Annotated in this window: 49 protein-coding genes, 1 pseudogene and 1 riboswitch (1 of these 51 cut by a window edge); of the genes and pseudogenes, 31 read left to right on the forward strand and 19 right to left on the reverse strand. The window is 63.9% G+C overall.

Going from position 1 to position 56,388, the window contains the following annotated elements:
* Positions 1-283: 283 nt before the first annotated feature.
* Both AC0L2Z_RS00440 and AC0L2Z_RS00445 read left to right on the forward strand, forming a co-directional pair.
* Positions 284-1,504, forward strand: a complete 1,221-nt coding sequence (locus AC0L2Z_RS00440) for a helix-turn-helix domain-containing protein (protein ID WP_473626232.1) — start codon at positions 284-286, stop codon at positions 1,502-1,504.
* A 41-nt stretch (positions 1,505-1,545) separates the two neighbouring features.
* A complete protein-coding gene (locus AC0L2Z_RS00445; RefSeq protein ID WP_473626233.1) occupies positions 1,546-2,214 on the forward strand; it encodes a Vgb family protein in 669 nt (222 codons plus the stop codon).
* Between the two features lie 90 nt (positions 2,215-2,304).
* Here AC0L2Z_RS00445 and AC0L2Z_RS00450 read toward each other — a convergent pair whose 3' ends face one another.
* From AC0L2Z_RS00450 to AC0L2Z_RS00460, 3 genes are read right to left on the reverse strand one after another with little or no spacing between them, the layout of a single operon-like run.
* On the reverse strand, positions 2,305-2,763 hold the full coding sequence (locus tag AC0L2Z_RS00450; RefSeq protein WP_023800111.1) for a MaoC/PaaZ C-terminal domain-containing protein: 459 nt from the start codon (positions 2,761-2,763) through the stop codon (positions 2,305-2,307).
* 1 nt (position 2,764) lies between these two features.
* Positions 2,765-3,841, reverse strand: a complete 1,077-nt coding sequence (locus AC0L2Z_RS00455) for a Gfo/Idh/MocA family protein (protein ID WP_473626234.1) — start codon at positions 3,839-3,841, stop codon at positions 2,765-2,767.
* Positions 3,834-4,163, reverse strand: a complete 330-nt coding sequence (locus AC0L2Z_RS00460) for an L-rhamnose mutarotase (RefSeq protein ID WP_473626236.1) — start codon at positions 4,161-4,163, stop codon at positions 3,834-3,836. The genes AC0L2Z_RS00455 and AC0L2Z_RS00460 overlap by 8 nt, the downstream gene beginning before the upstream one ends.
* A 146-nt stretch (positions 4,164-4,309) precedes the next feature.
* On the opposite strand from AC0L2Z_RS00460, the gene AC0L2Z_RS00465 reads away from it, so the two are divergent.
* Together AC0L2Z_RS00465 and AC0L2Z_RS00470 are read left to right on the forward strand one after the other, a co-directional pair.
* Positions 4,310-5,110 (forward strand): IclR family transcriptional regulator, encoded by an 801-nt coding sequence (locus AC0L2Z_RS00465; RefSeq protein ID WP_128171873.1) that lies wholly within the window; start codon positions 4,310-4,312, stop codon positions 5,108-5,110.
* Positions 5,111-5,159: 49 nt separating this feature from the next.
* Positions 5,160-5,996, forward strand: coding sequence for an amidohydrolase family protein (locus AC0L2Z_RS00470; RefSeq protein ID WP_128171874.1), 837 nt, complete (start codon positions 5,160-5,162; stop codon positions 5,994-5,996).
* A gap of 19 nt (positions 5,997-6,015) precedes the next feature.
* Here AC0L2Z_RS00470 and AC0L2Z_RS00475 read toward each other — a convergent pair whose 3' ends face one another.
* The 3 genes and pseudogenes from AC0L2Z_RS00475 to AC0L2Z_RS00485 all read right to left on the reverse strand — a co-directional run.
* Entirely contained in the window at positions 6,016-7,140 is a 1,125-nt protein-coding gene (locus AC0L2Z_RS00475) for an extracellular solute-binding protein (RefSeq protein WP_287171753.1), read from the reverse strand.
* 20 nt (positions 7,141-7,160) lie between these two features.
* Positions 7,161-8,321, reverse strand: coding sequence for a CaiB/BaiF CoA transferase family protein (locus AC0L2Z_RS00480; protein ID WP_473626238.1), 1,161 nt, complete (start codon positions 8,319-8,321; stop codon positions 7,161-7,163).
* Positions 8,322-8,363: 42 nt separating this feature from the next.
* Positions 8,364-8,470 (reverse strand): annotated as a pseudogene (locus AC0L2Z_RS00485) (amine oxidase); the annotation flags it as partial.
* Between the two features lie 148 nt (positions 8,471-8,618).
* On the opposite strand from AC0L2Z_RS00485, the gene AC0L2Z_RS00490 reads away from it, so the two are divergent.
* The 3 genes from AC0L2Z_RS00490 (at position 8,619) to AC0L2Z_RS00500 (ending at position 11,993) form a co-directional block, all read left to right on the forward strand.
* Positions 8,619-9,716, forward strand: coding sequence for a lactonase family protein (locus AC0L2Z_RS00490; protein ID WP_473626240.1), 1,098 nt, complete (start codon positions 8,619-8,621; stop codon positions 9,714-9,716).
* 100 nt (positions 9,717-9,816) lie between these two features.
* On the forward strand, positions 9,817-11,334 hold the full coding sequence (locus AC0L2Z_RS00495) for a S10 family peptidase (protein ID WP_128171878.1): 1,518 nt from the start codon (positions 9,817-9,819) through the stop codon (positions 11,332-11,334).
* Between the two features lie 77 nt (positions 11,335-11,411).
* Positions 11,412-11,993, forward strand: a complete 582-nt coding sequence (locus AC0L2Z_RS00500) for a DUF1349 domain-containing protein (protein WP_473626241.1) — start codon at positions 11,412-11,414, stop codon at positions 11,991-11,993.
* Between the two features lie 314 nt (positions 11,994-12,307).
* Here AC0L2Z_RS00500 and AC0L2Z_RS00505 read toward each other — a convergent pair whose 3' ends face one another.
* Positions 12,308-13,114, reverse strand: coding sequence for an SRPBCC family protein (locus tag AC0L2Z_RS00505; RefSeq protein ID WP_128171880.1), 807 nt, complete (start codon positions 13,112-13,114; stop codon positions 12,308-12,310).
* A gap of 307 nt (positions 13,115-13,421) precedes the next feature.
* Between AC0L2Z_RS00505 and AC0L2Z_RS00510 the strand changes: the two genes are divergently transcribed.
* Positions 13,422-14,453, forward strand: a complete 1,032-nt coding sequence (locus tag AC0L2Z_RS00510) for an isopenicillin N synthase family dioxygenase (protein ID WP_287171705.1) — start codon at positions 13,422-13,424, stop codon at positions 14,451-14,453.
* A gap of 353 nt (positions 14,454-14,806) precedes the next feature.
* On the opposite strand, the gene AC0L2Z_RS00515 is transcribed toward AC0L2Z_RS00510, so the two are convergent.
* Positions 14,807-15,607: an IclR family transcriptional regulator gene (locus AC0L2Z_RS00515; RefSeq protein ID WP_287171706.1), complete on the reverse strand. Its 801-nt coding sequence runs from the start codon at positions 15,605-15,607 to the stop codon at positions 14,807-14,809.
* A 240-nt stretch (positions 15,608-15,847) separates the two neighbouring features.
* Here AC0L2Z_RS00515 and AC0L2Z_RS00520 point away from each other — a divergent pair, with 240 nt between their 5' ends.
* From AC0L2Z_RS00520 to AC0L2Z_RS00535, 4 genes are read left to right on the forward strand one after another with little or no spacing between them, the layout of a single operon-like run.
* On the forward strand, positions 15,848-16,900 hold the full coding sequence (locus AC0L2Z_RS00520) for a substrate-binding domain-containing protein (protein WP_287226247.1): 1,053 nt from the start codon (positions 15,848-15,850) through the stop codon (positions 16,898-16,900).
* Between the two features lie 19 nt (positions 16,901-16,919).
* On the forward strand, positions 16,920-18,428 hold the full coding sequence (locus tag AC0L2Z_RS00525; RefSeq protein ID WP_473626243.1) for a sugar ABC transporter ATP-binding protein: 1,509 nt from the start codon (positions 16,920-16,922) through the stop codon (positions 18,426-18,428).
* Positions 18,425-19,390, forward strand: coding sequence for an ABC transporter permease (locus tag AC0L2Z_RS00530; RefSeq protein WP_287226242.1), 966 nt, complete (start codon positions 18,425-18,427; stop codon positions 19,388-19,390). Before AC0L2Z_RS00525 ends, AC0L2Z_RS00530 begins: the two co-directional genes overlap by 4 nt.
* On the forward strand, positions 19,387-20,358 hold the full coding sequence (locus tag AC0L2Z_RS00535) for an ABC transporter permease (RefSeq protein WP_473626244.1): 972 nt from the start codon (positions 19,387-19,389) through the stop codon (positions 20,356-20,358). Before AC0L2Z_RS00530 ends, AC0L2Z_RS00535 begins: the two co-directional genes overlap by 4 nt.
* On the opposite strand, the gene AC0L2Z_RS00540 is transcribed toward AC0L2Z_RS00535, so the two are convergent.
* Positions 20,332-21,273 carry an amidohydrolase family protein gene (locus tag AC0L2Z_RS00540; RefSeq protein WP_287171711.1) on the reverse strand — a complete coding sequence of 314 codons (942 nt, stop codon included), beginning with the start codon at positions 21,271-21,273 and terminating at the stop codon, positions 20,332-20,334. The genes AC0L2Z_RS00535 and AC0L2Z_RS00540 overlap by 27 nt on opposite strands.
* Positions 21,274-21,349: 76 nt before the next feature.
* On the opposite strand from AC0L2Z_RS00540, the gene AC0L2Z_RS00545 reads away from it, so the two are divergent.
* The 4 genes from AC0L2Z_RS00545 to AC0L2Z_RS00560 are packed head-to-tail and all read left to right on the forward strand — an operon-like array spanning position 21,350 to position 25,312.
* Complete coding sequence (locus AC0L2Z_RS00545) at positions 21,350-22,669, forward strand: alanine racemase (protein ID WP_287171712.1); 1,320 nt, start codon at positions 21,350-21,352, stop codon at positions 22,667-22,669.
* 44 nt (positions 22,670-22,713) lie between these two features.
* The gene (locus AC0L2Z_RS00550) at positions 22,714-23,058 is read left to right on the forward strand and encodes a RidA family protein (RefSeq protein WP_023800134.1); all 345 of its coding nucleotides are present in this window, start codon (positions 22,714-22,716) and stop codon (positions 23,056-23,058) included.
* Positions 23,059-23,067: 9 nt separating this feature from the next.
* Entirely contained in the window at positions 23,068-24,078 is a 1,011-nt protein-coding gene (locus tag AC0L2Z_RS00555; RefSeq protein WP_287226239.1) for a succinylglutamate desuccinylase/aspartoacylase family protein, read from the forward strand.
* Between the two features lie 55 nt (positions 24,079-24,133).
* Positions 24,134-25,312, forward strand: coding sequence for a hypothetical protein (locus AC0L2Z_RS00560; RefSeq protein ID WP_473626246.1), 1,179 nt, complete (start codon positions 24,134-24,136; stop codon positions 25,310-25,312).
* A gap of 295 nt (positions 25,313-25,607) precedes the next feature.
* Here AC0L2Z_RS00560 and AC0L2Z_RS00565 read toward each other — a convergent pair whose 3' ends face one another.
* The 9 genes from AC0L2Z_RS00565 to AC0L2Z_RS00605 form a co-directional block, all read right to left on the reverse strand.
* Positions 25,608-28,856, reverse strand: coding sequence for a winged helix-turn-helix domain-containing protein (locus tag AC0L2Z_RS00565; RefSeq protein WP_473626247.1), 3,249 nt, complete (start codon positions 28,854-28,856; stop codon positions 25,608-25,610).
* A 516-nt stretch (positions 28,857-29,372) separates the two neighbouring features.
* On the reverse strand, positions 29,373-31,202 hold the full coding sequence (gene atzF, locus AC0L2Z_RS00570; protein ID WP_287226236.1) for an allophanate hydrolase: 1,830 nt from the start codon (positions 31,200-31,202) through the stop codon (positions 29,373-29,375).
* Complete coding sequence (locus AC0L2Z_RS00575) at positions 31,199-31,549, reverse strand: cupin domain-containing protein (RefSeq protein ID WP_287171716.1); 351 nt, start codon at positions 31,547-31,549, stop codon at positions 31,199-31,201. Before AC0L2Z_RS00575 ends, atzF begins: the two co-directional genes overlap by 4 nt.
* The gene (locus AC0L2Z_RS00580; RefSeq protein ID WP_473626248.1) at positions 31,542-32,210 is read right to left on the reverse strand and encodes a cysteine hydrolase family protein; all 669 of its coding nucleotides are present in this window, start codon (positions 32,208-32,210) and stop codon (positions 31,542-31,544) included. The genes AC0L2Z_RS00575 and AC0L2Z_RS00580 overlap by 8 nt, the downstream gene beginning before the upstream one ends.
* Positions 32,210-33,739 carry an ABC transporter ATP-binding protein gene (locus AC0L2Z_RS00585; RefSeq protein WP_287171718.1) on the reverse strand — a complete coding sequence of 510 codons (1,530 nt, stop codon included), beginning with the start codon at positions 33,737-33,739 and terminating at the stop codon, positions 32,210-32,212. Before AC0L2Z_RS00585 ends, AC0L2Z_RS00580 begins: the two co-directional genes overlap by 1 nt.
* Before the next feature lie 9 nt (positions 33,740-33,748).
* Positions 33,749-34,450: a biuret amidohydrolase gene (gene biuH, locus AC0L2Z_RS00590; RefSeq protein WP_287049403.1), complete on the reverse strand. Its 702-nt coding sequence runs from the start codon at positions 34,448-34,450 to the stop codon at positions 33,749-33,751.
* Positions 34,451-34,475: 25 nt separating this feature from the next.
* Positions 34,476-35,402: an ABC transporter permease gene (locus AC0L2Z_RS00595; protein ID WP_287218069.1), complete on the reverse strand. Its 927-nt coding sequence runs from the start codon at positions 35,400-35,402 to the stop codon at positions 34,476-34,478.
* Entirely contained in the window at positions 35,402-36,526 is a 1,125-nt protein-coding gene (locus tag AC0L2Z_RS00600) for an ABC transporter permease (RefSeq protein WP_287171754.1), read from the reverse strand. Before AC0L2Z_RS00600 ends, AC0L2Z_RS00595 begins: the two co-directional genes overlap by 1 nt.
* Positions 36,527-36,584: 58 nt before the next feature.
* Positions 36,585-37,712, reverse strand: coding sequence for a BMP family ABC transporter substrate-binding protein (locus AC0L2Z_RS00605; RefSeq protein ID WP_473626249.1), 1,128 nt, complete (start codon positions 37,710-37,712; stop codon positions 36,585-36,587).
* A gap of 267 nt (positions 37,713-37,979) precedes the next feature.
* On the opposite strand from AC0L2Z_RS00605, the gene AC0L2Z_RS00610 reads away from it, so the two are divergent.
* The 9 genes from AC0L2Z_RS00610 (at position 37,980) to AC0L2Z_RS00650 (ending at position 50,048) form a co-directional block, all read left to right on the forward strand.
* Positions 37,980-38,666 (forward strand): GntR family transcriptional regulator, encoded by a 687-nt coding sequence (locus AC0L2Z_RS00610; protein ID WP_473626251.1) that lies wholly within the window; start codon positions 37,980-37,982, stop codon positions 38,664-38,666.
* A 599-nt stretch (positions 38,667-39,265) separates the two neighbouring features.
* On the forward strand, positions 39,266-40,729 hold the full coding sequence (locus AC0L2Z_RS00615) for a hypothetical protein (RefSeq protein WP_473626252.1): 1,464 nt from the start codon (positions 39,266-39,268) through the stop codon (positions 40,727-40,729).
* 426 nt (positions 40,730-41,155) lie between these two features.
* Positions 41,156-44,323, forward strand: a complete 3,168-nt coding sequence (locus AC0L2Z_RS00620) for a hypothetical protein (RefSeq protein WP_473626254.1) — start codon at positions 41,156-41,158, stop codon at positions 44,321-44,323.
* Between the two features lie 326 nt (positions 44,324-44,649).
* Positions 44,650-44,764, forward strand: a riboswitch (guanidine-I (ykkC/yxkD leader).
* Between the two features lie 99 nt (positions 44,765-44,863).
* The gene (locus tag AC0L2Z_RS00625; protein WP_473626255.1) at positions 44,864-45,928 is read left to right on the forward strand and encodes a putative urea ABC transporter substrate-binding protein; all 1,065 of its coding nucleotides are present in this window, start codon (positions 44,864-44,866) and stop codon (positions 45,926-45,928) included.
* Positions 45,929-46,033: 105 nt separating this feature from the next.
* The gene (locus tag AC0L2Z_RS00630; RefSeq protein WP_473626607.1) at positions 46,034-46,846 is read left to right on the forward strand and encodes an ABC transporter permease; all 813 of its coding nucleotides are present in this window, start codon (positions 46,034-46,036) and stop codon (positions 46,844-46,846) included.
* Positions 46,843-47,652: an ATP-binding cassette domain-containing protein gene (locus AC0L2Z_RS00635; RefSeq protein ID WP_473626256.1), complete on the forward strand. Its 810-nt coding sequence runs from the start codon at positions 46,843-46,845 to the stop codon at positions 47,650-47,652. The genes AC0L2Z_RS00630 and AC0L2Z_RS00635 overlap by 4 nt, the downstream gene beginning before the upstream one ends.
* A gap of 12 nt (positions 47,653-47,664) precedes the next feature.
* Positions 47,665-48,873 carry an agmatinase family protein gene (locus AC0L2Z_RS00640; RefSeq protein ID WP_077381532.1) on the forward strand — a complete coding sequence of 403 codons (1,209 nt, stop codon included), beginning with the start codon at positions 47,665-47,667 and terminating at the stop codon, positions 48,871-48,873.
* Between the two features lie 2 nt (positions 48,874-48,875).
* Positions 48,876-49,409 (forward strand): hypothetical protein, encoded by a 534-nt coding sequence (locus AC0L2Z_RS00645; RefSeq protein WP_473626257.1) that lies wholly within the window; start codon positions 48,876-48,878, stop codon positions 49,407-49,409.
* Between the two features lie 36 nt (positions 49,410-49,445).
* Positions 49,446-50,048, forward strand: coding sequence for a HupE/UreJ family protein (locus AC0L2Z_RS00650; RefSeq protein ID WP_473626258.1), 603 nt, complete (start codon positions 49,446-49,448; stop codon positions 50,046-50,048).
* A 157-nt stretch (positions 50,049-50,205) separates the two neighbouring features.
* Here AC0L2Z_RS00650 and AC0L2Z_RS00655 read toward each other — a convergent pair whose 3' ends face one another.
* Entirely contained in the window at positions 50,206-50,919 is a 714-nt protein-coding gene (locus tag AC0L2Z_RS00655; RefSeq protein WP_473626260.1) for a GntR family transcriptional regulator, read from the reverse strand.
* A gap of 260 nt (positions 50,920-51,179) precedes the next feature.
* Between AC0L2Z_RS00655 and AC0L2Z_RS00660 the strand changes: the two genes are divergently transcribed.
* From AC0L2Z_RS00660 to AC0L2Z_RS00685, 6 genes are all read left to right on the forward strand, one after another.
* The gene (locus tag AC0L2Z_RS00660) at positions 51,180-52,268 is read left to right on the forward strand and encodes an ABC transporter ATP-binding protein (RefSeq protein WP_473626261.1); all 1,089 of its coding nucleotides are present in this window, start codon (positions 51,180-51,182) and stop codon (positions 52,266-52,268) included.
* 33 nt (positions 52,269-52,301) lie between these two features.
* On the forward strand, positions 52,302-53,591 hold the full coding sequence (locus AC0L2Z_RS00665) for an ABC transporter substrate-binding protein (protein ID WP_473626262.1): 1,290 nt from the start codon (positions 52,302-52,304) through the stop codon (positions 53,589-53,591).
* Between the two features lie 223 nt (positions 53,592-53,814).
* Entirely contained in the window at positions 53,815-54,699 is an 885-nt protein-coding gene (locus AC0L2Z_RS00670) for an ABC transporter permease (RefSeq protein ID WP_473524733.1), read from the forward strand.
* Between the two features lie 4 nt (positions 54,700-54,703).
* Positions 54,704-55,522 (forward strand): ABC transporter permease, encoded by an 819-nt coding sequence (locus AC0L2Z_RS00675; RefSeq protein WP_023800164.1) that lies wholly within the window; start codon positions 54,704-54,706, stop codon positions 55,520-55,522.
* Complete coding sequence (locus tag AC0L2Z_RS00680) at positions 55,494-56,279, forward strand: aspartate/glutamate racemase family protein (protein WP_473478713.1); 786 nt, start codon at positions 55,494-55,496, stop codon at positions 56,277-56,279. The genes AC0L2Z_RS00675 and AC0L2Z_RS00680 overlap by 29 nt, the downstream gene beginning before the upstream one ends.
* A gap of 4 nt (positions 56,280-56,283) precedes the next feature.
* A protein-coding gene (locus AC0L2Z_RS00685) for a GNAT family N-acetyltransferase (RefSeq protein ID WP_473626264.1) crosses the window boundary here: on the forward strand, positions 56,284-56,388 show its 5' portion. It continues 732 nt past the right edge of the window; only the first 105 of its 837 coding nucleotides appear in the window; it begins with the start codon at positions 56,284-56,286; its stop codon lies beyond the right edge, outside the window.

The following is a 56,388-nucleotide window of genomic DNA, read 5'->3' on the forward strand; positions in this document are numbered from 1 at the left end:
ATCTCACACTGCACCTGGGGGCCACCCCGGTTCCCGCCGGCCCCCCGCCCTTTTTTTGCCTGGGGGGGGGGGCCCCCGCCTATCCCCGGCGGCCCCCGCCACGGGCGGCGACTTCGTCGCTTGGGAAATCGGCAGATCCGCTGCCTTCGGGCGGCATCTTCTGGTCGGGGTGGAGTGTCATCGAGACGTCATCCCTTTTCGACACGGCGCGCTGGTTGTTGGTGCTGAGATAGATTAGGACCGGACATCGAAAGGTGAGAGTGACAAGTGTGACGGGATTCCGATGGACTCGCTGATCACCGCTGCGGCGCGCGCCCTTGCGACGGGTGATCCTCTTGGCGCTTTGAAGCGGGTCGCCCTGCGTGAGGATGCGCCTGCGCTTGCGCTGCGCGGCATCGCGATGGCGCAGCTCGGCGATCTCCTCCGAGCAAAGGCTCTTCTCAAAAGTGCTGCGCGCGCCTTCGGTCCGAGAGAGGCGGTGGCACGCGCGAGGTGCGTCGTCGCCGAAGCCGAGATCGCGCTCGTCTCGCGCGACCTCGGCTGGCCGGCGAAGGCACTCGACGCCGCGCGGTCGACGCTTGAAAAACACGGCGACCACGTCAATGCCGCGCATGCGCGCAATCTCGAAGCGCGGCGCCTGCTCCTGATCGGACGCCTCGATGAGGCGGAGGGCAGGCTGGCTGGCTTCGACCCGACAACGCTCCCACCCGCGTCGAGGGCCGCCCACGAGCTGGTGATTGCGGGGATCGCGATACGCCGCCTCCGCACCAAAGCGGCGCGCGCTGCGCTCGGGCGGGCCGCGCACGCGGCGGGCCAGGCGGACATTCCAGCGCTGACGGCCGAGGTTGAAGGCGCATCCCTGGTGATGAACACGCCCGCGGCGCGGCTGATCGCGCGCGGGGTGGAGCGCCCGCTCCTGCTCGAGGAGGTCGAAGCGCTGCTGGCGTCGGGGGCGCTCGTCGTCGACGCCTGCCGCAATGTCATGCGGGACGCCGGCATGATCGTCTCACTCGCGACGCGCCCGGTCCTGTTCGCGCTTGCGCGTGCGCTGGGCGAAGCCTGGCCCGCAGACGTGCCGCGGAGCACGCTCGTCGCACGCGCCTTCGGCGGCAAGCACGCCGATGAATCGCATCGCGCCCGGTTGCGCGTCGAAGTCGGTCGGCTTCGGGTGGAGTTGCGGTCACTGGCGGATGTGAGCGCGACCAAGCGAGGCTTTGCGCTTAAGCCGCGCCGCCCACGCGATGTCGTGGTGCTGGCGCCGCCCGCCGACGAGCCGCATGCAGCGGTGCTCGCCTTCCTCGCCGACGGCGAGTCGTGGTCGAGCTCGGCGCTCGCAATTGCGCTCGGAGCCAGCTCGCGCACCGTGCAGCGCTCGCTCGAGCAGCTTGCGGCAGCAGGCAAGGTGCAGTCGTTCGGCCGCGGGCGAGCGCGCCGCTGGATGACCCCGCCGGTGCCGGGATTCCCGACAATCTTGTTACTCCCCGGCTCACTGTCGGGTTACTAGTGTCGTGGACAATTCAACAGATCTGAGCCTGGAGGAGAAGCATGAAACGATCTGCAGCCGAAGTCCTCCGCGAATATGGACCCTTTCCGGGTGTCGACCAGGTGGCTGGGGTTACGTTCGACGGTCAGCACGTCTGGTTTGCGTCAGGAGACAGACTGAACGCCCTGGATCCTGCGAGCGGCAAGGTGGTGCGCGCGATCGATGTCACCGCGCACGCAGGAACGGCCTTCGACGGCCAGCACCTGTTCCAGATCGCCGAAGATCGCATTCAGAAGATCGATCCCAACACTGGCCGCGTGCTCGCCACGATTCCGGCGCCAGGTGGCGGCGGCGACTCCGGACTCGCCTGGGCCGAAGGCTCACTTTGGGTGGGGCAGAATCGCGGTCGCAAGATCCATCAGATCGACCCCCAGACAGGGGCAGTTCTTCGCACAATCGATTCCAACCGTATCGTCACAGGGGTCACCTGGATCGACGGCGAACTCTGGCACGGCACCTGGGAAGGTGACGAGAGCGACGTCAGGCGGATAGATCCTGAAACCGGAAAGGTCCTGGAGAAGCTTGATATGCCGCCTGGAACAGGCGTGTCGGGGCTCGAGTCCGATGGTGGCGATCAGTTCTTCTGCGGCGGTGGAAACAGCGGCAAGGTGAGAGCCATCCGCCGACCCAGGCGAGGCTCCAAAACCCCGGTCGACCCGACGAGCAAGTAACCGAAGCGGCCCTCGCGGGCGCGCTTTCCGCTTTGACGAACCGTCCGCCGGGAGCGGTCATCAATGCGGCGGACCGGATCGCTGGAGCCCTTAAGCGCTGTTGGGCTTGTCGCGGCGCTCGACGATGTAGATGTGGTCGGCAACCAGGACCACATCGCCATGCTGGTTGATCACCTCGCAGCGCTCGATGACGCGACCCGACTCCGGCCGCTTTGGGTCGTCTTGCTTGGCCGAGATGGTGGTGCGGGTCTTGATCGTATCGCCGATGAACACCGGCTTGATGAAGCGCAACCTGTCATAGCCATAGGAGAACGCGACAGGGTTGATGACGCTTGCCGTCAGTCCGACGCCGACCGAGAAGACCAGCGTGCCATGGGCGATGCGCTGGCCGAACGGCGTCGTCTTCATGAACTCGGCGTCCATGTGGTGAGGGAAGAAATCGCCCGTATGGCCGGCATGCACGACGAAGTCGGTCTCGGTGATGGTGCGCCCGCTGGTCATGCGCGACGAGCCGATCTGGTAATCCTCGAAATAGACAGTCTGCTCCATGTCAGGGCCTCACCGCGATCGGTGTTGCCGGCGCCGCGCTCGATTGGTAGGCAGCTTCGACCAGCGCCATTGTGCTCCAGGCGTCCTCGACGGAACTGACAAGCTCGGCGTCTTCGCCTGAGGCGTAGCGTTGGACATTGGCCATGCGGCCGACGAAGGCGTCCGGAAACCATTCGCCGACGAGCGGCACCGTGACCCAGTCTGAGCCGCCCTTCGGATAGATTTCAAGGATATCAGGCTCGCCGCGCGGATAGTCGAGGTTGAGCCCGAGCTTGAGATAGGCGGCGCCCTCGGTGCCGCAGATGCGGAACTCGCAGGCCTGGTGTTTTCGGCCAAATTTATGATCATGATTGATCGACAGCGCACAGCGCACTGTGTCGCCATAGTCGAGGATCGCGCTGGTGCGGGTTTGCGCGACCTTATGGCCGGGATGACCGAGCGTCCTGGCGTGAACGCCCCTGGGATCGCCGAGCAATTGCCGGATCAGATCGAGGTAATGGATCGAGTGCATGGCGATCTCGACGCGCGGCGCCTTCAGCAGGAATTCCCACAGCTGCCAGGGTGTCGCCAGCGCCAGCCATGCGTCGAAATCGACCACGTCGCCGAGCCAGCCCCTGGCGATCGCATCCTTCAGCGCCAGCATCATCGGCGCGAAGCGAAGCTGGAAATTCACCGCCGCCTTCAGCTTCTTGGCGCGGCAGATTTCGAGGATCTCGCTCGCCTCGCTGAGGTCGCTGCCCATCGGCTTCTGGATCAGCGCTACGGCGCCGTCGGGCAACGCCCTGAGCACGCCGGCATGATGAGCCGGCGGCGTCGCCAGGTCGAAGATGACGCCGTCGATTGACGTAGCCTCCTCGATCGACCGGCAAGCGGTGACGCCCCAGTTGGCCGCGAGTTTTTCCGCCTTGGCGTGGTCTGGATCGAAAAGCCCGGCGACCGGAAAGCCGGCTTTCCGATAGGCCGGGAAATGCGCGTCGCCGACGATCGAGCCGGCGCCGAAAATCACGATCGGCCGCGGCTTCGATGGCTTCGCCCAGGACTGGGAGAGCGAGGCTGGGTCGAAAACGCCATCAGTCATGATGGAAGACTTCGTCCATCGATGCCCACCATTCGCCCTGCTTGCGGGTCGGCAGCGGCTCCTGGCAAGGCATGCACAGCGCCCACCATTCCTGCGTCTTGGGATCGGCGGCCATCTTCGCCATGTCGGCGGCATAGTCGTTGCCGTGGTACTCGAAAGTGCTGAACAAGAGGTGCTCCGGCTCCTTGAGATAGATCGAATAGTTCCTGATGTTGCAGGCGGAAATCATCGCCAGCACTTCAGGCCAGACGGCTGCGTGAAGCCGCACATATTCGGTGACCTTTTCCGGCTTGAGGCCGAGCACCATTGCCATCCGCTGCATGTCCGGCTCCTGTTTCACTATCGTCGTTATGACCGCGATGCGTTGCGTTGCACCGGCGGTGATCTGCCCACTATTTACATACAAACAAATAATTTACACAATCACCAAGCCGATGGTCCTTCGGATGCTGACCACGGGGAGTGACTATGGCGGAGGACGAGGACGATGACCGCTATCGCGCGCCGGCGCTCGACAAGGGTCTCGACATCCTTGAGCTTCTGGCCGGCGTCGATGGCGGCCTGACCCAGGCGGAAATCGCCAAAAAGCTCGACCGCAGCCCCAACGAGTTCTACCGCATGCTGGACCGGCTGGTGCGGCGCGGCTACGTCACGCGGCTGGATGGCGACCGGTACTCGCTGACGCTCAAGCTGTTTGGCCTGGCGCAACTGCACGCGCCGGTGCGGCGGCTGGTTTCCTATGCGACGCCGCTGATGCGTGAGCTTGCCGAGGCCTCGCAGCAGTCCAACCAGCTTGTCGTCTTCGACCGCGGTTCTGCGGTGGTGATCGCCCAGCAGGAGGCGCCGGACTATTGGGGCATCTCGATACGCGTCGGCGCGCATGTCAGCCTGTTCGACACCGGCTCCGGACATGTGCTGCTGGCGTTCCGCTCGTCGGAAGAGCGGCGGATGATGATCTCCGAACATCTGCGCAGCGCCCACAAGCCGCCTCAATCGCCGGACTTCTTTGCCCGTCTCGACCAGATCCGACAACGCGGCTATGAAATGATGGCATCGATGCAGACCGCCGGTGTATTCAACCTGTCGGCGCCTGTGCTTGGCTCGGACAGCAGGGCGATCGCCGCGCTGTCGATCCCCTACGTAACTCTGGTCAACGCACCCAAGGCGCCCGATATCACCAGGACGATAGAACTGTTGCTGGCCGCGACTGAAAAGCTATCGCAACTGGCGGGTGCCGCGGCCAGGCAGACGAAACAGAGTCTTGTTTGAACGAAGAATTTCCCCCTGAGATGATCGGGAAATGCAGAGGAGCGCCGTTATGATCTTCGATACCCATCTGCACCTGATCGACCAGTCAGCGCTGCGCTATCCCTGGCTCTCCGGCGTGCCGGCGCTAAACCGCGATTTCTCCTACGACGAATATGCAGCCCAGGCTCGCCGCGCCGGCATAGAGGGCGCGTTGCACATGGAGGTCGATGTCGATCCAGCGGATATCGAGGCTGAGACCAGTCACGTAAAGGCGCTGTCACACCAGAACGACAGCTTGCTGAGGGGAGTGATCGCCTCCTGCCGTCCGGAAGAGCCGGGCTTTGCCGCCTATCTCGAGCGCCAGCGCGCCGATCCTTTCGTCAAGGGTTTTCGCCGTGTGCTCCACGTCGTGCCGGACGAACTTTCGGAAGGCGCGCTGTTTCGCGAAAACATCAAGCGGCTTGCCGGCACCAAACTGACCTTCGACCTCGTCGTCCTGCCGCATCAGATCCGCAAGGCGATTGCGCTTGCCGATCTCGCGCCGAACGTGCAGTTCGTGCTCGACCATTGCGGCGTGCCCGACATCAAGGGCAGCAGTGAGCATCCCTGGCGCGAGCATATGGCGGAGATCGCGCGGCGGCCGAACGTCGTCGGCAAAATTTCCGGTGTGGTCGCCTATGCGGACGCTGGATCCTGGACTGTCGAAACGCTGCGTTCCTATGTCGAGCACACCATCCAATGCTTTGGCTGGGACCGGGTCGTGTGGGGCAGCGACTGGCCGGTCTGCACGCTTGGCGGCGGGCTTGCGACCTGGATTGCGGCGACGCATGCGCTGCTCGGCGGAGCCAGCATCGATGAACGGCAAAAGCTGCTCTCCGCCAATGCGAAGCGGCTTTGGAATTTGTGAGAAGTTAGCGAACTCTGCCTCATCTCAGCGCCGGGTGCCGGAGACTCTTCACAAACAGGCGATTGAGATCGGCGACGACGCGGCCGGCATCGTGCCTTTCGGTCAGGCCGAGATTGATGCGATCGGAGGCCGCCTGCTGGAAGGCCATGTAGCCATCGTGGCGTGGCCTGACCCAGGCCCTCTCGAGCGTGGCGCGGGTGTCCTTGTAGAAATTGCCGGCGGCTGCGTTGACGGCGGCATCGTCCCAGGCTGCGGCATGGCCGGGCTGGCCGCCGGCCGACGCATAGGGGCCGCGCTGCACCTCGGCGCTGGCGATCCAGTAGGCAAAGTCGATGGCCTCTTGCGTGGCCTTCGAAAAGGCCGACACGGCAATGCCGGTTCCGCCGAGCGCCGACCCGACTACACCGGCGTCGCCGGCAGGCGGAATGTCGGCGAAGGCAAGGCGGCTGCTGCGGAATCCGGCGATGGAATAGGAAACGTAGCCATAGATCAGCGGCGCGCAGGCGATCCGCGTGCCGGAACTGGCCATCTCCTCCAGGACGCCGATCGGGTCCATGCCAAGGCAGGTCGGATCGACGAGAGCCGCGATCTCGCGCATCATCTCGAAAACGCGGCCGCCGATGTCAGGGTTTATGTGGTCGCCAGGCTCTTCGACGGCGGGCCTGCCGAGATTGCCGGCAAGCGTGTAGAACACCATCAGCGAATGCGGCGGCCTGAGCGGTAGCAACACGCGGCCTTGCCGCGCCAGGTCGAGCACCTCGGACCAGTTCGCCGGCGCGGCGGAAAGCATGTCCGGCCGCCACGCCTGCACCTGGCTGGCCGTGTCGATCGGAAACGCCCACTGCCGGCCTTGCCAGTTGTAGCTAGGATAGGACTGGCCGACGCTGCCTGCCGCCAGTGCCGCGCGTTCCTCTTCACGCCCCACAACGTCGAGCGGCGCCAGACAAGTCTCGGCGGTGATCTGGCCGACATGCGGATGATCGATGACGATCAAATCGTAGGCACGGGCCAGGTCCTCGACCGGAAACGATTCGAAATCCTGCAGCGAGCGCTTGTCCCATTCGATGGTGACGCCGGTCTGCTGCTTCCACAGTCCCGAACAGGCGACCATCGGGTCGTAGCCGCGCGGATGGCTCCAGGTCATGCCTTTGAGCGTCACGTCGCTCACAGCCCGAATTCTTCGCGGATCTTTGCGCTGTGCTCGCCGATGCGCGGCGCCGCCCGCTCGACCTTGGCGCGGACGCCATCGACCCGCAGCGGCGAACGCGTGGTGAGGATCGAGACGTCGTCCTCGCGCGTCACTGTCTGCAGCATGTCGAGCACCTGAAAACCTTCGCTGGCCATCATTTCCGGCCAGGTCAGCACCTTGGCGCACCAGATGTCGGCGGGCTCGAGGATGGCAAGCCATTCGTCGACGGCTTTCGTCGCGATTTTTTGCGCAATGATCGCCTTGATCTCGTCGCGGGCGGTGAACCAGGTCGACGGCTGATCGCGAAAGGGCGCAAGCTGTTCGAGTTCCAAAAGGTCGGCCAGCTTCGGGATCGGCGTCATCGCGATCGCCAGATATCCGTCCTTGGCCGGATAGACGCCGTAAGGCGCTGACAGATAGGCATGGGCGCTGCGGAACGCCGATCGCCGTGGCAGGCGGCGTCCGTCGTTGAGATGCGTGGTCAGCACCTCGAACTGGAAGTCGACCAGCGCTTCGAGCAGGCTGGTCTCGACATGACTGCCGGTGCCGGTCAGGCCGCGCCGCACCAGTGCGGCAAGGATGCCTTGCGCGGCGGCGGCGCCGGCCAGCATGTCGGCAATCGCCAGGCCGAAGGGCACCGGACCCTGGTCCTCGTCGCCGTTCAGCCACATCACGCCGGAACGCGCCTGCGCCAGCAGATCCTGCCCGGGACGCTTGACCCAGGGGCCCTCCTCGCCATAGCCGCTGATCGAGGCATAGACCAGGCGCGGATTGATCTTGCGCACCGCCTCGTAGTCGAGACCCAGGCGCTCGATGACGCCGGGGCGGAAATTCTGGATCAGCACGTCGGCCTTGGCCAGCAGGCCGCGCAGCGACGCCAGATCGGCCTCTTCCTTGAGGTCGATGGCAAAGCTTTCCTTGGCCCGGTTGATGGCGTGGAAGATGGTGGAATCGCCGCCGATCTCGGTGTCACTGAGATAGAGCCGGCGCGACAGGTCACCGCCATCCGGTCGCTCGATCTTGATGACGCGGGCTCCGAGGTCGAGCAGCCGCAGCGAGCAGTAGGGCCCTGACAGGAACTGGCTCATGTCGACGACGACGAGCCCGGTCAGCGGCAATTCGGCAATGGCAGCCATCGCCTATGTCTCCGTCTTGCCGGCGAAATCGGCCGGATTCCGTCACTTCACCGTCTGCAGGTGCTCGCAATAAAGCCAAGCGCCCCTTCACCCTTGAAAACTTCATAGCTGGCGCGGATCAGCCCCATCTCCTTGTATCGGGGTTTCCTGTCGAGATTGGATTGCACGATCGGTCCCCATACCAATCTTCTTTGGTGAATAGTATTTTCACATATGGGATTGTGTTTCAAGCGTGAACAGGCGAAATTTTGCCGCGATCCGCTGCGGCTGGATGCCGGCGGAACAGGGGAGGATTTGATGAACGACGCCTGTCTGGTCTTCGTCGGCAGCCTCAACCGCGAGGCGCCTTATTTTCAGGGCGCGCGCGGCGTTGGACTCAGTGTCTACAGTTTCGACGAAGAGACGCTGGAGACGAGGAAACTGGCCGAGACGGGTGACGTCGACAATCCGACCTTCCTGTCGGTGACGCCGGACGGGTCACATGTCTATGCCAACTCCGAAGTGTTCACCTGGCGCGAAGGCGTGGTCTCGGCCTACCATTTCGACAGGCAAACCGCCGCGCTCTCCTACATCAACAAGCAGCCGACGCTTGGCAGCATCACGGCGCACAACACCGTCACGCGCGACGGGACGAAGCTCCTGGTCGCAAATTACGGCATGGGCGAAGGGGGCCCCGATCGCTCGCTCGTCGTCTACGGATTGCGCGACGATGGCGGCTTGACCGCGCCGTTGTCGAGCGTCGCCCATAGCGGAACTGGTCCCGACGCAGTTCGTCAGGAACGCCCCCATGCCCACAGCGTCACCGAGACGATTGCCGGCTGCGTGGCGATCGTCGCCGATCTCGGCATCGATCGGCTTGTCTCGTACCGCATCGGGCACGACGGCGGCCTGACCAGACTGGCGGAGTCGGCGCTTGCGCCCGGCGCTGGGCCACGTCACGTGGCGCTGCATCCGGGCGGGCGCTTCGTGTTCGTTATGAACGAACTGGATTCGACGGTCGTCTCGCTTGCGCTGGACGGAGCGTCGGGCAGGCTCACCGAGATCGCCACGAAGCCGGCCGTGCCGGCCGCGGCGCGCGACGGCAATCATTGCGCCGACATCCAGATATCGCCCGACGGCCGCTTCCTCTATGGCTCCAACCGCGGCCATGACAGTGTCGTGGTGTTTTCCGTCGACCAGCAGACGGGCACGCTTGCGCTGGTCGACCATGCGCCGTGCGTGGGCGCTACGCCGCGCAATCTGGCACTGACGCCCTCAGGTCGCCATCTCTTCTCGGCCAACCAGAACGCCGACCGCATCTCGATTCTTGCACGCGATGCGGCCACGGGTCGGCTGGCCGACACCGGGTGGTTTATCGATATCGGCACGCCGATGTGCGTGAAGATCGTGCGTTGAAAGCCTTGGTCCCCTTCCAGCAGCGAGGGCGCGCACGGTCCTGTGATTTCGGCTGAGCCATCAGCGTGGTAGCTTGCAGTCGTTCCGCTGCGGAGTCGCCATGCGTACCAAGCTCCTAGAAATCATCCTTGCTATGCTGCTGCTGGTTGGCGGCCTTCCAAACGGCCATGCGCAAGTGGCCGAGCGGCCGTCGCCTTCGGGCGGCGTTCTGTCGCTGCTCCCGCCGCCCCAGGTCTCAGATCATTCGATCGTGATCGCGGGACGCACGCTCAACTATCAGGCAAGGGCCGGCACGCTGTCGTTGCTATCCGGCAAGGGCGACGTCACCGCGGAAATCTTTCATGTCGCCTACACGCTGCGTCCCGAGCCAAGCCGGGAACCTGATCCCCGCCGCCCGATCACTTTCGTATTCAACGGTGGTCCCGGAGCAGCTTCCGCCTATCTGCATCTTGGCGCGCTCGGTCCACGCGTGATGGCGACAGCGGCCGATGGAAGTTTTCTCCCACCGCCGCAGCGGCTTTTGGACAACTCAAACACCTGGCTCGACATGACCGACCTGGTCTTTGTCGACCCCGTCGGAACCGGTTACAGCCGCGAAGCACCCGGCACTGAGGCACGCAGCTTCTGGGGCGTCAATCAGGACGCCGCCGCGATGGGCGCCTTCATCCGGCTCTATCTGGCACAGGCGGGCCGCACAGCGTCGCCGGTGTTTCTTGCTGGCGAAAGCTATGGCGGGTTTCGGGCGGCACTGCTTGCCAAGACGCTCCAGGATGATATCGGCATCAGCCCTCGCGGCATCGTGCTCATCTCGCCGGCGCTCGAATTCACGCTCGTGCGGCCCGACGAGTTCCAGCCGCTTCACTGGGCGCTTGAGCTGCCGTCGCTGGCGGCGGTGCGCCTGCGCAGCCAAAGCGTCACCGGTTCCGAACTGCAGGAGCGGTTGGCCGATGTCGAACGCTATGCGCTTGGCGACTATCTCGTCGCGCTTGCCAGCGGGCTCGAACAGGGCGGGCGTCTGGCGAGCCCGCGCGTTGCCGAAATCACCGGCCTGCCGCTCGAACTCGTGAAACGAAACTTTGCACGCATTCCCACCGCGCTCTTCGCCAAGGAGTTTGCGCGGGCAAGGGGCAATGTTCTCAGCGTCTATGACGGCACGATCGAAACGGCAGACGTTGCCCCGGAAAGTCCAAGGCCCAGCGGTCCTGATCCGGTGCTCGATCGAAGCGTGCCGGCGCTCACTTCCGCCTTTGTCAGCTATGTCAGGGAGGAACTGAAATTCCGCACCGATCTAAGCTATCGGCTTCTCAACCGTGAAATCAGCGGCAATTGGGATTACGGGACGAGCCCGACGCGTCAGGGCTATGCCGGCGTGATGGATGACCTTCAACAGGCGCGCGCGCTAAATCCCGGCCTCGGTGTTTTGATCGTCAACGGCTACACCGACCTGGTGACACCCTATCTGGCGTCACGCTACCTTGTCGGCCAGGTCCCTTCGCTTCCCGGCGCAAAGCCCATCCGCGTCGAGCTTCTGGAAGGCGGCCACATGATGTATTTCAGGCCGGAGAGCCGGCGCGCGCTGAGAGAGGCTGCGTCCGAGCTTTACCAAGCGCCGAAATGAGCGCGTAAAAGAGACAAATCCGCCTCGTCGCATGAGAGGCGGATGACGCAACACGAACCGGCGAGGCGAACAAGTCGATGACATCTCAGCCTGCAGAACTGACTTGGCTCAACCCGCCACCGCATCATGCGTTCGGCGACAGCACCGTGCATGTGCGAACCGGCAAGGAGACCGATTTCTGGCGCGAGACTTTTTATGACTTCTGGCGTGACAATGGCCACTTCCTCTACCGGCAGGTCGAGGGCGATTTCAGCGCCGAGGTCACCGTCAAGGGCGACTACAAGGTGCTCTATGATCAGGCCGGTCTGATGGTCCGGCTGAGCGAGACGCATTGGGTCAAGGCCGGCATCGAGTTCACCGACGGGCTCGCCTATTTTTCCGTCGTCGTCACCAATGATGCTTCCGACTGGTCGTTGGTCAGCATCCCGGCCGGTCCGGACGGAGTCAGGATCCGGCTGACCCGCCATGCCGAGACAATCCGCGTTCAGTATCTCGATGCCTCCGACCATCGCTGGAAGCCGGTGCGGCTCGCCTACTTCCCGCCCTCGAATACAGTCAATGTCGGCATGATGTGCTGTTCGCCGCAACGTGAAGGTTTCGAAGTCACATTCAGCGATTTTTCAGTCGACCCGGCGATCTCGAGGGAACTCCACGACTGACGCGTCCTGTCAGCGGATCGGGGTGCCGTTTTCACAGCAGTATCGTTCCGACAGCCGAATTGCGGTCGAAGAAGCTACCGGGCATTCGCCTCATCCCGGTCGAACTTGAAATCGACGGGAAGGCGGCCGCGGAAGGCGCGAAGCCGCTTCAGTAATTCCTCGCGCGCAGGTTTGCGCGCGACTACTGCAGGAATACGGATAGCGAGGCTGTTGCCTCACTGGCGACCTTCATCAGACTCTCCGATGTATATGCGCTATGGTAGGAGCCTTGCGCAGGCGGCCGACCTTCTGGCCGGCCGATCCAGTAGCATCCGTCAGCCCGGATGCTTGAAAGTTTCGCCAAACCAGTTCCGCCACTTGGGCTCGCCCTCGGCGGCGCGCTGTTCGGCGTCCTCGCCATAAAGATACAGGGCCATGCTGGCGTTTGCGCTGCCATCGATATCATAGGTTCCGATCAGGGCAATGCCGGGAGCAGGTGCAGTCAGGCGCAGCGCGATGAAGCGCTGCTTGTCGTCCTGCCGCACGCGTTCGACTATGCCGGATAGTCTCTCCGGCTGCTGCGGGCCATTCCGCTGCTCGCCGACATTTGCGCCGGCCAGTCCGAGCGTCTCGGTAAGTTGCCTCCAAATCGAGAGCTGATCGGCCTTCGTGCTGGCCATGACGCTGAAACTGGCGGCGTTTTCGCCGGCGAAGTGCGAAAGGTAAATGCGCAGCACCTCGAAAAAGCCGGGCCAGCCGCTCTCGAATCCTTCCAACTGATCATCCCAATCGTCGGTCGAGGCAAACAGCGAATGGACCATGCGGACAACGCAACGATCACCCGACCGGCTGGTCACGGTGATCTCCGTTGCGACAGGCGGCGCGCCTTCGCTCCAGTCGCGTTCGACATAGCCGAAACGGAACGGCGGCTCCCAAATCGTCACTTCGCCGGTGGACGCGCCATTGGGACCGAAGTCGAAATGAAGCCTGCCGCCGACATGCTCGTCGATCGTGGTTTTTGTGAACCAGGCAGTGTTGCCAGGACCCGTCGCAATGGCCCGCCACACCTGCTCGGGTGTGCCGGGCGTGATGAACTCCATCTCGACCCAACGCTTTCCGGTTTCATCTTTCTTGATCGGCATGGGAACTCCTTTCAGGGTTTGGCGTCCTCACGGTCGGGGCCGGGTGCGGTACGACGCCACTACGAGCCGATGCGGCCGCCCGCCAAAGCTCAAGCATACTCATTTTCGTATTGACAAAATATTTTGTCAAGACAGGGCGCTGATGGCATGGAACAGCCGTTCGAACGTTATTTGCCTGCCGGCCGCCAAACGCAGCGCTGACTTTCCGCCAATGACATCGAGATTGGATCGAGCGTTGCTTTGATCGCAACAACCTGCGTGTCACCGTAGAAGCCTGATCCAAGCCTGAGGCAGGAGGAAGTTGACCATGGCCAGGATTGTACCCGTGCTCGATCTCAACCGTCTTGAGCAGGGGGCATCGGAGCGTCGGACCTTTCTGTTCGACCTGCGCACGGCGGCCCGCGATGTCGGCTTCTTCTATCTCAGCGGCCATGGAATTCCGGCCGTGGAGATCGACGAGGTGCTCGACGCCTCGCGCCGGTTCTTTGCCTTGCCGGAAGCCGACAAGCTGGCCATTGAAATGGTCAAGTCCCCGCAATTCCGCGGCTACACGCGCACCGGTGGCGAACTGACCAGGGGCAAGGCCGATTGGCGCGAACAGCTCGACATCGGCGTCGAGCGTCGACCCATACCAAAGGGGCCGGGCATTCCTGCCTGGACGCGGCTGCAAGGGCCGAACCAATGGCCTTCGGCCCTGCCGCAACTCAAGCCGGCACTGCTGGCATGGCAGACCAGGGCGACGGCGGTGGCAGTCCGCCTGCTGAAGGCCTTCGCGCTGTCGCTCGACCAGGCCGAGGATGCTTTCGATCCGATCTATAGCGGTGAGCCCAACCATCGCATGAAGATCGTGCGCTATCCCGGGCGCGACACAACCGGCGGCGACCAGGGTGTCGGCGCACACAAGGACGGCGGTTTCCTGACGCTCCTGCTTCAGGACGACAACAAGGGGCTGCAGGTCGAATATGACGGAAGCTGGGTGAATGTGGATCCGATCCCCGGAACGCTGGTGGTCAACATCGGCGAACTCCTCGAACTGGCATCGAACGGCTATCTCAGGGCAACGGTTCACCGTGTCGTGGCGCCGCCGGCCGGTGTCGAGCGGATTTCCGTTCCGTTTTTCTTCAGCGCCCGGCTCGACGCGACGATCCCGCTGCTGACCCTGCCTGAAGAACTGGCTGCCGAGGCGCGCGGACCGGCGAGCGATCCGGACAATCCGCTGTTTCGCGACGTCGGCACCAACGTGCTGAAAAGTCGCCTGCGCTCGCATCCCGACGTGGCGCGCCGGCACTATGCCGATCTGCCGGAGCCAAGGGTTGAGACAAGGGCGTCACCCGTCTGAAGTGGTCAGAGCACATAGAACAGGAATTTTCGTCGTCCCGCCGGCTTTTGGAATTTTGTTCGTCGCCAATGCGCCCAAACAGGCTCAAACAGGGCAACACCGTTCGGCGGTTTCCTCCCATTCCGCTGGACGGCGTTCCCCTCTGAAGGTTGTAACCTTCTTTTGGCCGGGCCGTATTCGAGCCCGGCCATTTTTCCGCTCCATTGGCGAAGGCGTCAGGGCGATCCTTCAGGAAGCGTCGCGTCAAAGCAATTCGCGAGACGCGTTAAGTTCCTGCTTTTATGCATGTCGTTATCCCAAACCGCTGCGCACCCTCGAGTCAGGCTCGAGGGCATGCTTTTGGGCGACATGCATCAGCCTCCCGCCAACGACAATCCGCGGGCGCGTTCGCACAGCAGGGCAAGCAATTCGCTGCGCCGCGCTTCCGGTGTGTCGACTGGCAATACGAAGCAAAGGGTCTTGCTGACGGCGCCGTGGCCATCGCGGATGGGCGCGGCCATGCACCACGTGAAGCGGTCGGCGAGGGCGATGGTCTCGCTGAAACCTTGCTGGCGGGCGAGAGCGACATCGCTGAAGAATTCGGCCGGCGCAATGATGCGGCCGTCGGGAAGCTTGTAGTCGCCAGGCGGGATGAAGTCCTTCACTTCTTGCTCGCTCATATGGCCGAGCAGGAGCCGCCCGGACGCCGTCCACGGGATCGGCACCTCGACCCCGACATCGCTTGAAATCCGGAACGGGCCGGAAGAATCACGGCAATCGAGAACGATGTATTTGTTCCCGCGCAGGCCGCACAACTGCACGGTCTCGCCTGTCTCCGCGGCCATCCTGTCCAGCGTCTCTATGATGCGCCGATAGTGGGCGTTGTGATGCGAATAGGCCCAGCCGAACAGATGCATGGCCCGACCGAAATAAACGTAGCCTTCCGTCCCGACGTTTTCGAGCATTTCGGCTTCGAGCAGGCTGTTGACGATTTCGTAGGTGGTCGAACGCGGTGCGCCGATCATCTTGGCGATGTCGCCGACGCGCATCGGCGCGCGGTGCCGCAAAAGCGCTTCCAGCAGCACGATCACGCGGTCGATGCCACGGCGGCGTTCGCCATTGCGCGGCCCGGCGCCGGCTTCCGTTTCGATCAGACCAGTGGCGCCATCGCTCATGTCGGCCGCATCCCCAAAAAAATCAATTCGGCCCTCGTCTCAAGACGCTTGAAAGATGTCAAGGCTCAGTCTAGCATCCCGTTTGTCCGATATACAGAGACATTGTCTGAAATATCAGACAATAATGAGCCTGGCGCAGACAGTTCTGACGAGAAAAACGGGCGGTTTCCGGATGCGGCAACCGGAGGGTTTTCTCGTCCCGATCCCGCACGTCCGGCATAACCTCAGAAGGGAACAATCATGACGAAATCATCGTTTTTCGCATCCGCCAGTGCCCTTTGCCTCGGTCTCCTGCTGAGCTTCGGCGCCGGTTCGCAGGCCAATGCCGCCGCCAAATGCATCAAGGGCGACCGCAAGGCGCCGTACACGATCGGCTGGGCCAACATCTATTCCGTGCCAACCTGGATGAAACAGACACAGGGCACCATCGAAGCCGAAGTCGAGACGCTGAAGAAGCAGGGGCTGGTCGACAAGCTTGTCGTGACCGACGCCCAGGGCGACGCCAACGTCCAGATCCAGCAGATCCAGTCGATGATCGATTCCGACGTCGACGCCATCATCCTGATTGCCGGCTCGTCGACCGCGCCGGCGCGTGTGCTGGCGGACGCCTGCGCCAAGGGCATCGCCATCATCAACTTCGACAGCCTCGTCGACACCGACCAGGTCACAGCCAAGGTCAACACCGATTCCGCGCAGTGGGGCGATCAGGCGGCCAAGTTCCTGATCGACTCCATCGGCGGCAAGGGCAAGATTCTCGTCCTCAACGGCCCGGCCGGCGTTTCGGTCAGCGACGATCGGCGCAAAGGCGCTGACGCGGCGCTCAAGGCCCATCCTGAGGTGACGGTCCTTGCCGAGACGAATACACCCTATAATGTCGCGCCTGCACAGGAAGCCGTCACCAGCCTGCTGTTCGCCAATTCCGAGATCGATGGAATTCTGTCGCTCGGCGGCGCCTTGTCTGCGGGCGCGGTACTCGCCCTCGACAAGCAGGGCCGCGAACAAGTGCCGATCACCGGCGAGAACGCCCGTCAGTTCCTCGAGCTCTGGAAGGAAAAGGGCCTCAAGAGCTGGGCGACCATGCAGCCGAACTGGCTCGGCGCCTTTGCCACCTACACCGCCGTCCAGGCGCTGGAGGGCAACGATGTGCCGGCTTTCGTCAAGATCCCGCTGCCGGTGATCGACAATTCCAACATCGATCAGTACCTCGCCCGGGCGGCCGATTTTCCGGCTGACGGCTACATCTATTCGCCCTACGACGAGGAATTGTTCAAGAAGCTGCTGGCTGAACAATAAGCCTGGAAGGTCGCAGAAATTGGTGGCCACGGCTCCGCTTCTTGCCGCGCGGGGGGTGTCGAAGTCCTTCTTCGGCAACCCTGTCCTGCGCGACGTTTCCATCGCTCTCCAGCCCGGCCGCGTGCATGCGCTGCTCGGCGAGAACGGCGCCGGAAAGTCGACGCTGATCAACCTGTTGTCCGGTGCCTTGCGCCCGGACGGCGGGGCGATCGAGGTCGATGGGTGCCCAGTGTCGCGCATGACCCCCGCCTATGCCCAACAGGCAGGGATCGCCGTCGTCCAGCAGGAACTCAGCCTGACGGCCAGCCTCTCCATCGCCGAGAACATCGGCCTTGGCGCCTATCCGCGCCGGTTCGGTTTGCTCGACTATCCCGAACTCGCCGTGCGGGCCAGGGCAGCATGCGATCTTGTCGGGCTTCACGAACCGCTCTCGATACCAGTCGGACATTTGTCGCTCGGCCGCCGGCAGATGGTGGAGATAGCCAAGGCGCTTTACCGCCGGCCGCGCGTTCTCATTCTCGACGAACCCACTTCGTCGCTCTCGGCAACCGAAACGAAAGTGCTGACGGACTTGCTGGAGAGGCTGCGCGGCGAGGGTATCGCTATTCTCTACATTTCGCACCGGCTGAACGAAGTCATGGCACTGTGCCAGCATGTCACCGTCCTGAAGGACGGCACCTGCACGGCTGATCGCAGCCTGGAAGGAACCGACGCCGGCGGGCTGGTACGGCTGATGGTCGGCCGCGACCCCGGCGACCTTTTTCCGCAGTGGCAGGCTTCGGCATCGGCTGCCAACGCCATCTCGGTTCGCAATTTTTCGGCCGGCCTGATGCGCGACGTCGATCTCGACATCAGGACGGGCGAGGTGCTCGGCATTGGAGGCCTGGTCGGGCAAGGGCAGGAAGATTTGCTGCTTGGCCTTTACGGCGCCATTCCGGCCAGGACGGCATCCGCGACCGTCAACGGTGCTTCGGGTCTGCCCAGCGGTGTGCCGAAAGCCAACGCGCGTGGCCTCGCCTATGTCCCGGCCGACCGCAAGCGCGAAGGCCTGCACCTGATCCATTCCATTATCACCAACCTGATGCTGCCCGCTTTCGCAAGACTGCCGGCGCTGAAGCTGCGCAGCCGCCGTGCCGAGCGCGAGACGGCAAGAGGTCTCGCTGCCCAGCTTGGCATCAAGGGCGACCTCGACCGGCCGGCGCAGGCCCTCTCGGGCGGCAACCAGCAGAAGGTGGCGCTGGCGAAATGGATGCCGCACCATCCGCTTGCGCTTCTCCTCAACGATCCGACACGCGGCGTTGATGTCGAGACCAAGCGCGAAATCTACATGATGCTTCGCAACTTCGCCGCCGCCGGCAAGGCGGTCGTGCTGCTCAGCTCCGACACGCCCGAACTGGTGCACCTTTGCGACCGCGTCGCGGTAGTCCGGGAAGGCCTCATCGTTGCCGTGCTCGAGCGCGGCGAATTGAGCGAGGAAGCGATCGTTTCCGCCGCGATGGGCGCCGAACAGCGGAAGGTGGCGGCATGAGCACGGTGGCCTCCTCAAGGCAAGCCGGCGCTCTCTACTGGCCGGTTCAGCTGCGCCGCAATGTCGGTGTGCGCGGCCTGTTCGCCGTGGTCATGGCGTTCCTCGTCGCCTACGGCTTCCTGTTTCCCGGCCTGTTGACCGCTTCCGGCTTCGCCAAATTCACCCAGAGCTGGTTTCCGCTGGCGCTGGTCGCCATGGCCCAGGCGATCCTGATGCTTACCGGCGGCATCAGCCTGGCCATCGGCGCAATGGTCAGCCTCGGCGCGGTAATCGCCGCGACGACGATGACTGGGCCGCTTGGCGTAGCCGGCGGTGCCGTTGCGGTGGCGCTGGCCGGCATCGGCATCGGTGGCGCGACCGGGTTGATCGTCGTAAAACTTCGCTTGCCCTCTATCGTGGTGACACTCGCCGGTTCCTTCGTCATCGGCGGTGCTGCGCTGCTCATCCTGCCGCGACCCGGCGGCGCCATTCCGGAGTGGCTGTCGGAACTGCTTGCAGGCAACACGCCCGCGGCCTTCGTGCTGCTGGTGCTCATCGTCCTTCTATGGAAACTCTATCTCGCCACACCGCTTGGCTTGAGCCTTTATGCCGCCGGCGAGAATCCGGTCGGCGCCTATCGCTCCGGCGTGCCGGTCGATGGTGCGCGGGTAGCGGCTTACGCGATCAGCGGTCTGCTTTGTACAGGCGCCGGCCTGTTCGTCGCCGCGCAAACAGGTTCGGGCGATCCGGTCATCGGCACGGCCTTCACGCTGAATTCCATCGCCGCCGCCGTGCTCGGCGGCATCGGCTTCCTCGGCGGTCAAGGCACGATGCGCGGCGCGCTTGCCGGTAGCCTGCTGCTCAGCCTGATGATCAGCGTCATGTTCTTCCTCGGCTTCACGCCGGTCGCCCAATATGTCGCCCAGGGCCTCATCATCATCGGGGCGGTCGCCATCCCGCAATTCCGCAAGGTGCAGCAATGACAGAATGGAAAGAGACCGTGAACGGCAGGCGCGCCCTGACGATCCTGCGCAGCCGGCCGTTTCTCACCCTGGCCATCGTCGCCGCATTGTGGATCGCGGCGAGCTTCGTCTCGCGCGGCTTCGGCGCCTATGGCCATTTGCGTTATTTGGTCGAACTGGCCGCGGTCATTGGCCTGGTCGCAGCGGGGCAGACCTTTGTGGTCATCGCCGGCGGCATCGACCTTTCCGTCGCGGCGATCGTCACAGTGAGCGCCGTCAGCCTGCCGCTGCTGTCGTGGCAGGCGGATCCGACCGGGCTCACCGCCATCCTTGCCGTGCTTGCGCTGACGACGACGATCGGTCTGGTGAACGGGCTGGGCGTGGCGCTGTTGCGCGTTCATCCGATGATCATGACCCTGGCCATGGCGACATTCCTGCAGGGCCTGCTGATCATCATCGCCGGCGGCAGTGCAGTGACCGCCGAAAACCCGCTGGTGCGCTGGCTCGGCAATGCGCGGCCGGCCGGTATGCCCGCAAACGTGCTTTTGTGGGTGGCCGTCTCCGTGATCGTTCTGGTCGCTATGCATGCCACTTCCTTCGGCGCTCGGCTCTTCGCGATGGGCGCCAACCCGCTTGCCGCGACACTCTCCGGCGTTCCCATCGCTTCGACCACCCTGGCAGTCTACGGCATCAGCGGGTTCACTTCCGGGCTTGCAGGCGTGCTGGTGCTCGGCATGAACGGACAAGGCTATGTCGGGATCGGCGATCCCTATCTGCTCGCCTCGATTGCAGCCGTCGTGCTCGGCGGCACCTCGATCCTCGGCGGGCTCGGCACCTATGCCGGCACCATCCCCGGCGCCGTCCTGCTGGTCACGATCACGGCTCTGATCACCGTCGTCAACGCATCGCCCGGCTGGCGCAGCATCCTGTTCGGTTCGCTGATCCTGGGGCTGCTGCTTCTCTCAGGCCGGGAGCAGGCCCGCCGATGACATATCGTCCAACCGGTAGATGCGCCTCGCATTGCCGAAGAACAACGCTGTCTGCTCGTCTTCGGAAAGCTCCGCGGCAATGGCCTTGAAGCTGTCATATACATCATCGAACGACGCGTGCAGACCGGCCACCGGGAAGTCACTGCCGAACATCGCGCGATGCGTGCCGAAACAGTCGATGCTATGCATGACAACCGGCCTCAGGCTGTCGAGCGTCCAATCATGATCGTAGGCGACCAGATCGGATATCTTGATGGCGACGTTGTCGCGCTCCGACAAAAGCCGAAGCGCTTCGCGCCACGCCCGCATACCGTCGGCGTCACGGTCGATCGGGCTGCCGCAGTGGTTGAGGACAAAGGGCTGGTTCGGATAGGCCGCTGCGAGGCGCGCGGCACCAGCGAGCTGGCGCGGAAACACCATGAGATCGAAGACCAGCCGATGGTCGGCAAGCAGGGACAGGCCGGCGCGCCAGGCCGGATCGTTCATGATGCCGTCACGGGCAGCGAAACGGCGGGCAGGATCTGGATCCCAGCTCAATATGTCGCGCACGCCGACGACACGGTCGAACGCCGCCTGCGCCTCGACCAGCGCCGGGGCTTGGTGGTTCGCCAGCGGGACGTGAACGACGTAGCGGGCCGCCACGCCCCGCGATTTGTCGAGCGTTTCAAGCCACTGCGTTTCGCCGACGCAGTCGTCCCCGGCCCAACCGGCTTCGACATGAACGGTGGCGACGACATTGTGCCGGCTGGCGTCGCGCAAATAATCCTCAGGAAGATAGTTTCGCCGCAACGGGCCAAGTTCGCCCAGGCCGCCGCGCTCGCCAGCCGTCGTGGCGAGCCAGGGGTGGCGGCCGAGGCCGAGATCCCAAAGATGATGGTGGGCATCGATGATCGGTCCGGAGTAAGGCTTTGACACGCATCTCTCTCATGCTGTGGCCGGCATCGGAAATCAGTCCGGGCCTCATCCTGCTAAGGCGAAGGACTAGCATCGGATGACCGAAAACTCACCCGTGCCGGCGCTCGCGATCCGTGAAAATTTCCTGCTCGACGATCGCATCCGCGGCGTGCCGCCCGGCACCTTCGGGCTGGACAGCAGCCTTGTCGCATCTCAGCGCTGGCATCCGGCTGATGGACGCATGTCGTTGCCGGTGCTGACCCTCGACGAGGAGGCCTTCATCGCCAATCGTGACCTGTTCCTGCGCTACGCGCGCGAACAGGGCGCCATGATCGCGCCGCATGCCAAGACCCCGATGGCGCCGGATCTTGCCCGATCTTTGGTAGAGGCCGGAGCATGGGGCACGACCGTCGCCGATATCAGGCAAGCCGCGGTGATGCTCAAGGCCGGCCTCACACGGCTGATCGTCGCCAACGAGGTTGGTGGATCAGGCGGTGCGAACCGGCTCGCGGCGTTGGTCGGCGTTTGGCCAGGCGTCGAACTCTTCGTCTTCGCCGACTCTGTCGCCGCCGTGCATGCGCTCGCCGAAGCCTGGCGGGCCAATGCGAAGCTGCCGCCATTGCGCGTGCTCGTCGAACTCGGTGTTGGGAGGGCAGGCGCGCGGACCACTGGTGAGGCCGAGGCGATCGCCGATGCAGTTGATGCCGCTGGCGGACGGCTGCTGATTGCCGGCGTTGCGACCTACGAAGGTGCCGCGGCGCAACCCGACCCCGGCCGCACCGAGGAGGTGATCTCGGCTCTGCTGGCGATGACCGCCGACATGTTCCTGCGGCTGCGCGCCCGCGTCGGCGGCGACGTGCCGCTGATCGTCACGGCCGGCGGCTCGGTGTTCTTCGACAAAGTGGTCGCCGCGCTTTCGCCCGCCGTTTCCAGGGACGGCAATGCGACGCTGGTATTGCGCAGCGGCGCCATCTTCTTCCACGACCATGGTGTCTATGATCGCTCGCTTGGCGCACTCGACGCCCGCAACGGCTTTGCGGTCGGCGGCGTCAGCGTTTCCGCACGAAATTCGTTTCGGCCGGCTTTGCGCCTCTGGGCCGAGGTGCTGTCGCGGCCGGAGCCCGGCCTGGCAATCTGCGGCATGGGCCTGCGCGACGTGTCGTTCGATCAGGGCCTTCCGATGGTGCTCGCGGTCTTCCGGACCGGCAAGCCGCTGCCGGTAGCGCGCGCCGACGTCTTCAAGCTGAACGACCAGCACGCCTTCCTGACAATCGCGCCGGACGACGACATTGCCGTTGGCGACGTCATTGAATTCGGAATCTCGCATCCCTGCACCTGCCTCGATCGCCATCGCGTGATCTTCGGCGTCGACGCGGCCGGGCATGTCCGCCACGCCTTTCCCACCTATTTCGGCTGACCGGATCTTGTGGTGGCCCCAAGAGAACCTCGAAAGGATCCAATATGATCAAGTATTTCCAGTCCGGCTCCCGCATGTCGCAGGCGGTCGTCTATGGTGGCCTCGTCCACATTGCAGGCCAGGTCGCCGACGATCGCAAGGCCGGCATCGAAGGCCAGACCAGCGATGTGCTCTCAAAGATCGAGGCGCTTTTGGTCGAGGCCGGCAGCAGCAAGTCGAAGCTTGTCGCGGTCAATATCTTCCTGCCGCAGATCGGCGACTTCGACGCCATGAACAGCATCTACGATGCCTGGGTGGATCCCCAACGCCTGCCGGCACGGGCCTGCGTTGAGGCGCGTCTCGCCGATCCCGACCTCCGCATTGAGGTCACGGCGATCGCCGCCATCTGAGTCTCCGCCATGCACACCGGCCTCACCCATACGCTCGATTTCGACCGGGATGGCAAGACATCAGGCCATCTCAGCATGCCCTTCTCGATAGACGGTTCGCCCTATTTCCAGGTCAAGGTCCCGATCTGCCTCATACGCAACGGTGAACGGCCGTCGCTGCTTCTGATGGCCGGCAATCACGGTGACGAATATGAGGGCGAGCTGTCTCTGGCAAAGCTGATCCGCCGGCTCGATCCCAAGCAGATCAAGGGCCGCGTCACCATCCTGCCGATGGCGAACGCACCGGCGGTCATGGCCGCCAAACGCTGTTCGCCGCTCGATGGCGGCAATCTCAACCGAGCCTTTCCAGGCGATCCGTTGGGCACACCGACAAGCCGGCTCGCCAGTTTCCTCGAGACGGAACTGTTCCCTCGCCACGACATCGTTTTTGACATCCATTCGGGGGGCACCTCGATGGAACATCTGCCTACAGCACTCGTCGAGCGCAATACCGATCCCGACCGCCACAGGCGCGGGGTGGAACTGATGCGGACGCTCGGCATGCCGTATGGCTTCGTGGCCGACAATGGTCAGGCCTCGCCGACCTCGATGGGCGCCGCCCGCCGGGCCGGCGCCATTGGCATCAGCGGCGAGTTCGGCGGCGGCGGCACCGCCACAGTCGATACGATGGCGATTACCGCTCGCGCGATCGACAATCTGATGGTCGCCGTTGGCGTGGTCGAGGCGCCGGTTCTTTCGCCGGAGTTAAAGCCTTCGGCGCCGACGCGACTGCTCTCGCTCTCCCGGCACGGTCAGGGCCTCTACGCCACCCGCCGCGGCTGGTTCGAACCCGCCGTCAGGCTCGGCGACGGCGTCAGCGCCGGACAATTGGCCGGCTGGTATCACGACCTCGAACGGCTCGATCTTGCCGAGGAAGCCCTGCATTTCGCCGAAGGCGGTATCGTGCTTTCGCGCAGGCTACACACGATGTGCGAGGCAGGAGATTGCCTTTTGCAGGTCGCCGAGCCGGTGGAAGGCTGACAGAAAACCAACCGGCGTTTGCTCACGCCACATTGCAGAAAACTGAGGATATTTCATGCAGCATTCGATGTGGACCTACCCCTGGGATGTCCAGGATCTGGGCTTGGAAGCCGTCGAACGCGATCTCGTCGAGCGCGCCGGGCTCAACATGATCAGTCTCGCAACCTCCTATCATGCCGGTCGCTTCCTGCAGCCGCGCAGCCCGCGCCGCAAAGCCTATTTCCCGGAGGACGGCACGATCTACTTCAAGCCAACCGCCGCCCGATGGGCCGATCTCGTGATCCAGCCGAAGGTGGCCGAAATGATCACGGAAGGTGGCGACGTTCTGGCCAAACTTATCCAACGGCGCGAGGCAGGCGGCCTCCAGGTGTCGTGCTGGACGGTCTGCCTGCACAATACCCGCCTCGGCATGCTTTATCCGCAGGCCGTCACCCGCAACGCCTTTGGCGATCCCAATTATTACAATCTGTGCCCGTCGCATCCGGATGCGCGCGCTTATGTCCGCGCGCTCGTCGCCGACGTTACGCACACTTATAAGCCGGACAGAATCGAACTTGAAAGCCCGTCTTTCATGGGCTTTGCCCATGAATACCATCATGAGAAGGATGGTGTCGGGCTGACGCCGGAAGACGACTTTCTTCTGTCGCTGTGCTTCTGTCCGTCCTGCCTCGCCCGCGCCGCTTGTGCCGGCATCGAAGGCCAGGCGGCGCGTGACCTCGTCAAGCAGTGGATTGCCGAGGCGTGCGAGCGCGCGGTGCCTGAACGGCGCTTTCCAGAATTTCCCGCAAGTGGCCTCGACACCTTTTTGCCCTGGCCGCATCTCCACGCCTATCTGTTGTGGCGGTTCGAGCCGGTGACCAGTCTTGTCGCCGAACTGCGCGAGGTTGCCGATCCGGGGACCCGTGTCCTCGTCATCGACCTGCGAGACGGCTGGCTCGGCGGCTGCGATCTGGCAGCGCTCGGCAAGGTCTGCGACGGGGCGATCCTTTGTGCCTACGACATGCAGGCCGGCGACGTGACGGGCCTTATGGCGGCTGGCCACACCGCGCTCGGTGCAGAGAAATTCCTCGGCGCCGGCTACCGGCTCTTTTATCCGGAAATGGCAGGCCCCGAAATTCTCGCCGCCAAGGTGAAGCCGGCGCTGGCGCCGGACGTCGACGGTATCAATTTTTACAATTACGGCCTTGTCCCCGCCGCACGACTCGATTGGGTGCGTGCAACACGACCTGGCTGAACAAAACGATCCGTGTGCCGCAGTCGAAAGCGCGTCGCGGCTGAATGGATTCATGCGAGGCGCTTTAAGTGATTGTTATGCATGACAGCGCTGTCCTGCCTCGCGACCTGTCATTTCCCTCGGCTCCATCACCTCGTGCTATCCAGGCCGGGCTGACGCGCAGCGAGCGGATGGACGCGATCGCTGGCCTCGTTCTGAACCTGGCAGCCCTTAGCAAACACCCTGCTCGGAGATTGAGGTGGCTGCCAGACCGACGACAGCCCGGTGTTTCGCCAGACAGCGCAAGACACCGTCTTCAGCGCGTGTGCCGCACAAGATAGGGTTCGACCAAGGCGCGTATTTCCGCAGCTGGCGCCGCTTCGCCGGCACCACGCAGCGCCCGTTCGTAGCGCGCATAGTCGTCGACCGCGCCTTCGACATCACCGCGCGACAGCCGCTCCCTGATCAGCGCCTTGTAGACGGGTCCGGCATCCGGATAGAGGTCCAGCGCCCTCAAATAGATCGAGCGCGCTTCCTGGACGTTCCCGGTTGTCTCCAGCCGCTGGCCGGTCCGCAATCCAAGATCGATCAGATCGCGACGCACTTTTTCAGCTGCGGCGAGCGACCAGAAGCTGGCTCGCTCGTGCAGGAACAACGGACCGGGGAATGCGAGGAACAGCGCTTCCGCTTCCGGTCGCAGCCCGGCCGCCTCGCCATTGGCTGTCGTTACGGATTTGAGCCGTGCATCCCAGTCGGCGAGGTCGACCCAGACCTTGTCCGACGCGAGGCGAAGCTTGCCTTCGCGCTGAACGATGAGGTCGGTCCGCCCGAGCAGCTTGCGTAGCCGATGCAGCGCCTGCTCGCATGCCGCCCGCGCCTGGTCGCCGTCGAGGTCGGGCCACAGCCAGTCCTGAACGGTCTCCAGCGAACAGGTATTGTCTTTCGAGATCGCCAGTACCCGCAGGATGTCGAGAGCCTTCGTCGATGGCTTGGCGCCGAGATTAAGAGGGTTTCCATCGAGTTCGAGCCGAAAGCCTCCGAGGACGTGGACCTTGAGCGGCCATGGCCAGGCCGTGGGCCGCCGTTGCGGCGCCTCCAATCGGCGTTCCCGGATAAGCGACCGGCAAAGCTTGGGCTCGATGCCGCGCTCAAGCGCATCGCCAAGCAGTTCGGCGAGCAATTCCGGAACGTTGAGGAGCACCATTGGCCAGCTGACGTCGCGCAGCGCCTCCATGAAGACCTTCAGCCGATCGCCGTAGCGTGGACCCTGGTCCCACAGGCTCTCCAGCGCGGCCGCTGCAAGAATGCATATCTCGGTTCGCTTGCGGGCGCCGCCGTTCAGCCGCGGCAGCAAGTCGCTGAGCAGCGCGGCGGCTTCGCGCGGCTTCCTGTCGGCGAGCAGCACCTGGAACTTCGTGATGCAGTGCGCCCAGCGCTCGACCATCGGCTCGTTGGCGGCCTCGCTCGCCGCCATGAAGCGCTCGCAATCCTCATAGGCGGCCGCGAAATCGCCTTGCCTGGCATGAAGCGCGGCATAGCAATTGGCGACGATGGCGACCTGTGTGCTGAAACGGCTGTCGGCGATCTCGGCCAGCCGCTCGACCACCTGGTCTAGCTCGGCAAAGTCGTTGCGGAACTTCATCTGCATCTGAAGATGATACAGGCCACCGAACTCCACACCCTTGAGCGACTCGCGCTCGCCAATCGCGATCGCCTCCCGCAACGCCGCTTCGGCCGACGGGTAGGGAAAACCCCGTCTCTTATACGGGAAGTAACGGCCGCTCTTGGCGCCAAACTCGACCAGCCACATGCCGAGCACCCAAGGCAGCACCTCCTTGTCGCTCAAATCCTCGACAACGCTGTCGACGGCCTTGGTGAACAGATCGGCCCGCATGACCGATACCGAATGCTCGATCAGCGTTTCGCTGGCAAGCAGCCGTAAGCCGCTTGGGTCGTGCTCGGGATTCCGGGTCAGCCGCTCCAGCAGTTCGGTTTCCAGCGCTTGCCCGTCCGGGCTGTTGCGGTAGTAGTCGTCGCCGAAGTTTAGCGCCCGCACCATGCCGATGCGCACCAGCATCGCTTCCTCGGAAGGCAGTTTTGGCAGGCCGCGCTCGATGATTTCGAACGCCCGGCGGGTCCAGGCCGAAAGACCCTCATAGGTGCGCCAACTGTCCGTCTTGACCAGAACCGCGCGCGACACCGTAAGACAAAGCCCGCGCTGATCGTCGGCCTCGTCAAAGGCATGCCATGCCTTCGACAGCCAGTGCTCTGCCGCGGCGTCGTTCGGCATGTGGGCCACGCCCAGCCAATAGAAATGCCAGCCGTTCATGAACGCTTCCGGCAACCGGCCGACCCATTCGATGAAGGTCGTTCGATGTCCCTGCGCCAAAACGGTCTCCGCCCGGCTCAGCATGAGCCCGCTCGCCTGGTCCCAGTCCTCTGCCTGCAAGGCGAGGTGTATGGCTTCGTCATATCGGCCGGCGTCGGCGAGGACCTTTGCCGCCCTTTGTTTGAGCGACTTCTGCTCTTCTGCCGTCACACGCTGTGCGAAGCGTCGGTCGAGGAAGTCCCGCAAGAGGTCGTGCAGGTGGAAAACGTCGCGGCTGTTTTCCGTTCGCGTGACCAGCAACTGCCGCCTGTAGAGCCTGTCGAGCAGCTTGCCCGCTTCGCTCGACCCGATCATCACGTCCGCCAGTTCGGCGCTGATTTCGGGCAGCAGATTGAGTTTCAGCAGCATGTCCTGGTCGGCGGCGGGAAGGGAAAGGAAGAAATGGCGGCCGAGAACGTCCGACAGGGCATTCTGCCCGCCGGGTGCTGTCCCGGTCGTGTCATCAGGGCCGACCGCCGAGCCGTGATCGGCGAGGAGAACCAGCCCGATCGCCCAGCCGCGCGCCGCTTCGACATCGACTGGAACGGCACCGTTCCTCGACCGCAGCTTGACGAAATCGCGTGCTTCCGATGTCGAGAATTCGAGCGCCCACCTGTCGACGACGGCCACTTGGCCCTTGAGAACGAGGTCGCCCAGTTCGTTGTGGGGCAGCGTGCGCGAGATGCAGATGCAGCGGACCGTGTCAGGAAGTTCACGGAACATCACCGAAAGCACCGCCCGGAATTCGGGCGTGTCGGCGTCCTGCAAATCGTCGAGGACCAGAATGGTGCCGGGCTTCAACCGCGCGAAGTAGGCTCTGAAGAAGCGCCTGGCGAATTCCTTCGGCTGCTCGGCATACTCGACGCCGAACACCGGCATGTCTCCAACCGCGGGTGAGGCGAGTGACTGCGCCAGATATTGAAAGAAGCGCGCGATATCCTGGTCGCCCTCGTCGATGCGGAACCACACATGCGGTGCCGCGACGCTTTCGAGGTAGTCGATGACCGCCGTCGTCTTGCCGTAGCCGGCCGGCGCGGCCACCCAGCATACGCTCGAACGCGATTTTTGACCGATCGCTTCGAGAACGCGGTTCCGCCTCAATATCCTGGCGCTGCGCGGCGCCGCCAGCTTGGCGATCCGGCCTGTGCCCGAGAGCGGGCGCCTCGCATCGGCGTCAATGGCGTCTAGGGCGGTCATCGGGGCTCCCGCTCGACCAATCATCGAGCGTCGGGTCGTGCCGTGATGACCGTCCCGCCGCCCAGATTGACCTTAGGGTAGCGCAATCGTGCGACAATTCGTAGGGGCTTCGCAGATGAAGCGGCAACGGCCGGGTGCAAGCGTCGCCTGGGTGCCTGCGCGACCTCGAGATCAGGCAGCAGACGCGGCCGAATTGCGAGCCGCAATCGGCGACCTCGCCGCGGCCCTCGACAGCAAACAGCGTGAAGGAAAACCTGACAGCACGAAGCATCTCCGGGCCTGATAAGTCCCGACGGAATCTGTTGGGGCAACTGCACGGCCTGTTCGCATCGCGACGCCTCCGGCGGTCGCAGGCGCGTGGCGACGCCTGCCAAATCACAGTGCAACTTTAGAGCACGCGCACATACGGATCGCTCGCGGAATTCGATGTGCTGGCTCGCCGTACCAACTGCAAGCCGAGCATCGCTGCTACGATTTGAGCTCGCGCTGACGTTGCCGGTGCGAACGACCGGTCGTTCAATCGGCCGGGACGCTTTCCTGTCGCTCTCCGTTGGCTTTTGCGATGAAGCTGCGCCAACCGCCATAGGCCGAAATGTCGATCGCCTCTGACAACCCGGCGGTCTCAACCAGAAAGCCTTTGGCCGATGTCCCGTCATCGAGCTCGATCGTGCCTATGCCGAGCGGCGGCGGGATCGCGGCCACGAAGCGTCCGAACGCGTCTGGTGAAAGCCGCCAAACCTCGACATCGATCGACTTCCCGTGGCCATCGGCAACACGCACGAGCCCTGGCTTGGGCACGGACTGGCCGGCGAGCGCATAGAGCTGATAGGAGGCAACCGTCTTGGCGGCCCTGCTCAATCGCGCGCCAAGCGCGCAGAGCTGGCCATTGAGCGGCATCCCCGACAAATGCGCGCCGACGACCACGAGCTCGATCATGCCGTCATCGACGTCAGGGGTCTTGGCGACGCAGGCAGGCATTGCCCAACCAGTCGCGCCAAGGCCGAGACCGCTGGCTCGATGGACATCACGGGCGAGCGCCGCCGTCAGGGCGTCCTTGCCGGCGGCAGCAAGCAAGGTAACGCTCATCGGCAGACCGTCGTCGCGCTTGCCCGTCGGCACGGCGATGCCGCACATATCGAGCAGATTGACGAAGTTGGTGTAGGTGCCGAGCCGGCTGTTGGTGACGATCGGATCGGCCAAAACAGTCTCCAGCGAATAGTGCGTCGGCGCCGTCGGCACGCAGAAAAGGTCGACCGAGGCGATGACAGGCGCGAGCCTGGCCTTGTGGGCCTGCAGCGCATAGAGGCCTTTGAAAGCATCCGCCGCGGAAAGTTTTCGTGCGCCGCCGATGATTGTGCGCGTTACCGGGTGCATGGCTGCCTCGCTCACGTCCATGAAATCCGCGATCGCCGCATAGCGCTCGGCCACCCAGGCGCCTTCGTAGAGCAGGTTGGCGGTAGCGTAGAAATCGCCGAAGGGAATTTCGATCAGTCGGCAGCCGAGCTGTTCCAGCGTCCGCAGCGCCGTTTCGAATCCCGCTTGCATGGCCGCGTCGCCAAAAAATTCCCGATCCGCTTTTACGGGAACCCCGACGGTCAGCGCGGATGGACACGGACCAAGCGGCGGCGCCGCGATAGCCTTCGAATAAGGATCGACGTCATCTTTGGCCGCCGCCGCCCTGAAGACGCTGTAGGCGTCATCGACGGTGAGCGCGAAGACGGAGACGCAGTCGAGCGTGCGGCAGGCCGGCACCACGCCTGTGGCCGACAGGGCGCCGACGGTCGGCTTCAGCCCGACGAAGTTGTTGAGGCCGGCGGGAATGCGGCCGGATCCTGCGGTATCGGTGCCGAGCGCGAAAGAAACAATGCCGTGCGCCGTCGCCACGGCCGAGCCGCACGAGGAACCGCCCGGCACCAGTTTCGGATCGATCGCGTTTCGGGGGACCGGATAAGGTGTGCGCACGCCGACGAGGCCGGTGGCGAATTGGTCGAGATTGGTTTTTCCGACGACCAGCGCCCCGGCCGCCCTCAGACGCGCGACGACGGTGGCGTCTTTCGCCGGCAGGTAGGCATATTCGGCGCAGCCGGCCGTGGTCGGCATGCCGGCAACATCGATGTTGTCCTTGACCGCGAACGGCACGCCCCAGAGCGGCTTTGCCACGGGATCGAACCCGCCGAGTGCGTCGGCTTCGGCGAACAGGTCCGCCTTGCTCGCCAGATGGATGAAGATGCCGGGATCGTCCGCTTTCGCTATGCGCGCAAACACGGTTTCAATAATGGTAGTGGCCGACATGCCGGAGGCATAGCTCGCGTGCAGGCTGCCGATATCGAAGCGGATGTCGCTCATTTGGCCTCGTCCAGAATGATCACCGGCAGATTCCACTGGATCAGCACGACGCAGCCGTCTTTCGTCCACACCGAATGCTCGGTCCCGACCGGGTTCAGGATCACACTTCCGGGAAGATAGTCGCCATTCTCGTCGCTCTGGGTGCCTTCCAACACAACGATGGTTTCCAGTGCGACATGGCGATGGCGCGGCACGCCGGCGCCGGGCCGATAGTTCAGGATCGCGACGGAGGGTTCGGCCGGTCCGCCCTTGAGCAGCCAATGCACCGTGATGCCGTCGCGAAAATGCTCGAATGCCAGATCACGCCAGACCCCATGGATGAGAACCGGGTATGCAATGTTAGGCATCGGCAATTCCTTTGAGCACCTGGTCCGTCATCGCCGTCCAGCCGACGATCGCGCCCTGCGCCCTGATCATGGCCAGTGAGGCCGCCTTGAACTCCGGAAAATAACTCTCCGTCGCATCCTCCGCCAGCAGGCATTCGTAGCCGCGGTCGTTGGCCTCGCGCATCGTCGTCTGCACGCAGACTTCCGTCGTAACTCCGGCGAAGACGAGCTGCTGCACGCCGAGCCGCTTCAGGTCCTCGCCGAAGCTGGTAGCGTAGAACGCGCCCTTGCCGGGTTTTTCGATGACGATTTCGCCAGGCAGCGGGGCTACCTCGTCGAGGATCGCCGTTCCCGGCTCGCCGACGACCAGCACGCGGCCCATCGGACCGACATCGCCGATTCGGATCGACGGATTGCCGCGATTGCGCTTGGCCGGCGGCAGGTCCGAAAGGTCCGACCTGTGGCACTCCATCGTGTGGATCACCGGCAGGCCGGCGGCGCGAAATCCCTGGATCAGCCTTTTGACCGTCGGCACGATCGCCACCACCCGGCCGACGTCATTGCCGAGGCTGGCGCCGAAGCCGCCCGGCTCGGCGAAATCGCGCTGCATGTCGATGACGACCAGCGCCATCGCCTCAAGCTTGAAGGCGAACGGAAACGGCAGCGCGTCGATCTCCGCCATCAGTGATGTCCCGCCATATGCTCGCCGATCGTCTGCACGCTCGCCTGTGCGATCGGCGTCTCATAGACCAGCGCGCCGTCGGACATGACGAAGATGCGGTCGGAGAGCTCCAGCAGTTCGTCGAGGTCCTCCGACATCAACAGCACCGCGGCACCAGCGTTGCGTGCCCGCATGATACGGGCGCGGATTTCGGCGACGGCGGAGAAGTCGAGGCCGAAGCAGGGGTTCGACACGATGAGAAGATCGACCTCGCCGGTCAGTTCGCGGGCGAGCACCGCACGCTGCACATTGCCTCCGGAGAGCGACGAAATCGGCGAGGCGAGCGAGGCTGTCTTGACCTTGAACTGCTCGACCAGCCGCGTCGCATAGTCCCTGATGGCGCTCATCCGGATCCAGCTTATCGGCTTGCCGGCCTCGTTCAGGTCGAAGGTCCGGAATGCCATGTTTTCCGCCACCGTCATCCTCGGCGCGCAGGCATTGCGCAACGGTTCCTCCGGGATGAAGCGCACATTGAGCGTGCGGGCTTCAGCGCGGCTGGCGCCGTAGGGCGATCCCTTCACCAGAACGTCGCCGGCATCACGCGTACGCTGTCCGGCAAGGACTTCTAGAAACTCCTTCTGGCCGTTGCCGGAAATACCGGCGACACCGACGATCTCGCCGGATTTCACATCGAGCTCGACGATATTGATGGTTTTCAGGCCGGTGCGGTCGGGCGCTTTCAGCGCCTTCACCGTCAGGATTTGCCTGGCGCCGACCGGCACTGGAGCGCGGCTGTCGAGCGCGGCGATCGGCTGGTCACCGATCATCATCGCTGCCATCTGCTTGTGAGACAAATCCGATACTTTCCCCGTTCCTGTCAGTCTGCCCTTGCGCAACACAGTGATGTCGTCGGCAAACGCCGTCACCTCGTGGAACTTGTGCGAGATCATCAGCACGGTGAGATCGCCCGCCTTGGTCATTCCGCGCACGAGGCCCAGCACTTCCTGCGCCTCGCCGGGGGTTAGCACCGACGTCGGCTCGTCCAGCACCAGAAAACTGCGGCCGAGATAAAGCTGCTTGATGATTTCGAGCTTCTGTTTCTCGCCGGCGGCGAGTTCGGCCACCTTGACGTCGAGCGGCAGCTTGAACGGCATCCGCTCCATGAATTGGGCAAGTGCGGCGCGCTCCTTGCGCCAGTCGATAATCCCCGGCACCTTTTCGCGGGAAATGACCAGGTTCTCCGCACCTGTCAGCGACGGGACCAAGGTAAAATGCTGGTAGACCATGCCGAGGCCGAGCGCCGAGGCGTCCTTCGGACCGGCGATCCCGATCTCGCGGCCGTCGACCAGAATGTCGCCGGCGGTCGGGTGATAAAAGCCCATGATGCATTTGACCAGCGTCGACTTGCCCGCGCCGTTTTCGCCAAGCAGCGCATGAAACGATCCCGCCGGCACCTTGATGGAGACGTCGTCCAGCGCGGTGAAGGCGCCGAAACGCATGCTCATGCCGATCGTCTCGACGCCAACCGCTCTTTTGCCGCGATCACTCATGATCGAACCTCATGGCAACTGGGCGACGAAGGACGCCGAATTGGACACCGCGCCGAACACGCCGCCTTGCATCTTGATCATCTTGATCGCAGCGAGATGGTTGTCGTAGTCGGTCGCCCCGCAGCAATCCTCCAGCATCACGCATTCGAAGCCGCGGTCGTTGGCTTCTCGCATCGTCGTGTGCACGCAGACGTCGGTGGTGATGCCGGTCAGCACGATGTTTTCGATGCCGCGCTGGTTGAGGATCAGTTCCAGGTCGGTGGCGCAGAACGAGCCCTTTCCCGGCTTGTCGATGATCGGCTCGCCTTCGGCCGGATAGAGGTCGGGGATGATGTCCCAGCCCGGCTCGCCGCGCACCAGGATGCGCCCGCAAGGTCCGGGGTCGCCGATGCCGGCATTGATGCGGCGCGAGCGCCAGCGCTTGTTGGCCGGCAGGTCGGCGAGATCGGGCCGGTGGCCCTCTCGCGTATGAATGATGGTGTAGCCCTTCGCCCGCATGGCAGACAGCACTGATCTGATCGGTTCGATCGGCGCCCGCACCAGCGAGAGATCGTAGCCCATATGATCGACATAGCCGCCCGGCCCACAGAAATCGGTCTGCATGTCGATGATGATCAGCGCCGTGTTGTCGGGCCGAAGCTCGCCATTGTAGGGCCATGGATAGGGATCGGCATCGATGTAGCGCTGCGTGACCTCGGCTCTGGCGTTCATTGAGAAAAACTCCAGTCTGGAAACGTCATTTGGTGATCGACAGTTCGCCCGGTGCGCCGGCCAGCGAACGGCTCGGCGACGAGGTGGCGATCATGATAACGAGGGTGAGAATGTAGGGTGCGGCGTAGAACAGATAGTAGCCTTGCGTGACGCCGACCGATTGCAGCGCCGGCCCCAGCGCGCCGGCCCCGCCGAACAGCAGCGCGGCGGCAAAGCAGCCGAGCGGGTTCCAGCGCGCGAAGATGACCAGCGCCACCGCCATCAGCCCCTGGCCCGACGAGATGCCTTCGGTCCAGCTGCCGGGATAGTAGAGCGACAGATAAGCGCCGCCGATGCCGGCCAGCGCGCCGCCGATGCCGGTGGCGATGAGGCGCACCGTATTCGGGTTGAGGCCCATGGCGCGCGCGGCATCGGAACTGTCGCCGACCACGCGCAGGATCAGGCCGGCCCGGGTGTTGCGGAAAGCCCACCACAGGAATACGGCAAGTGCTGCGCCGATCAGGAACAGCACATTGATGTTGAGCGCCGCCTGCACCTGCGGAACGTCGGACCAGCCGCCAAACGGGATGGCCGGCAGGTCGGGCGCCGAGGGCTGGATGAAGGGTTTGCCGAAGAAGAAGGCGAGACCCGAGCCGAACAGCATCAGCGCAATGCCGATGGCGATGTCGTTAACGCCACGGAATTTGCAGATCCAGCCGTGGAACAGGCCGAAACAAAGACCGGCCGCGGCGGCGGCCAGCAGGCCGAGCCATGGTGAGCCGGTCATCACCGCGACGGCATAGGCGGTCATCGCGCCGAACACCAGTGTGCCTTCGAGACCGAGATTGATGCGCCCCGAACGCTCGGTGATGGCTTCGCCCAGCGACACGAAGATGAAGGGCGTCGACACCCGGATGGCGCCGCCGAGCATGGCGAGCGGAACGCCCCAGAGGCCGATCTCGGTTGCGCCCATCAGGCAGTTCCCTTCAGGAGATCGGGCCTCTTCAAGAGATCGCCCCTCTGCCAGAGGTCGGGATTGAAGGCCTTGAAGCGGCCGTAGAAGGTTTCGCTGAACAGGATGACGACGAAGAGCATGCCCTGCAGCACCAGCACGGTGGCGTCGGGCAGGTCCATGCGGCGCTGGATCAACCCGCCGGAGGCGTCGATGCCGCCAAGCAGGAAGGCGACCGGGATGATGGCGAGCGGATTGTGGCGGGCGAGGAAGGCGACCAGGATACCGGTATACCCATAGCCGGCGGCGAGCGAGGCGTTGGCGCTGCCTTGCACGGCGGCGACTTCCAGCATGCCGGCAAGGCCGGCAAAGCCGCCGGCCAGCGCGGTGAAACCGACAATCAGCGGTCCAACGGCAAGTCCCTGCACCTGGGCTGCCCTGACATTGCCGCCAGCGATGCGGGCGGCGAACCCCCAGCGGGTCTTTTCGATCAGCAGCCAGGACAGAATGCAGGCGATGATGCCGACGACCAAGCCCCAATGCACGTCCATGCCGGGAATGTTGCCGATGCGGTAGGCCTCAGCCAACGGCTCGGTCGACGGTTTGTTGAGCGAGGCGGGATCGCGTAGCGGTCCTTCCACCAGATGGTTCATCAGGGCGATGGCGATATAGGCCATCAAAAGGCTCGATATGGTTTCGTTGACGGCACGGTAGTGGCGTAGCGCGCCGACGGCACCGATCCAGATGCCGCCGGCGGCCAGGCCCGCCACGCCCATGGCAAGAATAACGAAAAAGGCGGGGGCGCCGCTGGCGGCCACGCCCATGGCAGCCGCGGCAACGCCGCCCAGCACGATCGCGCCTTCGCCGCCGATGACGACAAGGCCGAGCCGGGCCGGCAGCGCCACGCAGAGCGCCGCAAGCAGCAAGGGTGCGGCCCGCGACAGCGAATTCTGGACCGAGAACCACGAGCCGAAGCCGCCGCGCCACATCGTTTCATAGAGCTGCGCCGGCGATTTGCCGACCAGCGCGATGAACAGGCTGAACAGGGCCATGCCGACAATCAGGGCCGCGAGCGGGATGACGAGGGCTTCCGCCCGCCGGGCGATCCATTCGAGCGCCGTCGGATAGCTTTTGGCGCCGAGCATCACTGGCACGTTCGCGCTGCTCACGGTGTCTGCCATGGCCCCCGTCTCCGATCCATGCTCAAGCGGTCGAGCCGACGACACCCTCGACGAGATAGTCCATGCTTTCCAGTTCGATCGCGGCGTCGACGAAGGTCTGGCCCTCGGTTGCGACGACGTCGCCCTTGTTGTTCTTCAACGGCCCCTTGATTACGGAAAAGCCGCCCTTCATCATTTCGGCGAGCGTGCCGTCGAACTGTGCGCGCGCCGCCTCGCTGACGGCGGGGCCGAGCGGGCTCATCTTGACGAAGCCGTCGGCCAGTCCGCCGCGCGTGAAATTGGGCAGCGGTTTGCCGGCCACGAGGTCGTCGACGAACATCTTGTAGACCTTCGCCCAGTTCCATTCCGCGCCGGTCAGGTATTTTTCGGGCGCCAGCGGGCTCTGATTGGCATGGTAGCCGCAGATGAAGGCGCCGCGCCCCGCCGCCGTTTCGACCACCACTTTCGGGCTGTCGACATGGCAGGTGATGACGTCGGCACCCTGATCGACCAGTGCATTCGTGGCCTCCGCCTCCTTGACCGCCAGCGACCATTCGCCGGTGAAGATCACCTGGCAGGTGATTGCCGGGTCGACCGAGCGTGCGCCGAGCAGGAAGGAGTTGATGTTGAGCAGGACCTGCGGAATGGGCTTTGCCGCGACGAAGCCGATCTTCTTGGTCTTGGTGGCGTGGCCGGCGGCGACGCCGTTGAGATACTGGCCCATGCCGATATAGCCGAAATAGGAACCGGCATTCATCGGATGCTTGTCCTTGTTCCACATGCCGCCGCAATGGCGGAACTGCACGTCGGGGAATTTCGCGCACATGGCCAGCATGTGCGGATCGAAATAGCCGAACGAGGTCGGGAAGATCAGCGAGGCGCCGTCGAGGTTGATCATCGATTCCATCGACTTCTGGACATCGACCGTTTCGGGGACGTTCTCCTCCTCGACCACGGAGATGCCCTCGATGGCCTTCAATGTGGCGGCACCCTCGGCATGCGCCTGGTTATAGCCGTAGTCGTCCTTCGGTCCGACATAGATGAAGCCGACAGTGACGGCAGCGGCGAACGCCCTGCTGATCGGGAATGACGCCGAGGCCAGGCCAAGCGCCGCTCCGGCGGCGGAGGTCTTGAGCAGATCGCGGCGGCTAAGCATGAATCTCTTGGTCATGTGAATGCTCCCTGTTGAACCCTTTCCGGGTCGATGAATTCCCTTCTCGTAAAGTGCATGCAATCGCCGTGCCAGTTCAAAAGCTGGATTTTATCCAATTAAATCAGTTAGCTGGCTGATTAGCCGTGCTCAAGCGAAAGGCAATTGCATACACTTTTTGCCTTTCAATTAGCCAGTTTGACAACCAGATTAAAATAAAGGCATAGAGGGGTGCCCGAGTCGAAACGAAAAAGACTGGACGGAGGAGAATTGTCGGGGAAGCGCAGCTTGATCAGATCGGGCACGACCGTCGATCAGATGGTGAGGGCGATCGGTGACCGGATCGTCACCGGCTTCCTGCGCCCCGGCGAAAAGCTCGACGAGGCCTCGCTGGCTGCCCGTTTCGATGTGTCACGCACTCCCGTCAGGGAGGCGCTTGGCCGGCTGAGCGCCATGGGGTTGGTCGAAAGACGTCCCAACCGCGGCGCCACCGTCGCCGTGGTGACGCAGGAGCATCTTGCCTCGATGTTCGAGAGCATGGCCGAGCTTGAAGCGATCTGCGCACGATTCTCGGCCGAGCGCATGACTGCCGGCGAACGCCGCGCGCTCGAAATCGAGCACCAGGCATCGGCGCGCCTTGTGCAGTTGGGTGCGGAGGAGGACTACGAGTATTTCAACACCGAGTTCCACACCCGGCTCTATCGCGGCGCGCGCAGCAAGCACATCTATGAACTGACCGTCATGACCCGCAGCCGGCTGGCGCCGTTCCGGCGCGCGCAATTCATGCTGCCGGGCCGCTTGGCCAAATCCTGGCAGGAGCATGACGTCATCGTTACCGCAATCATGCGCGGTGACAGCGCCGCCGCAGGACAGGCGGCCAAGGATCACGTCTCCATCGTCAGCGAGGCGAGCGCCGTCTTTGCCGCGGTTGACCCGATGAAACCGGCGGTGGATTCGATCGGGATGTCTTCCTAGTGGACAAAACCTGACGCGTGGTACCCGAAACGGAATACCGTTTTGACCCCGAGGCGACCTATGTCTTGCGTGTAGCGAATGGCCGCTTCGCGCCTGATGTCGGTCGTTGGACTGATTGTGGCCGCCATCCAGGAGCGGATATCCGTCGCCTAACACCCTGATCGACCAGTGCATTGGTGGCCTCCGCCTCTTGACCGCCAGCGACCATTCGCCGGTGAAGATCACCTGGCAGGTGATTGCCGGGTCGACCGAGCGTGCGCGTCAGTTGCAACTTCACGAGTAGTGGAATGCCACGTGGTCAATATCGGTCCCCAACGTGAGCCCGTCTTCGATCTCGAATCGGCGGCGGCCATGCTCGAAGCCAGCGGCGACCACAGGGTTTTGAGCTGCCGTCGTTGTCAACAAACCCCACAGGCGCTAAGCTCCACGCTGGGATCAGGCAATGGAAAGTACCGATGCCGGAGCAAATGCACGCCAGGTTTTTCCATCGGCTTGTCGCCCTGTTTTTCATCCTTCTTCTCGGCGCGCATCCCGCCAGCGCCCAGAACCGCCTCGCTCCGACCCCGCTGTTCGACACTCCTGGCCTTGCCGCCGAGGCGTTGAAAGCCATCGCCGAGCGCATCGGGCGCGAGCCGCGGGTCGCGCTGGTGGATATCCGGGGCTCTGAGATAACTGTGCATGTGCAGGGCGCGCGCCCCCATCATCTCGACAAGTGGACCTGGATACGCGGCCGCGGCTTGATCATGGGCATGACGACGCAGATCCGCGGCCCGGAGATCGCCCAGCCGCTCGTAGCGACGCTCGACCCGACAACCGTCCTTTTTCCACTCGAACGCCTGCCGCTCGACGACCTGCCCGCACTGATCGACCGGATCTCGCCCCGCGCCATGCTTGAAGAGCCAGCACTTCCGCAGTCCATTCGGATCGAGCGGCAACTCCTGCTCGTGGGCGGCACCCGCTTGGGCGAGGCGCGGATCATGGTCCACTGGAACACCGGGCGCGAAAGCTCCTACGTTTACCTCAACATGGACGGCAGCATCCACACGGCCGATGTCTCGGGCACCTTTCGCGCCCGCGGCCTCGACATGGCGCGGGATGACTGGCATCTGCCGATGGCGGCGCAGGATCTCGCCTTCTTCGGCACCCACCGCAGCATCCTTCGGGTCGAGATCGAGCCGCGAGACATCGACGTGAGCTACATGGACCCGCAGAGACGCAGCCAGACGACGGGCATGCGCTGGACGCTGAACGGCCTCAGCGTGAACGCGCCGGTCATGGAGATGCCCGCCACGATGCGGACGCCGACCGAGGATGTGTTCGCCTTCACCGATATCGACTTCGCAATGCTGCCCGCGCTCAAGGCGGCGGCGCTGGAGAAGGTGAACGAGCCCGGCATGCGGGTGCTGAAGATAGTGGCGAACCGTCCGATCACCAGCATAGGCACGCCACAGCTTGTCTGGACGCTCACCGTCGGCGATCCTGCGAAGCAGGGAAACTGGATCACCCGGACCGAGGGCGAGGCATGGCAGGTCGTAGCAAGCCCTGCCGGCGAGATTCTTCGGGTTATCCTTCCCCCCGGCCGACGCCCGTCGGTGGATTGGTGGACGCCCGCCAACCTACGCGACGTGATCGACCGGCTCGTTTCCACCTTTCCGGTCAGCCATCCCTTCCGCGAGATCGTGCTCGATCCCCAAGGCGGCAGGGCTCATGCCGTCGACGGGGGCGACCCGACGCTGTGGCGGGAATTCAGCATCAACGCGCACGAAATCTCCGTGTCGTCCATTGGAGGTGGACGCCATGACGGGGTGGACGGGACATGGTTCACGCTAGATGCGCTCGATGGCTACAGCACGGAAGTGATTTTCGACCTCGTCTCGCGCACGTTCGAGACTATGAGCCTGCCCGATGGCTACATATCCAGGTTGACGTTTTCGCGCGGGAATACCTGGGTTCGGCCGCCAGAGGAGCAGGTGATGCTGGAAATACGGGTGGAGCACGGAATGCGCGGCGGCCGGCTCACCTGGCTCGCCGACGGGACGGAATTGGACCGTGTGATGCCATGAGCCGCGGTCAGTAATCTCTCATCGGGTGATGACAACGGTCACGCCGAGCAAGCCATGGAGAGCGTCGAATCTGCAGGCTGAATCGTGCGGGTGAAACCCGCTTATTGTTCAAGACCGACTTTTTAGTAGGGTCAGCACGGCTGGCTCACCCGAAAGTCCGCTATCCGGCATAAGATGAGCTCGGGAAGGTCCGACGACTATCACAAGTACTGGTTCCGGCCAATGTCGGCTTTCAAGAAGAGAATTCGGCTCCGGGGTCACATTTTGGGTCAGTCAGGGACCTCGGACTTACCGGATCGAACGTCCGCTGTCGCTTTTTTGGACCGTCACGGGCCTAGACATCAGGATGCTCTCGGCGGTGCTTCTGACGATGGGGACAATCCCGCAAGGAATCCCGGAGGATGTGAGTCATGTGGAGGATAGGCCATGAAGTGGAAGTCGCTTCGATCAACTGCGCTCGCCGGCCTCACCGTGGCCGCGATTCTCCTGGAGGCGCGGGCTGTGTTCGCCGTCGACGAAGAACCGTTGAACCTGCTGCGGCTCACGTCGGCGAAGGTCGAATCGACCACTTCTCCCGCCGACGTGACTGCGATCGCGCGGTTGACAGACGGCGACGCGAAGACGGTCGCGGAGATCAACGCGACGGAAGCCACACCGCTGGACGTCACGTTCACGTTCGGTGGAGGCGTTGTGGCGCCGGAGGGGATCAGGGTCACGCTGCCGGAGGGCTCGGGCAGCGCGGCAGCTCGCGTGGAGATCCTCGTCTCGACGGCGTCGGCGCACGCCGGGTTCCGGTCCCTTCGCACTGACCCGCTTGCGGCGGAGGGCAAGCCGCAGACGTTCGAGTTCCCCACCACCGCGGCGCGCTGGATCATCGTGCGGCTCGCGCCGCAGCCCGGAGCGCGCAAGGTAGCGGCGGCGGAAGTGGAGGTCATCGGTCGGGAGGGTGAGCCGAAGAGCCACTACGCGTTCGCCGAGTCTCCGGCGAAGGCCTTCGACGTGCTCACGCGCCTCGAGAAGACGACATCACTCAAGCTGGCGGTCTCCGACGAGGAGAAGGCGATGTTCGCGAAGGCGAAGGCGGGGCGCTTGACGCCCGTGGAGTTCGCTGAGGCCGCGCTGCTGGCGTCGGGCGTAGTCGACGCGGGGAAAAGGAAGAAGTACCTGAAGCGCCTGGACGCGTTGGAGCAGCAGGCTCGCGCGGCGGTGGCGAACGCGCGCACTCCCGCAGCCAAGGGCGAGGCGCTCCTCCAGTGGCTCCACAAGGGCCCGATTTCGAAAGGCTACGTGGCGCGCCAGACCGGCCTCTCGGTGATCTTGGATACGGGTACGTTCAATTGCGTGTCGTCCGCCGTGCTCTACAACGTGCTCGCGCTGCGGCTCGGGCTGGACGTGCGCGCGATCGAGGTGCCCGACCACGCGTTCTCGATCCTCTACGACGGCACGCGGCACATGGACGTGGAGACAACGAACGCCAAGGGGTTCAACCCCGCTAGGGACAAGGCCGCCATCGCCAAGTTCGAGCAGATGACCGGCTTCCGCTACATCCCCGACGCGCACCGCGACCAGCGCCGAGAGGTCGAGGAGGCGGGGCTGGCGGCGATCATCTACTACAACCAGGGCGTGTTGCTCTCGGAGGCGAAGCGCTACCACGAGGCGCTCGTGGCGAATTTCCGGGCGATGAGCCTCGACCCCGAGTTCGGCTCGGCGGTGAAGAACGCGCTGGCCGTGCTCGCGAACTGGGGAGCGGAGCTTTCGCGCGACGGCAAGTTCCAGGAGGCCCTGGAAGTCGTGACGACCGGCCTCGCGCTGGCGCCGAAGGACGCGGCGCTCGTCAATAACCACTCGGCTGTTTGGAGCCAGTGGGCGCTCAGCGCGGTGGACGCCGGCAAGCCGTCCGAGGCGCTCGCCATCCTCGAGCGAGCGGCCGCCGCGGTGCCCAGCGGGGGGTTCGAGGGGATGCAATCGCTCGTGTACATCCGGCCGGCGGACATACGGATGCGGGAGGGCCGGTGGGAGGACGCGCTCGCGGCGGCCGTGCCGGGCTTCGAGGCGCTCGCGGGCGAGCCGCGCAAGGAGCTCGAGAAGTGGCTCGGCTACTTCGGGCAGGAGTGGTCCGCCGCGCTGGCCAAGAAGGAGGGTGAGGCGAGGGCCCTTGGGGCACTGCGCGGTTTCGTGGCGCGCTTCCCCGGCAACGAGCACGTGACTTCGGCGGCGGACAGCCACGTACGCCGGATGGCGTTCGGGTTGGCCGACGCGGGGAAGTTCGAGGAGGCGCTCGCGGCGATCCAGGGGGCCAAGGATTTGATGAAAGACACAGCGGGCGTCCGCGAGGCGTCGCTTTACGTCTACGACGACTGGGCGAAACGCCACATGAAGGACGGTCGGTGGGAAATGGCGGCGGATGTGTACGTGAAGGGGTTGGCGGCGTACCCGGGCGAGGGGCTGTTCAAGGGCAACGTGGCGTATCTTGCGCAGGAGTGGACGAAAGCCGCCTACGCGAAGGGCGGCGCGAACGCGGCGGCCGAGGTGATGAAGTCAATGGCGGAGCGGTTTCCGGGGCTGACGGGCCTGTCGAAGAGTGGCGGGAATGAACTGCAACGGGCCGTAAACGCGCGCGTCGAGGAGGGGAAGTACGAGGAGGCGCTCGCGGCCTTGGAGAAGGGGCGGCAGCTGCTGGAGGATAGCGACGCGGAGCAGACGTACCTGTACGTGTACGACTTCTGGGCGAGGAACCGCATGGAGGCCGGTGCGTGGGAGGAGGCCGCGGACGTGTACCTGAAGGCGCTCGCGCGATATCCAGAGGCGGGCATGCTCAAGCAGAACGTCGCGTACCTGGGCCAGGAGTGGACGAAAGCCGCCTATGCGAAGGGCGGAGCCCCGGCGGCCGCCGCGGTCGCGAAGGCCCTCGCGGCGAAGTTCCCTGGAGTCGAGTCCATCGGGAAGTCCGGCGGCCAAGGGGCGGCCCGTGTAGTCCATGACTCGATTGGAAACGGGAAGTTCGAGGCCGCGCTCGCGGCCGTGGACCAAGGGAAGGAGTTCCTGCCGGGAAACGAGGCGCAGGAGCTCTACTTCGCGGCGTACGACGGCTGGGCCAAGCGTTACATGCAGGACGGCCAGTGGGAGAAGGCGGCAGACGTCTACGAGGCGGGTCTCGGGCGGTTCCCCGCGATGGAAAAGCTTCAGGGGAACATCGGGTGGTTCGCGCAAGAATGGGCGAAGGAAGTGGCCGCTGGGCAGGGGTCGGACAAGGCCGTGGAGGTTCTGCGAGCGTTGAAGCAGAGGTTCCCGGGCCTGCAGGACGTGGCGCGATCGTCGAAGAACTACCTGAACAACAATGTGAACGCTCTCGTGCGGGACAACAAACACGAGGAGGCGCTCGCTGTGATCGAGAGGCTGAAGGACCTGGCGGAAGGGGAGGCGGACGTGGAGAGACTCGCAGTGTTCGCGTATGACCGGTGGGCGAGGAGGTTCATAGACAAGAAGGACTGGGATGGGGCGATTGCGATCTACGACAAGGGCCTCGCGCGGTATCCGGACCAACGATTGTTCGAGCAGAACAAGGCGTATTGCATCGAGCAAAAGAGCAGGTAGGAGCGGGCTGTCCGCTCACGGGTGGATCCGGCGCCCGTATGCCTCCCAGAGAGGACCCGGGTGTAGGGGGCAGGGACGGGGAGTTGCTAATGGCATCAAGTCCAGTCCCGCACAAACTGGACGAGAAAACCAAGCAAATCTCGGGGCCGTGTGTTTTGGGGGAATGACGTGAGGTGACCACTAGCAGCAATCAGGCAAACTGCCCAATCCGTCGGCGATGCGATGATTTTCGCGTCACTCGCGCGAATGCTCGATGCCTCACAGCTCCACAAATGCCGGCCTTTTGGCCTGTTCGGCATTGGCATGCTCCTTGCTTAGTTGGTGATGTGCAGAGCGTCTAGGGTTCCGGCCGCAACACAGCGGTGCTGGTCCAAGAGATGCGACCGCCAGGGATGCACTGAGGCATCCGGCGGAACACGGCGGGCCAAAATCCCGGGAGAACCCTGCACGGGTTTGCTGGCGCGAACCTCTCCCGGATGCGCGCTCGCAAACCCCAACATCAAGTCCGGTCGCAATCCGGATCGCGAACAGGGGTACGCAATGCTTCGCAAGCTGGCCGCAATCATCCTAGCCGCATCACTCGGCCTTCCCATCGCTTCCGCCGCCGACGCAGCGCCCAAGAAAGACTTCAAGATATGCTGGTCGATCTATGTCGGCTGGATGCCGTGGGGCTATCTCGCCGACAGCGGCATCATGAAGAAATGGGCCGACAAAAACGGCATCAATGTCGAGATCACCCGCATCAACGACTATGTCGAAAGCATCAACCAGTATACGGCCGGCGGTTTCGACGGCTGCTCGATGACCAACATGGACGCGCTGTCGATCCCCGCCGGCGGCGGCGTCGACACCACCGCCTTGATCATCGGCGACTTCTCCAACGGCAATGATGCGGTGATCCTCAAGGACAAGGCAGCGCTCGCCGACATTGCCGGCCAGAAGGTCAATCTCGTCGAGCTCTCCGTCTCGCATTACCTGCTGGCGCGGGCGCTGGACACGGTCAAGCTCGCCGAGAAGGACATTACCGTCGTCAACACGTCCGACGCCGACATGGTCGCCGCCTATGGCACCAGCGACGTCACCTCGGTCGTTACCTGGAATCCGCTGGTTTCCGAGATCGTCGCCATGCCGGGTGCGCACAAGGTTTTTGATTCCGCGCAGATTCCCGGTGAGATCATCGACATGATGGTCGTCAACACCGAGACGTTGAAGGACAATCCGGCATTGGGCAAGGCGCTTGTCGGCGCGTGGTACGAGGTGATGGAGCTGATGACCTCCGACACGCCGGAAGGCAAGGCAGCCAAGGAGGAGATGGCCAAGGCGTCCGGCACCGACCTCGCCGGCTTCGACGCGCAGCTTGCCTCGACGGCAATGTTCTTCGACCCCGCCAAGGCGGTCGAGTTCACCAACGGCAGCGAATTGCCGAAGACAATGGATCTTGTCCGCAACTTCCTGTTCAGCCACGGCATTCTCGGCACCAATGCGACGAGTGTCGACGTCGTCGGCATGAGCTTTGCCGATGGATCGACGCTGGGCGACGCCAAGAACGTCAAGCTGCGTTTCGATCCAGCGTTCATGGCCGAGGCGGCAACCGCAACGCCCTGACCCGACATGCTGGCCAAGGGAATGAGTGCCATGGATGAAGCCTCCGCGACGGGCGGTGAGGGCACCACGCGCCCTTCCCGGCCAAAGCCGAGGGTGCGCCTTCGCATGATCAATGAGAAGGTTTCGCGCGGCGGCGCCTTGTTCCTCGGCGGCTTGCCGTTCCTGTTCGTGGCGATCGCCTATCTGATCGCTTCGGCGCAACGACTGGCGGTCAATCCCAGCGACAAGCTGCTGCCTTCGCCGGTACAGATGTGGTCGGCCTTTCTTGACCTTGCCACGGTGCCGGACAAGCGCTCGGGCGACCTCATCCTGTGGGTCGACACCTATGCCAGTCTCCTCAGGCTGTTCGCGGGCGTGGGCGTTGCCACGGTCGCCGCGCTTTCGCTCGGCATTGCCATCGGCTTCATCCCGCGGGTGCGGGCGTTCCTGCTGCCGTTCGTCACCGTCGTTTGCGTTATCCCTCCGCTGGCGCTGCTGCCGATCCTGTTCATCGCGCTCGGCCTCGGCGAAACGGCCAAGATCACGCTGATCGCCGTCGGCGTCGCGCCGGTGATGGTGCGCGACATCGCCAACCGGGTGATGGAGTTGCCACCAGAACTGGTGGCCAAGGCGCAAACGCTTGGCGGCAACAGCTGGACCACGGTCTTGCGGCTGGTGCTGCCGCAGATCATGCCGCGCCTCATCACTTGCGTGCGGCTGGCACTCGGGCCGGCCTGGCTGTTCCTGATCGCCGCCGAAGCCATCGCCTCGACCGAAGGGCTGGGTTACCGCATCTTCCTCGTCCGCCGCTATCTCTCGATGGACGTCATCCTGCCCTATGTCGCCTGGATCACGCTGCTTGCCGTGATCACCGACTGGCTGCTGGTGCGGCTGTCGCGGGCAATCTCCCCTTGGGCGCATCCGGTGGAGGCCAGATGAGTCGCATCGTCGTTCACGGGCTGGAAAAGAGTTATGGCGATGCCCGCGTGCTCGAGCGGGTCAACGTCACCGCCGAAGCCGGCGAATTCCTGTCGCTGGTCGGCGCCAGCGGCTGCGGAAAATCGACGTTCCTGCGCATCCTGCTCGGCCAGGAGCAGCAGAGCAGCGGCGTCGTCATCGTCGGCGATGGCCCGATCGTGCCCGAGCCGACGCCACAGCGCGGCATCGTCTTTCAGCGCTATTCGGTGTTTCCGCATCTGACCGCCATGCAGAACCTGCTGCTGGTCGAAGACCTTCGCTCGGGCGGGCCGTTTGGCCGCGTCTTCGGCGCCAGGCGCAGAAACGCCAGGCAACAGGCCGAGGCCATGCTGGCGCGGGTTGGCCTTGCCCATGCGCGCGACCTCTATCCGGCATCGCTCTCCGGCGGCATGCAGCAGCGGCTGGCGATTGCGCAGACCTTGCTTGGCCGTCCGCAGATCCTGCTTCTCGACGAGCCGTTCGGTGCGCTCGATCCCGGCATCCGCGTCGAGATGCACGACCTGCTGACCGAGCTGTGGACCGAGCATGGCATGACGGTGGTGATGGTCACCCACGATATCGGCGAGGCCTTCAAGCTCGGCACCCGCGTGCTGGTTTTCGATAAGGTGCGCCACGATCCGCAGTTCCCGTCGGCTTACGGCGCGACGATCACCTACGATCTGAGGCTCGATCGCAAGACCCGGGCTTCCTCTCATCACTTGGCCAAGGTGGCCGCGATGGTCGGGACGACCCGGCCGGATACAGCAATGGCGACGACGGCGTCGTAACGGAGAGTTTGAATGTCCAGAAATATCCCCGAACGCAGCCACCGCAGGGCAGGGCTCGTCGCCCGGGCGGCCAGGGAGCGTTTTCACCACCCCGATTTCGACGCCCGCGGCACGCAGGGCTGGAAATCGATCGAGGCCGAGGGCAAGCTGCCGGAAAGCGGCTGGCGCAAGGAGCAGCAATGGGCGCTCGACATGGGCCTGCCGGGATCGGAGTCGATCGTCGACAAGTCGATCCCGACTTTCGCGCGCGGCGAGCTGCCGCATTTCGCCGGCATCAACACCTTCCTCAAGGCGCCCTATGTCGAGAACGTCCGCGATGTCGGCAAATATGATGCTGCCGTCATCGGCATTCCTTTCGACAGCGGCACCACTTACCGGCCGGGAACCCGCTTCGGGCCGCAAGGCATTCGCCGCATCTCGGCGCTCTATACGCCGTATAATTACGAACTCGGCGTCGATTTGCGCGAGCAGATGACGCTGTGCGACGCCGGCGACGTCTTCACCATTCCCGCCAACCTCGAAAAGAGCTTCGACCAGATCACCAAGGGCGTCAGCCATGTCGCTTCGTCCGGCGCGCTGCCGATCATGCTGGGCGGCGACCACTCGATCGGTTTCCCTTGCGTGCGCGGCATCGCCGACGTGACCTCGAAGCGCATCGGCATCATCCATTTCGACCGCCATATCGACATCCAGGAAAAGGATCTCGACGAGCGCATGCACACCACGCCCTGGTACTGGGCGACCAACCTGCCGAACGTCTCGGCGACCAATCTCGTGCAGCTCGGCATCGGCGGCTGGCAGGTTCCCCGCTACGGCGTCGCCGAGGCGAGGAAGCGCGGCACCAACGTGCTGACCATTGCCGACATCGAGCAGATGGGCCTCGAGAAGGCGGCGGAAATCGCGCTCGAGCTCGCATGGAAGGACACCGACGCCGTCTATATCTCTTTCGACGTCGACAGCCTCGATTGTGGTTTCGTACCCGGCACGGGCTGGCCTGAGCCGGGCGGCTTCCTGCCGCGCGAGGCGCTCAAGCTGCTTGGGCTGGTGACGGCGCCTGGCATTTGCGGGCTGGAAGTGGTCGAGGTCTCGCCGCCCTACGACACGTCGGACATCACCGCGCTGTTCGGCGTGCGCGTCGTCGTCGAAGCGCTCGGCTCGATGGTCGCCCACGGCAATCTCGGCAAGCATAAATCGATCATCGACAAACCGGTGAGTTTTTGACCATGCACGACGATCATCACCACAGTCATGGCCATGGCGACGGCCACCATCATCACGGGCCGAACGGTCATCATGACCATCCGCACGCCCCCGGCCACAACGGGCCCGCTGGCAAGCCGCTGCAATGGCAGACGCCGCATCTGCCGGACCAGGCTCACGAGTTGCCGGTTGATCCCGCATCGGTCGACCTCGACCTTGTCGAAACCGCCTTCCTCGAAGGCTTTGCGCGGGCGCCGGACCCATCCAGCTTTCTGCGCCTGGCCGGCATACCCTTTGTCGGCGAGAGGGCCGACGGCGTGCGGCTTCATCTCTTGCGCGTCGAGACCGAGGATCTGGTCGACGTCGGCGCGGTCATGCCGCTCGTCGGCGGCACCGGCGTCGCCTATCACCCGCTGCCGGCGCGCCTGACATCGCACCGCCGCCGCCTCGCTTTCATCTATCACGACGGCGCTGAGCAAATGCCGCTCGGCTTCGCCGCGGCGCGCGCCCTAGCGGACCGTTCCGCCGCTTCGCAATTCACCGTTCCCGGGCATTGAAACCAAACCCGTCACTCTCATCGAGCAGGTGCAACCATGAAAACATTGGCAAGCATGAAAACATTGGCAAGACTTGGCATCCTTTCAGCTCTCGCCGCCGCCACACCGTCGCTGGCGTTTGCCCATAGCGGCGGCGCTCACGTCCACGGCTTTTTCGCCGGCCTCGAACATCCGCTGTTCGGCATGGATCATCTGCTCGCAATGGTTGCAGTCGGCATGATCGGCGCCCGTGCCGGCGGGCGCAGCATTGTCCTTGTGCCGCTGTTCTTTGTCTCGGCCATGGTCGCAGGGGCCTTGCTCGGCATGGCCGGCATCGGCCTGCCTTCGCTTGAAACCGGCATCGCGCTGTCGCTTGTGGTCTTCGGCGCGATGATCGGCCTCGCCAAGCCACTGCCGCTGGCCGCCGCGGCGGCACTGACGGCCCTGTTCGGCCTCTTCCACGGCAACGCCCACGGCCTTGAGAGTCCCGAGAGCGCCGGCGGCATCGCCTACGCCGCTGGCTTCATGCTCGCCACGTCGATGCTGCATGCGATCGGCATTCTGTCCGCTGTCAAGCTGGCTCGTTGGCCGACGACGGTCCGCACCGCTGGAATCGCCACCTCGCTGGTTGGAATGGCCATGGCGGCCCAAGCTTTTTGAGACGTAGGCAGTCGGCGAACAGAACTGGAAAGCAGATGAGCCAGAAATGGTCGATGAGGCTGCGGCGCGTCCGCGATTTGCTGTACCAGATCCTGAAGGTCCGAGCCCAACGGCTTTGAGGGGTGCGGTATTCGCGTCCCTCCGGTCGAAATGAGCGTCAGAACTCGAGCGCCTGCCTGAGCGCCGGACCGCTCCTGACACGCAGATCGAGGTCGGCCTCGATATGGTCGATGTGGTGCAGCATCAGGGCGCTGGCGCGTTCGGAATTGCCATTTTCCAGCGCCTCCAGGATATTCATGTGCTCGCTATGGCCACAGCTCGAGACGCCCGAGCGGCCGTAGAGCGCGATCACCAGCGATGACCGCGCCACCAGTTCTTCCATGAAGCGCTGGAGGATGGCGTTTCCGGCAACCGAAGCCAGCAGCAGGTGAAAATCGCCCGAAGCCTTGATTTCCGAGCGTCTTGCATTTGGTCCGCGTTCGGCAATGAAGCGGCCCTCTTCATCGAGCTGCGCCTTAAAGGCAGCGACATGGTCCGGCGTCATCAGCCCGGCTGCGGCAATCGCTATGCCGGGCTCGATCAGCCGGCGCGAAGCGAAGACCTGGCGCGCTTCCTCCGGCGACGGGTTGGCGACGAAGGCGCCACGATTGCGCTCGGTCCGCACCAGGCCTTCGAAGGAGAGCATCTGCAGCGCCGCGCGCGCCACGGTGCGGCTGACATCGAATAAAGTGCCGACCTCGCCTTCCGACAGCTTGGTTCCGGGCGCCAGCCGGCGGTCGACGATCGCGTCGCGCAACTGGTCGCGGATTGCCTGGGCGCGATCCTCGTTGGCACTGTCGACAGCAGGGAAAGTCTGGTCGGCTATATTCATGATGGTCGTCCCTGCACCTTTCTACCCTGAATCGGGTCGCTTGCACGAGGGACAAAGTGAATACGATGCCGAAAAAGATTGCATACGATTTTTGCGAGAATCGCTGGCGATCGCCTATAATTTGTGCATTCTCAGGCATGCCGTTTCGAAGGGCAGCCGGAGGCAATTCTGATTTTCCCAAGGAATCAATCGTTTGAAGCCGATCTAGGGCAGTTGGCATGCATGATGCTTTGCTTAAGTTGATTTAGAGAGGAAGCCGGATGTCCAAAGCCGCCGAAATCGACATCGTGTCCGTTTCGAAGATCTATGGCGCGACGACTGCCGTCGAAGACATCAGCTTGAAAATCCCCGCGGGAACCTATTGCTGCCTGCTCGGGCCGTCCGGCTGCGGCAAGACCTCGACGCTGCGCATGATTGCCGGGCACGAAACCATATCGAGCGGCGACGTGCGTCTCGGCAACACGGTGGTCACCGACCTGCCGCCGGCCAGGCGCGGCACCGCCATGATGTTCCAGTCCTACGCGCTGTTTCCGCATCTCGACCTGGTCGACAATGTTGCGTTCAGCCTCAAGATGAAGGGCGTCGGCAAGGAAGAGCGCCGCGCCAGGGCGCTCGATTTGCTGAAGCTGATGCAGATGGAGGGCTACGCCGGCCGCCGCCCGGCGCAGCTTTCGGGCGGACAGCAGCAACGCGTCGCTCTGGCCCGCGCGCTGATCACCGACCCCGAAGCGCTGCTGCTCGACGAGCCGCTGTCGGCACTCGATCCATTCCTGAAGATCCGCATGCGGGCGGAACTGAAGAAGCTGCAGACGTCGCTCGGCATCACTTTCGTCCACGTCACCCACAGCCAGGAGGAGGCGATGGCGCTCGCCGACCTTATCGTGGTCATGAATGACGGCCGTATCGAGCAGGCGGCGCATCCGCGCATCGTCTTCGAGCGGCCGGCCACCGCGTTCGTAGCCCGCTTCATGGGCGATCACAACGTCGTCTCCGGCCGCGTCAGCGGCAGCCGCGACGGCATGGTTGTCTTCGATGTGCCGGGTGGGGCCTCGCTTGCGGCCAGCGGGCAGGGCAGGGCGATCGGCGAGCCGATCGATATCGCCATTCGCACCGACCATGTGCGGATCGGCGACCCACTGGCCACGGGGCTCGGCTTCACCGGCATCGCTTCCAACGTCGAATACCGCGGCTCGACCGTAAAACTCTCGGTCAATGGCGCCGGCATCGAGGATTTTACCGTCATCGTCGACGACACCAGCTTCTTCGCCAAGCCGGTCGCCGTCGGCGACGCGGTACCGATCGCCTGGGACGCCGAGGACGCGATCGTCCTTGGTCGTCTCGATTCCTGAACCAGAACCATCAATCAAAACAGGGGAACTGACATGACCAACACCACCGACAACAAGGCAGGAATTTCCCGCCGCTCGCTGCTCAAGACCGGTGCTGCCGCCGTCGGTCTTGCGGCCGGTTCGGGTGCCATCACCGGGTTCCCGACGATCTGGGCGCAGAACCCGATCACGCTGCGCCAATTCGGCACCGGCGTGTCGAATCTCAACGCCATTGCCGACAAGTGCAAGGCCGACCTCGGCATCACGCTGGAAATGACTGCGACCGATTCCGACGCCGCCGCCCAGCGCGCGGTGACCCAGCCGGACAGCTACGACATCGCCGACATCGAATACTGGATCGCCAAGAAGGTCTATCCGTCCGGCGTGATGCAGCCGATGGATGTCAAGAAGCTGAAATATTACGACAAGATCGTGCCGCTGTTCATCACGGGCAAGCTGACGCCCGACAGCGTCATCGCCCAGGGCACCGCGCCGCATACCGTCGGCTTCGTCGAGGCGCAGGACGCCAAGACCTTCGCCAAGCAGCCGACGCAGTGGATGACGATGGTTCCGACCATCTACAATGCCGATACGCTCGGTATTCGCCCCGACCTTGTCGGCCGCGAAATCACCACCTGGGCCGACATCATGGATCCGGCCTTCAAGGGCAAGGCCGCCATCCTCAATATCCCGTCGATCGGGATCATGGATGCGGCGATGATCATGGAAGCCATGGGCAACGTCAAATACGCCGACAAGGGCAACATGACCAAGGAGGAGATCGACAAGACGATCGACTTCCTGATCAAGGCCAAGCAGGACGGCCAGTTCCGTGCCTTCTGGAAATCGTTCGACGAGAGCGTCAACCTGATGGCATCGGGCGAAGTGGTCATCCAGTCGATGTGGTCGCCGGCCGTCGCTGCGGTGCGCTCCAAGGGCATCGCCTGCAAGTACCAGCCGCTCAAGGAAGGCTATCGCTCGTGGGGCGGCGGACTTGGCTTGGCGGCGCACCTCAAGGGGGCCGAGCTCGACGCCGCCTACGAGTACATCAACTGGTACTTGTCCGGCTGGGTCGGCGCCTACCTAAACCGCCAGGGCTATTACTCGGCCGCCATGGACACGGCCAAGCAGTTCATGTCCGAGGACGAGTGGGGCTACTGGGTCGACGGCAAGACGGCCAAGGGCGACATCATGGCGCCGGACGGCAAGATCATGGAGAAGGCGGGCGCGGTGCGTGACGGCGGCTCTTTTGTCGAGCGCATGGGCAAGGTCGCCTGCTGGAACTCGGTCATGGACGAGGACCGCTACATGGTGAGGCGCTGGAACGAATTCATCGCGGCGTAGTGCCTTCTTGCCTTCTCCCCTTGTGGGAGAAGGTGGCCGAGCGAAGCTCGGTCGGATGAGGGGTGTTGGACGGATCGCCAACGCTGAGTTTCTTCCAGCACCCCTCATCCGCCTTGCCGCTGCGCGCCAATCCACCTTCTCCCACAAGGGGAGAAGGGACGCAGCTCCGGCCGCCTCGCAGCCTACCGAGATGTTGATGACAGCAGTGCTCGAACGTCCTGGAATGATCGCCGCCAAACCTGCCGGGCGCCGCCTGTTCTCGGTCGCCCGCCTCGTCCCCTATCTCCAGGCGGCGCCGCTGGCGCTGATCCTCGGCGCGTTCCTTTTGCTGCCGATCCTGATGATCGCCGTGGTCTCCTTCTGGGACTACGATTTCGCGGCGATGTATCCGGATTTCCTGACCATCAACTACGCCGACACGCTCGGCTCGTGGGTGACCTGGAAAACCTATCTGAACACGCTGAAATACGCTGGTATCGTCTGGGCACTGACGCTGTTCGTCGGCTTCTGGGTCGCCTATTTCCTCGCCTTCCATATCAGGACCACCGCCATGCAGATGGTGCTGTTCCTGGTCTGCACGGTGCCGTTCCTGACCTCCAACATCATCCGCATGATCTCGTGGATTCCGGTGCTTGGCCGCAACGGCCTGGTCAACTCGACGCTGGTTGAGATCGGGCTGATCCCGAAGCCGATCGAATGGCTGCTCTATTCCGAATTCGCCGTGGTGCTGGCCATGGTGCATCTCTACACGCTGTTCATGGTGACACCGATCTTCAACACGTTGATGCGCATCGACAAGTCGCTGATCGAGGCTGCGCGCGATGCCGGCGCGTCCGGCTGGCAGGTGTTGTGGAACGTCGTCATCCCGCTTGCCAAGCCCGGCATGGCGATCGGCACCATCTTCGTCGTCACGCTGGTGATGGCCGACTTTTCGACGGTGCAGGTGATGTCCGGCGGACAGAGCGCATCCGTCGCGCTGATGATGAAGAACCAGATGTCGCTGCTGCAATATCCGGCAGCGGCCGCCAACGCGGTCGTGCTGCTGGTGCTGGTGCTGCTGATGGTCGCCGGCATCCTGCGCATCGTCGACATCCGCAAGGAGCTGTGAGGCGATGAGCCGGGACAAGCGCACCCTTGAATTCTACGTGCTGGCGGCATTCTTCGCCCTTTTCGTGCTGTTTCTCTACGGCCCGCTCTCGGCGATCCTGATCCTGTCCTTCCAGGGCGAGAATGGCGGGCTGACCTTTCCGCTGAACGGCGTTTCGCTGCACTGGTTCGCCAATCTGTTCGAACGCCAGGCGGTCGGTGATTTCGGCGGCAGCTTCAAACGCTCCTTTATTCTTGGCCTGATGGTGATGATCGTCACCGTCGGCGTGTCGCTGCTTGCCGGTCTTGCCTTTCGGCAAAAATTTCGCGGCGCCACCGCATTGTTCTATCTGGCAGTCGCCAGCCTGGTCGTGCCGTCGATCATCATCTCGCTCGGCATCGGCGTCGTCTTCCAGCAGATCGGCTTTCGTCCCGCCTGGTACACCTCTGCTTTTGGTGCCCATCTGACCTGGACCTTGCCTTTCGGCGTGCTGATCATGTTCGCGGTCTTCAACCGGTTTTCGCCGGCCTATGAGGAAGCCGCGCGGGACTTGGGCGCGACCTCCTGGCAGACCTTCGCGCATGTCGTGCTGCCGATGATCGCGCCCAGCCTGATCGGTGTCGGCCTGTTCGGTTTCACCCTGTCCTATGACGAGTTCGCCCGCACCCTGATGACCTCGGGCACGTTCAACACGCTGCCGCTCGAAATCTACGGCATGACGACGAATGTGACGACGCCAGTGCTCTATGCGCTGGGCACCGTGACCACGGTATTTTCCTTCCTGGTGATTTTGGCGACGCTCGGCGCAATCGCCTATGTCGGCGGCCGTCGGCCGCGAGCTTGAGAGAACCGCAGTGCAGATCCTCGTCGTCAATCCGAACACCACCGCCAGCATGACCGAAACCATTGCAGCGGCGGCGCGGTTGGTCGCCGGCGCCGGTACGGACATCGTCGCCGTCACCTCGACGATGGGTCCGGTTTCGATCGAAGGCTACTATGACGAGGCGCTTGCCGTGCCGGGCCTTCTGGTCGAGATCGCCGCCGGCGAGCGCTCGGGCGCGCTGGCTGCGATCGTCGCCTGTTTCGACGACACTGGGCTGGATGCGGCGCGCGCCATGGCCAACATTCCGGTCATCGGCATCTGCGAGGCAGCGCTCAGCGCGGCCTCGTTCATCGCCCAGCGCTTCACCGTCGTCACCACGACCGAGCGCTCGCGCGTGCCGGTCGAAGCGCTGGTGCAGCGCTATGGCATGGCAGGACGGGCACGCGTGCGCGCTGCCGACATTCCGGTTCTTGCGCTCGAAGACCCAACCTCTGATGCGATCCTGAAGCTGCGCGGCGAGATCGCGCGCGCGCTCGACGAGGATCGCGCCGAGGCCATCGTGCTTGGCTGTGCCGGCATGGCCGATCTCGCCGCCGCGCTGCGGCGGGAGTTCGGCGTTCCGGTCGTCGACGGCGTCGGCGCCGCGGTCAAGCAGGCCGAGGCACTGATCGCGCTTGGCCTGTCGACGTCCAAGCGTGGCGCCTATGCAAACCCGCTGGCAAAGCCCTATCTTGGCGCATTGAAGTCCTTCGCCCCCGGTACCGTAGCCGCCGAGTGAGGCAATGCGCCGAACGATCAGAACGCTCGCACTTGAAGACGTAAAAATCCTTGTCGACTGGGCGGCAGCGGAGGGCTGGAATCCCGGTGTTGGCGATGCCGTGGCGTTC

This window comes from Mesorhizobium sp. WSM4850 (assembly GCF_055811735.1).

Excerpts from the sequence above, each read along its gene's own strand:
- AC0L2Z_RS00555 (WP_287226239.1), top strand. The coding sequence starts at position 23,068 with ATGCACACCGGCCTCACCCATACGCTCGATTTCGACCGGGATGGCAAG.
- AC0L2Z_RS00520 (WP_287226247.1), top strand. The coding sequence starts at position 15,848 with ATGACGAAATCATCGTTTTTCGCATCCGCCAGTGCCCTTTGCCTCGGT.
- AC0L2Z_RS00650 (WP_473626258.1), top strand. The coding sequence starts at position 49,446 with ATGAAAACATTGGCAAGCATGAAAACATTGGCAAGACTTGGCATCCTT.
- AC0L2Z_RS00480 (WP_473626238.1), bottom strand. The coding sequence starts at position 8,321 with ATGGCTGCCATTGCCGAATTGCCGCTGACCGGGCTCGTCGTCGTCGAC.
- AC0L2Z_RS00495 (WP_128171878.1), top strand. The coding sequence starts at position 9,817 with ATGCGTACCAAGCTCCTAGAAATCATCCTTGCTATGCTGCTGCTGGTT.
- AC0L2Z_RS00670 (WP_473524733.1), top strand. The coding sequence starts at position 53,815 with ATGATCGCCGCCAAACCTGCCGGGCGCCGCCTGTTCTCGGTCGCCCGC.
- AC0L2Z_RS00460 (WP_473626236.1), bottom strand. The coding sequence starts at position 4,163 with ATGCAGCGGATGGCAATGGTGCTCGGCCTCAAGCCGGAAAAGGTCACC.
- AC0L2Z_RS00680 (WP_473478713.1), top strand. The coding sequence starts at position 55,494 with ATGTCGGCGGCCGTCGGCCGCGAGCTTGAGAGAACCGCAGTGCAGATC.
- AC0L2Z_RS00445 (WP_473626233.1), top strand. The coding sequence starts at position 1,546 with ATGAAACGATCTGCAGCCGAAGTCCTCCGCGAATATGGACCCTTTCCG.
- AC0L2Z_RS00515 (WP_287171706.1), bottom strand. The coding sequence starts at position 15,607 with ATGAGCGATGGCGCCACTGGTCTGATCGAAACGGAAGCCGGCGCCGGG.
- AC0L2Z_RS00470 (WP_128171874.1), top strand. The coding sequence starts at position 5,160 with ATGATCTTCGATACCCATCTGCACCTGATCGACCAGTCAGCGCTGCGC.
- AC0L2Z_RS00605 (WP_473626249.1), bottom strand. The coding sequence starts at position 37,712 with ATGACCAAGAGATTCATGCTTAGCCGCCGCGATCTGCTCAAGACCTCC.
- atzF (WP_287226236.1), bottom strand. The coding sequence starts at position 31,202 with ATGAGCGACATCCGCTTCGATATCGGCAGCCTGCACGCGAGCTATGCC.
- AC0L2Z_RS00630 (WP_473626607.1), top strand. The coding sequence starts at position 46,034 with ATGATCAATGAGAAGGTTTCGCGCGGCGGCGCCTTGTTCCTCGGCGGC.
- AC0L2Z_RS00660 (WP_473626261.1), top strand. The coding sequence starts at position 51,180 with ATGTCCAAAGCCGCCGAAATCGACATCGTGTCCGTTTCGAAGATCTAT.
- AC0L2Z_RS00450 (WP_023800111.1), bottom strand. The coding sequence starts at position 2,763 with ATGGAGCAGACTGTCTATTTCGAGGATTACCAGATCGGCTCGTCGCGC.
- AC0L2Z_RS00675 (WP_023800164.1), top strand. The coding sequence starts at position 54,704 with ATGAGCCGGGACAAGCGCACCCTTGAATTCTACGTGCTGGCGGCATTC.
- AC0L2Z_RS00500 (WP_473626241.1), top strand. The coding sequence starts at position 11,412 with ATGACATCTCAGCCTGCAGAACTGACTTGGCTCAACCCGCCACCGCAT.
- AC0L2Z_RS00530 (WP_287226242.1), top strand. The coding sequence starts at position 18,425 with ATGAGCACGGTGGCCTCCTCAAGGCAAGCCGGCGCTCTCTACTGGCCG.
- AC0L2Z_RS00510 (WP_287171705.1), top strand. The coding sequence starts at position 13,422 with ATGGCCAGGATTGTACCCGTGCTCGATCTCAACCGTCTTGAGCAGGGG.
- AC0L2Z_RS00505 (WP_128171880.1), bottom strand. The coding sequence starts at position 13,114 with ATGCCGATCAAGAAAGATGAAACCGGAAAGCGTTGGGTCGAGATGGAG.
- AC0L2Z_RS00490 (WP_473626240.1), top strand. The coding sequence starts at position 8,619 with ATGAACGACGCCTGTCTGGTCTTCGTCGGCAGCCTCAACCGCGAGGCG.
- AC0L2Z_RS00440 (WP_473626232.1), top strand. The coding sequence starts at position 284 with ATGGACTCGCTGATCACCGCTGCGGCGCGCGCCCTTGCGACGGGTGAT.
- AC0L2Z_RS00645 (WP_473626257.1), top strand. The coding sequence starts at position 48,876 with ATGCACGACGATCATCACCACAGTCATGGCCATGGCGACGGCCACCAT.
- AC0L2Z_RS00565 (WP_473626247.1), bottom strand. The coding sequence starts at position 28,856 with ATGACCGCCCTAGACGCCATTGACGCCGATGCGAGGCGCCCGCTCTCG.
- AC0L2Z_RS00600 (WP_287171754.1), bottom strand. The coding sequence starts at position 36,526 with ATGCTCGGCGCCAAAAGCTATCCGACGGCGCTCGAATGGATCGCCCGG.
- AC0L2Z_RS00465 (WP_128171873.1), top strand. The coding sequence starts at position 4,310 with ATGGCGGAGGACGAGGACGATGACCGCTATCGCGCGCCGGCGCTCGAC.
- AC0L2Z_RS00620 (WP_473626254.1), top strand. The coding sequence starts at position 41,156 with ATGAAGTGGAAGTCGCTTCGATCAACTGCGCTCGCCGGCCTCACCGTG.
- AC0L2Z_RS00455 (WP_473626234.1), bottom strand. The coding sequence starts at position 3,841 with ATGACTGATGGCGTTTTCGACCCAGCCTCGCTCTCCCAGTCCTGGGCG.
- AC0L2Z_RS00535 (WP_473626244.1), top strand. The coding sequence starts at position 19,387 with ATGACAGAATGGAAAGAGACCGTGAACGGCAGGCGCGCCCTGACGATC.
- AC0L2Z_RS00545 (WP_287171712.1), top strand. The coding sequence starts at position 21,350 with ATGACCGAAAACTCACCCGTGCCGGCGCTCGCGATCCGTGAAAATTTC.
- AC0L2Z_RS00550 (WP_023800134.1), top strand. The coding sequence starts at position 22,714 with ATGATCAAGTATTTCCAGTCCGGCTCCCGCATGTCGCAGGCGGTCGTC.
- AC0L2Z_RS00560 (WP_473626246.1), top strand. The coding sequence starts at position 24,134 with ATGCAGCATTCGATGTGGACCTACCCCTGGGATGTCCAGGATCTGGGC.
- AC0L2Z_RS00585 (WP_287171718.1), bottom strand. The coding sequence starts at position 33,739 with ATGAGTGATCGCGGCAAAAGAGCGGTTGGCGTCGAGACGATCGGCATG.
- AC0L2Z_RS00665 (WP_473626262.1), top strand. The coding sequence starts at position 52,302 with ATGACCAACACCACCGACAACAAGGCAGGAATTTCCCGCCGCTCGCTG.
- AC0L2Z_RS00475 (WP_287171753.1), bottom strand. The coding sequence starts at position 7,140 with ATGACCTGGAGCCATCCGCGCGGCTACGACCCGATGGTCGCCTGTTCG.
- AC0L2Z_RS00575 (WP_287171716.1), bottom strand. The coding sequence starts at position 31,549 with ATGCCTAACATTGCATACCCGGTTCTCATCCATGGGGTCTGGCGTGAT.
- AC0L2Z_RS00635 (WP_473626256.1), top strand. The coding sequence starts at position 46,843 with ATGAGTCGCATCGTCGTTCACGGGCTGGAAAAGAGTTATGGCGATGCC.
- AC0L2Z_RS00625 (WP_473626255.1), top strand. The coding sequence starts at position 44,864 with ATGCTTCGCAAGCTGGCCGCAATCATCCTAGCCGCATCACTCGGCCTT.
- AC0L2Z_RS00640 (WP_077381532.1), top strand. The coding sequence starts at position 47,665 with ATGTCCAGAAATATCCCCGAACGCAGCCACCGCAGGGCAGGGCTCGTC.
- AC0L2Z_RS00655 (WP_473626260.1), bottom strand. The coding sequence starts at position 50,919 with ATGAATATAGCCGACCAGACTTTCCCTGCTGTCGACAGTGCCAACGAG.
- AC0L2Z_RS00580 (WP_473626248.1), bottom strand. The coding sequence starts at position 32,210 with ATGGCGGAGATCGACGCGCTGCCGTTTCCGTTCGCCTTCAAGCTTGAG.
- biuH (WP_287049403.1), bottom strand. The coding sequence starts at position 34,450 with ATGAACGCCAGAGCCGAGGTCACGCAGCGCTACATCGATGCCGATCCC.
- AC0L2Z_RS00595 (WP_287218069.1), bottom strand. The coding sequence starts at position 35,402 with ATGGGCGCAACCGAGATCGGCCTCTGGGGCGTTCCGCTCGCCATGCTC.